General features: G+C 72.1%; 60 protein-coding genes (2 of these 60 cut by a window edge). 18 read left to right on the forward strand and 42 right to left on the reverse strand.

What is annotated here, in order from left to right; translation table 11 throughout:
- The 3 genes from mtnC to ITJ64_RS03880 all read right to left on the reverse strand — a co-directional run.
- On the reverse strand, positions 1-692 hold the 5' portion of the coding sequence (gene mtnC / locus ITJ64_RS03870) for an acireductone synthase (RefSeq protein ID WP_370545017.1). 58 nt of this gene lie to the left of the window's left edge; only the first 692 of its 750 coding nucleotides appear in the window; the start codon lies at positions 690-692; the stop codon falls past the left edge of the window.
- A 141-nt stretch (positions 693-833) separates the two neighbouring features.
- Entirely contained in the window at positions 834-1,994 is a 1,161-nt protein-coding gene (locus ITJ64_RS03875; protein WP_194679446.1) for a phosphotransferase, read from the reverse strand.
- Positions 1,991-3,073 (reverse strand): methylthioribose-1-phosphate isomerase, encoded by a 1,083-nt coding sequence (locus ITJ64_RS03880; RefSeq protein ID WP_194679447.1) that lies wholly within the window; start codon positions 3,071-3,073, stop codon positions 1,991-1,993. Before ITJ64_RS03880 ends, ITJ64_RS03875 begins: the two co-directional genes overlap by 4 nt.
- Positions 3,074-3,240: 167 nt before the next feature.
- Between ITJ64_RS03880 and ITJ64_RS03885 the strand changes: the two genes are divergently transcribed.
- Positions 3,241-3,996: a DUF2510 domain-containing protein gene (locus ITJ64_RS03885; RefSeq protein WP_194679448.1), complete on the forward strand. Its 756-nt coding sequence runs from the start codon at positions 3,241-3,243 to the stop codon at positions 3,994-3,996.
- Here ITJ64_RS03885 and ITJ64_RS03890 read toward each other — a convergent pair.
- The 9 genes from ITJ64_RS03890 to ITJ64_RS03930 form a co-directional block, all read right to left on the reverse strand.
- Positions 3,975-4,688, reverse strand: coding sequence for an HAD hydrolase-like protein (locus ITJ64_RS03890; RefSeq protein ID WP_194679449.1), 714 nt, complete (start codon positions 4,686-4,688; stop codon positions 3,975-3,977). The genes ITJ64_RS03885 and ITJ64_RS03890 overlap by 22 nt on opposite strands.
- A 122-nt stretch (positions 4,689-4,810) precedes the next feature.
- On the reverse strand, positions 4,811-5,737 hold the full coding sequence (locus tag ITJ64_RS03895) for an endo alpha-1,4 polygalactosaminidase (protein WP_370545018.1): 927 nt from the start codon (positions 5,735-5,737) through the stop codon (positions 4,811-4,813).
- An 82-nt stretch (positions 5,738-5,819) separates the two neighbouring features.
- Positions 5,820-6,524 (reverse strand): response regulator transcription factor, encoded by a 705-nt coding sequence (locus tag ITJ64_RS03900; protein WP_194679451.1) that lies wholly within the window; start codon positions 6,522-6,524, stop codon positions 5,820-5,822.
- Positions 6,521-7,885 (reverse strand): sensor histidine kinase, encoded by a 1,365-nt coding sequence (locus ITJ64_RS03905; RefSeq protein ID WP_370545019.1) that lies wholly within the window; start codon positions 7,883-7,885, stop codon positions 6,521-6,523. The genes ITJ64_RS03900 and ITJ64_RS03905 overlap by 4 nt, the downstream gene beginning before the upstream one ends.
- Before the next feature lie 5 nt (positions 7,886-7,890).
- A complete protein-coding gene (locus ITJ64_RS03910) occupies positions 7,891-8,727 on the reverse strand; it encodes an ABC transporter permease (protein WP_194679452.1) in 837 nt (278 codons plus the stop codon).
- Positions 8,724-9,671 carry an ABC transporter ATP-binding protein gene (locus tag ITJ64_RS03915; protein WP_194679453.1) on the reverse strand — a complete coding sequence of 316 codons (948 nt, stop codon included), beginning with the start codon at positions 9,669-9,671 and terminating at the stop codon, positions 8,724-8,726. The genes ITJ64_RS03910 and ITJ64_RS03915 overlap by 4 nt, the downstream gene beginning before the upstream one ends.
- A 119-nt stretch (positions 9,672-9,790) precedes the next feature.
- Complete coding sequence (locus ITJ64_RS03920; protein ID WP_194679454.1) at positions 9,791-11,950, reverse strand: acyl-CoA dehydrogenase; 2,160 nt, start codon at positions 11,948-11,950, stop codon at positions 9,791-9,793.
- 129 nt (positions 11,951-12,079) lie between these two features.
- The gene (locus tag ITJ64_RS03925) at positions 12,080-13,333 is read right to left on the reverse strand and encodes an MFS transporter (protein WP_228507651.1); all 1,254 of its coding nucleotides are present in this window, start codon (positions 13,331-13,333) and stop codon (positions 12,080-12,082) included.
- 75 nt (positions 13,334-13,408) lie between these two features.
- Complete coding sequence (locus tag ITJ64_RS03930; RefSeq protein WP_194679455.1) at positions 13,409-14,134, reverse strand: 1-acyl-sn-glycerol-3-phosphate acyltransferase; 726 nt, start codon at positions 14,132-14,134, stop codon at positions 13,409-13,411.
- 141 nt (positions 14,135-14,275) lie between these two features.
- On the opposite strand from ITJ64_RS03930, the gene ITJ64_RS03935 reads away from it, so the two are divergent.
- Positions 14,276-14,983, forward strand: a complete 708-nt coding sequence (locus ITJ64_RS03935) for a DUF3105 domain-containing protein (RefSeq protein WP_194679456.1) — start codon at positions 14,276-14,278, stop codon at positions 14,981-14,983.
- Between the two features lie 5 nt (positions 14,984-14,988).
- Positions 14,989-15,777, forward strand: a complete 789-nt coding sequence (locus ITJ64_RS03940; RefSeq protein WP_370545020.1) for a DUF305 domain-containing protein — start codon at positions 14,989-14,991, stop codon at positions 15,775-15,777.
- 32 nt (positions 15,778-15,809) lie between these two features.
- Here ITJ64_RS03940 and ITJ64_RS03945 read toward each other — a convergent pair whose 3' ends face one another.
- Together ITJ64_RS03945 and ITJ64_RS03950 are read right to left on the reverse strand one after the other, a co-directional pair.
- Positions 15,810-16,823: a DUF2510 domain-containing protein gene (locus tag ITJ64_RS03945; RefSeq protein WP_194679457.1), complete on the reverse strand. Its 1,014-nt coding sequence runs from the start codon at positions 16,821-16,823 to the stop codon at positions 15,810-15,812.
- Between the two features lie 250 nt (positions 16,824-17,073).
- A complete protein-coding gene (locus tag ITJ64_RS03950) occupies positions 17,074-17,259 on the reverse strand; it encodes a hypothetical protein (RefSeq protein WP_194679458.1) in 186 nt (61 codons plus the stop codon).
- A gap of 26 nt (positions 17,260-17,285) precedes the next feature.
- On the opposite strand from ITJ64_RS03950, the gene ITJ64_RS03955 reads away from it, so the two are divergent.
- On the forward strand, positions 17,286-17,786 hold the full coding sequence (locus tag ITJ64_RS03955) for an ATP-binding cassette domain-containing protein (RefSeq protein WP_370545021.1): 501 nt from the start codon (positions 17,286-17,288) through the stop codon (positions 17,784-17,786).
- Positions 17,787-17,792: 6 nt separating this feature from the next.
- Here the strand turns inward: ITJ64_RS03955 and ITJ64_RS03960 are convergent, their stop codons facing one another.
- Positions 17,793-18,248, reverse strand: a complete 456-nt coding sequence (locus ITJ64_RS03960; protein WP_370545022.1) for a helix-turn-helix transcriptional regulator — start codon at positions 18,246-18,248, stop codon at positions 17,793-17,795.
- Between the two features lie 139 nt (positions 18,249-18,387).
- Between ITJ64_RS03960 and ITJ64_RS03965 the strand changes: the two genes are divergently transcribed.
- Positions 18,388-18,978: a chloramphenicol phosphotransferase CPT family protein gene (locus ITJ64_RS03965; protein ID WP_228507653.1), complete on the forward strand. Its 591-nt coding sequence runs from the start codon at positions 18,388-18,390 to the stop codon at positions 18,976-18,978.
- On the opposite strand, the gene ITJ64_RS03970 is transcribed toward ITJ64_RS03965, so the two are convergent.
- On the reverse strand, positions 18,975-19,388 hold the full coding sequence (locus ITJ64_RS03970; RefSeq protein ID WP_194679459.1) for a nuclear transport factor 2 family protein: 414 nt from the start codon (positions 19,386-19,388) through the stop codon (positions 18,975-18,977). The two genes, ITJ64_RS03965 and ITJ64_RS03970, sit on opposite strands and share 4 nt — an antisense overlap.
- A 96-nt stretch (positions 19,389-19,484) precedes the next feature.
- Here ITJ64_RS03970 and ITJ64_RS03975 point away from each other — a divergent pair, with 96 nt between their 5' ends.
- Positions 19,485-19,994, forward strand: a complete 510-nt coding sequence (locus tag ITJ64_RS03975) for a hypothetical protein (RefSeq protein ID WP_194679460.1) — start codon at positions 19,485-19,487, stop codon at positions 19,992-19,994.
- A 129-nt stretch (positions 19,995-20,123) separates the two neighbouring features.
- On the opposite strand, the gene ITJ64_RS03980 is transcribed toward ITJ64_RS03975, so the two are convergent.
- Complete coding sequence (locus ITJ64_RS03980; RefSeq protein ID WP_194679461.1) at positions 20,124-21,176, reverse strand: DNA topoisomerase IB; 1,053 nt, start codon at positions 21,174-21,176, stop codon at positions 20,124-20,126.
- A 149-nt stretch (positions 21,177-21,325) separates the two neighbouring features.
- On the opposite strand from ITJ64_RS03980, the gene ITJ64_RS03985 reads away from it, so the two are divergent.
- Entirely contained in the window at positions 21,326-21,685 is a 360-nt protein-coding gene (locus ITJ64_RS03985) for a nuclear transport factor 2 family protein (RefSeq protein WP_194679462.1), read from the forward strand.
- 84 nt (positions 21,686-21,769) lie between these two features.
- A complete protein-coding gene (locus ITJ64_RS03990) occupies positions 21,770-22,489 on the forward strand; it encodes a HEAT repeat domain-containing protein (RefSeq protein WP_194679463.1) in 720 nt (239 codons plus the stop codon).
- Here ITJ64_RS03990 and ITJ64_RS03995 read toward each other — a convergent pair.
- From ITJ64_RS03995 to ITJ64_RS18780, 4 genes are all read right to left on the reverse strand, one after another.
- A complete protein-coding gene (locus tag ITJ64_RS03995) occupies positions 22,486-22,869 on the reverse strand; it encodes a cupin domain-containing protein (protein WP_194679464.1) in 384 nt (127 codons plus the stop codon). The genes ITJ64_RS03990 and ITJ64_RS03995 overlap by 4 nt on opposite strands.
- Positions 22,870-22,963: 94 nt before the next feature.
- A complete protein-coding gene (recQ, locus tag ITJ64_RS04000) occupies positions 22,964-25,093 on the reverse strand; it encodes a DNA helicase RecQ (RefSeq protein WP_194679465.1) in 2,130 nt (709 codons plus the stop codon).
- A gap of 94 nt (positions 25,094-25,187) precedes the next feature.
- Positions 25,188-26,999: a thiamine pyrophosphate-binding protein gene (locus tag ITJ64_RS04005; RefSeq protein WP_370545023.1), complete on the reverse strand. Its 1,812-nt coding sequence runs from the start codon at positions 26,997-26,999 to the stop codon at positions 25,188-25,190.
- Positions 26,996-27,346: a PLD nuclease N-terminal domain-containing protein gene (locus ITJ64_RS18780; RefSeq protein ID WP_228507655.1), complete on the reverse strand. Its 351-nt coding sequence runs from the start codon at positions 27,344-27,346 to the stop codon at positions 26,996-26,998. The genes ITJ64_RS04005 and ITJ64_RS18780 overlap by 4 nt, the downstream gene beginning before the upstream one ends.
- 230 nt (positions 27,347-27,576) lie before the next feature.
- Here ITJ64_RS18780 and ITJ64_RS04010 point away from each other — a divergent pair, with 230 nt between their 5' ends.
- Complete coding sequence (locus tag ITJ64_RS04010) at positions 27,577-27,906, forward strand: DUF4229 domain-containing protein (RefSeq protein WP_194679467.1); 330 nt, start codon at positions 27,577-27,579, stop codon at positions 27,904-27,906.
- Positions 27,907-27,946: 40 nt separating this feature from the next.
- Here the strand turns inward: ITJ64_RS04010 and ITJ64_RS04015 are convergent, their stop codons facing one another.
- From ITJ64_RS04015 to ITJ64_RS04025, 3 genes are read right to left on the reverse strand one after another with little or no spacing between them, the layout of a single operon-like run.
- Entirely contained in the window at positions 27,947-28,933 is a 987-nt protein-coding gene (locus ITJ64_RS04015) for a 1,4-dihydroxy-2-naphthoate polyprenyltransferase (RefSeq protein WP_194679468.1), read from the reverse strand.
- An 11-nt stretch (positions 28,934-28,944) separates the two neighbouring features.
- Complete coding sequence (locus ITJ64_RS04020; protein WP_194679469.1) at positions 28,945-30,408, reverse strand: AMP-binding protein; 1,464 nt, start codon at positions 30,406-30,408, stop codon at positions 28,945-28,947.
- 52 nt (positions 30,409-30,460) lie between these two features.
- Entirely contained in the window at positions 30,461-31,378 is a 918-nt protein-coding gene (locus ITJ64_RS04025; RefSeq protein WP_194679470.1) for a 1,4-dihydroxy-2-naphthoyl-CoA synthase, read from the reverse strand.
- Positions 31,379-31,489: 111 nt separating this feature from the next.
- On the opposite strand from ITJ64_RS04025, the gene ITJ64_RS04030 reads away from it, so the two are divergent.
- On the forward strand, positions 31,490-32,536 hold the full coding sequence (locus ITJ64_RS04030; RefSeq protein ID WP_370545024.1) for an o-succinylbenzoate synthase: 1,047 nt from the start codon (positions 31,490-31,492) through the stop codon (positions 32,534-32,536).
- 44 nt (positions 32,537-32,580) lie between these two features.
- On the opposite strand, the gene ccsB is transcribed toward ITJ64_RS04030, so the two are convergent.
- From ccsB to ITJ64_RS04055, 5 genes are read right to left on the reverse strand one after another with little or no spacing between them, the layout of a single operon-like run.
- Entirely contained in the window at positions 32,581-33,627 is a 1,047-nt protein-coding gene (gene ccsB, locus ITJ64_RS04035; protein WP_370545025.1) for a c-type cytochrome biogenesis protein CcsB, read from the reverse strand.
- 9 nt (positions 33,628-33,636) lie between these two features.
- On the reverse strand, positions 33,637-35,358 hold the full coding sequence (locus ITJ64_RS04040) for a cytochrome c biogenesis protein ResB (protein ID WP_370545027.1): 1,722 nt from the start codon (positions 35,356-35,358) through the stop codon (positions 33,637-33,639).
- Complete coding sequence (locus ITJ64_RS04045; protein ID WP_370545028.1) at positions 35,342-36,124, reverse strand: cytochrome c biogenesis CcdA family protein; 783 nt, start codon at positions 36,122-36,124, stop codon at positions 35,342-35,344. Before ITJ64_RS04045 ends, ITJ64_RS04040 begins: the two co-directional genes overlap by 17 nt.
- A 1-nt stretch (position 36,125) precedes the next feature.
- On the reverse strand, positions 36,126-36,797 hold the full coding sequence (locus tag ITJ64_RS04050; RefSeq protein WP_194679471.1) for a TlpA disulfide reductase family protein: 672 nt from the start codon (positions 36,795-36,797) through the stop codon (positions 36,126-36,128).
- Positions 36,794-37,450 (reverse strand): histidine phosphatase family protein, encoded by a 657-nt coding sequence (locus ITJ64_RS04055; RefSeq protein ID WP_194679472.1) that lies wholly within the window; start codon positions 37,448-37,450, stop codon positions 36,794-36,796. The genes ITJ64_RS04050 and ITJ64_RS04055 overlap by 4 nt, the downstream gene beginning before the upstream one ends.
- A gap of 407 nt (positions 37,451-37,857) precedes the next feature.
- On the opposite strand from ITJ64_RS04055, the gene aspS reads away from it, so the two are divergent.
- Positions 37,858-39,186, forward strand: a complete 1,329-nt coding sequence (gene aspS / locus ITJ64_RS04060) for an aspartate--tRNA(Asn) ligase (protein ID WP_370545029.1) — start codon at positions 37,858-37,860, stop codon at positions 39,184-39,186.
- 18 nt (positions 39,187-39,204) lie between these two features.
- Here the strand turns inward: aspS and ITJ64_RS04065 are convergent, their stop codons facing one another.
- The 10 genes from ITJ64_RS04065 to ITJ64_RS04110 form a co-directional block, all read right to left on the reverse strand.
- Entirely contained in the window at positions 39,205-39,762 is a 558-nt protein-coding gene (locus ITJ64_RS04065; protein WP_370545030.1) for a GNAT family N-acetyltransferase, read from the reverse strand.
- The gene (locus ITJ64_RS04070) at positions 39,759-40,058 is read right to left on the reverse strand and encodes a Dabb family protein (protein WP_194679473.1); all 300 of its coding nucleotides are present in this window, start codon (positions 40,056-40,058) and stop codon (positions 39,759-39,761) included. Before ITJ64_RS04070 ends, ITJ64_RS04065 begins: the two co-directional genes overlap by 4 nt.
- Positions 40,055-40,318, reverse strand: a complete 264-nt coding sequence (locus ITJ64_RS04075; RefSeq protein WP_194679474.1) for a glutaredoxin family protein — start codon at positions 40,316-40,318, stop codon at positions 40,055-40,057. The genes ITJ64_RS04070 and ITJ64_RS04075 overlap by 4 nt, the downstream gene beginning before the upstream one ends.
- Before the next feature lie 51 nt (positions 40,319-40,369).
- Positions 40,370-41,974, reverse strand: coding sequence for a glycoside hydrolase family 1 protein (locus ITJ64_RS04080; RefSeq protein ID WP_194679475.1), 1,605 nt, complete (start codon positions 41,972-41,974; stop codon positions 40,370-40,372).
- On the reverse strand, positions 41,971-44,040 hold the full coding sequence (locus ITJ64_RS04085; RefSeq protein WP_194679476.1) for a beta-glucoside-specific PTS transporter subunit IIABC: 2,070 nt from the start codon (positions 44,038-44,040) through the stop codon (positions 41,971-41,973). The genes ITJ64_RS04080 and ITJ64_RS04085 overlap by 4 nt, the downstream gene beginning before the upstream one ends.
- Positions 44,041-44,158: 118 nt before the next feature.
- The gene (locus ITJ64_RS04090) at positions 44,159-44,998 is read right to left on the reverse strand and encodes a PRD domain-containing protein (protein ID WP_194679477.1); all 840 of its coding nucleotides are present in this window, start codon (positions 44,996-44,998) and stop codon (positions 44,159-44,161) included.
- 103 nt (positions 44,999-45,101) lie between these two features.
- Complete coding sequence (locus ITJ64_RS04095; RefSeq protein ID WP_194679478.1) at positions 45,102-45,404, reverse strand: hypothetical protein; 303 nt, start codon at positions 45,402-45,404, stop codon at positions 45,102-45,104.
- A 79-nt stretch (positions 45,405-45,483) separates the two neighbouring features.
- Positions 45,484-45,582, reverse strand: coding sequence for a 30S ribosomal protein bS22 (locus ITJ64_RS04100; RefSeq protein ID WP_003792170.1), 99 nt, complete (start codon positions 45,580-45,582; stop codon positions 45,484-45,486).
- A gap of 84 nt (positions 45,583-45,666) precedes the next feature.
- Positions 45,667-45,870: a helix-turn-helix domain-containing protein gene (locus tag ITJ64_RS04105; RefSeq protein WP_194679479.1), complete on the reverse strand. Its 204-nt coding sequence runs from the start codon at positions 45,868-45,870 to the stop codon at positions 45,667-45,669.
- A 39-nt stretch (positions 45,871-45,909) separates the two neighbouring features.
- The gene (locus tag ITJ64_RS04110) at positions 45,910-46,371 is read right to left on the reverse strand and encodes a helix-turn-helix transcriptional regulator (protein WP_194679480.1); all 462 of its coding nucleotides are present in this window, start codon (positions 46,369-46,371) and stop codon (positions 45,910-45,912) included.
- 159 nt (positions 46,372-46,530) lie between these two features.
- Here ITJ64_RS04110 and ITJ64_RS04115 point away from each other — a divergent pair, with 159 nt between their 5' ends.
- The gene (locus tag ITJ64_RS04115; RefSeq protein ID WP_194680726.1) at positions 46,531-47,946 is read left to right on the forward strand and encodes a TrkH family potassium uptake protein; all 1,416 of its coding nucleotides are present in this window, start codon (positions 46,531-46,533) and stop codon (positions 47,944-47,946) included.
- Positions 47,939-48,610, forward strand: a complete 672-nt coding sequence (locus tag ITJ64_RS04120; protein ID WP_173183103.1) for a TrkA family potassium uptake protein — start codon at positions 47,939-47,941, stop codon at positions 48,608-48,610. Before ITJ64_RS04115 ends, ITJ64_RS04120 begins: the two co-directional genes overlap by 8 nt.
- Before the next feature lie 38 nt (positions 48,611-48,648).
- Here ITJ64_RS04120 and ITJ64_RS04125 read toward each other — a convergent pair whose 3' ends face one another.
- Complete coding sequence (locus tag ITJ64_RS04125; protein ID WP_194679481.1) at positions 48,649-49,374, reverse strand: GAP family protein; 726 nt, start codon at positions 49,372-49,374, stop codon at positions 48,649-48,651.
- Between the two features lie 128 nt (positions 49,375-49,502).
- Here ITJ64_RS04125 and ITJ64_RS04130 point away from each other — a divergent pair, with 128 nt between their 5' ends.
- Both ITJ64_RS04130 and ITJ64_RS04135 read left to right on the forward strand, forming a co-directional pair.
- Positions 49,503-50,891, forward strand: a complete 1,389-nt coding sequence (locus ITJ64_RS04130) for a sensor histidine kinase (protein ID WP_194679482.1) — start codon at positions 49,503-49,505, stop codon at positions 50,889-50,891.
- 35 nt (positions 50,892-50,926) lie between these two features.
- Positions 50,927-51,538, forward strand: coding sequence for a response regulator transcription factor (locus ITJ64_RS04135; protein ID WP_194680727.1), 612 nt, complete (start codon positions 50,927-50,929; stop codon positions 51,536-51,538).
- Between the two features lie 10 nt (positions 51,539-51,548).
- On the opposite strand, the gene proC is transcribed toward ITJ64_RS04135, so the two are convergent.
- On the reverse strand, positions 51,549-52,439 hold the full coding sequence (proC, locus tag ITJ64_RS04140; protein ID WP_194679483.1) for a pyrroline-5-carboxylate reductase: 891 nt from the start codon (positions 52,437-52,439) through the stop codon (positions 51,549-51,551).
- Positions 52,440-52,488: 49 nt separating this feature from the next.
- On the opposite strand from proC, the gene ITJ64_RS04145 reads away from it, so the two are divergent.
- Together ITJ64_RS04145 and ITJ64_RS04150 are read left to right on the forward strand one after the other, a co-directional pair.
- The gene (locus ITJ64_RS04145) at positions 52,489-53,451 is read left to right on the forward strand and encodes a cation diffusion facilitator family transporter (protein WP_194679484.1); all 963 of its coding nucleotides are present in this window, start codon (positions 52,489-52,491) and stop codon (positions 53,449-53,451) included.
- Positions 53,448-54,221, forward strand: a complete 774-nt coding sequence (locus tag ITJ64_RS04150) for a glutamine amidotransferase (protein ID WP_228507657.1) — start codon at positions 53,448-53,450, stop codon at positions 54,219-54,221. Before ITJ64_RS04145 ends, ITJ64_RS04150 begins: the two co-directional genes overlap by 4 nt.
- A gap of 127 nt (positions 54,222-54,348) precedes the next feature.
- Here the strand turns inward: ITJ64_RS04150 and tadA are convergent, their stop codons facing one another.
- Positions 54,349-54,777, reverse strand: coding sequence for a tRNA adenosine(34) deaminase TadA (gene tadA / locus ITJ64_RS04155; protein WP_194680729.1), 429 nt, complete (start codon positions 54,775-54,777; stop codon positions 54,349-54,351).
- 86 nt (positions 54,778-54,863) lie between these two features.
- Between tadA and upp the strand changes: the two genes are divergently transcribed.
- On the forward strand, positions 54,864-55,323 hold the 5' portion of the coding sequence (gene upp, locus ITJ64_RS04160; RefSeq protein WP_173183097.1) for a uracil phosphoribosyltransferase. Its footprint extends 173 nt past the window's final position; only the first 460 of its 633 coding nucleotides appear in the window; it begins with the start codon at positions 54,864-54,866; its stop codon lies beyond the right edge, outside the window.

Below are 55,323 nucleotides of genomic sequence, written 5' to 3' on the forward strand. Positions count from 1 at the left end.
CCGGCCTCGAAAAACGGCTCGCCCTCGCGCGAGAACGCGACGACCTGCCACCCGGCCTCGAGCGCCGCCGCGACCTCCCCGGGGTTGTCCGTGAAGAACACGAGCTCCGCAGCCGGGACGCCGAGCGCCGAGGCGATCGCGTCGTACGAGGCGGCCTCCTTCTTCGGGCCGGCCTTGATCGTGTCGAAGTAGTCGGTGATCAGCGGCGTCAGGTCGCCCTCGGGCGAGTGCCGGAACCACGGCACCTGCGACGCCACCGACCCCGACGAGAACACTGCGAGCGCGACGCCGTGCTCGTGCCAGTCGCGCAGCTTCGGGATGACGTCGTCGAAGAAGTGCGACGAGATCTCGTCCCGCGCGAAGCCCTCGGCCCAGATCTGGCCCTGGATGGTCTTCAGCGGCGTGGCCTTGACGTCCTGCTCCATCCACTCGTGCAGCACGGCGACCACGGCGTCGGTCGTGGCGTCGGCGGGCAGCGCCGCATCGCGGATGACCTGCTCCCGCGCCTCGGCGATCGCGGCGTCGTCGGCGTGCTCGTCGATCCACGCCGCGAGCCGGGGCCGCGCGTAGTCGTAGAGGTCGCCGAGGATGAACCCGGCCGCACTCGTCGTGCCCTCCAGGTCGACGACGAGGCAGCGCGCCGTCACCATCAGCGGGTCGGGGGTGGGGGCCGGCGGGTTCTCGATGGTCACGGTCGTTCCTTCGCGTCGGTGGTTGGAGGTCGGGCGGTAGCGGGTCGGGCGGGAGGTCGGGCGGTAGCGGGTCGGCGGGAGGTCGGCGGCGGGTGGGTGGCGGGTCGGCGGTCGGTCGGCGCGCGGCGCACGCCGTCGGCGTCAGGATGCGGGCAGGGCCTCGCCCGTCAGCACGTGGTGCCGGGCCGCGTCGAAGAGACGGATCGACGCCTGCCCGAGCACGGCCCCGGGCAGCGACTCGATGTCGGCGGCGTGCGAGAAGCCGACGGCGCGGCGCATCCCCTCGACGCCGGCGAAGCGCCAGGCGTCGCGCGAGATCGCGGCGAGCGACGGCGACGCGGCACCGGCCGCGTCCCAGACCTCGGCGAACGCGTCCCAGCTGGTGTCGATCGCCGAGCGCCGGGCCGCGGCGAGCGCCGGCTGCCCCACCGCGTCGGCCGCGATCGCGGCCAGCTCGAGGTTCGCCCAGAACAGTCCGAGGTCCATGCCGATCGGCCCCACGAAGCTGAACTCGGGGTCGAACACGACCACCCGCTGCGCCCCGGTCGGCCGCCCGATCATCACCGATCCGGTGTGCAGGTCGCCGTGGATCAGCGCCTCGTGCCGCGTCTCGAAGTCGTGCCGGATGCTCGCGACGGCCGCGCGCATCCGCTCGTCGTCGTAGAGGGCCGCGACGCGCCCGTCGAGCGCCGCGTGCCAGTGGTTGTGCTCGTGCCGCCGGTAGGGCTCGTCGAGCACGACATCGAGTGTCATGCGGCAGAGCTCGGGGTTCGCGGCCGTCTCCACCAGTTCGGCGTGCGCGGCCGGGCCGAGCGCCGCGACCGTGGTGGAGGCGGCGAGCTCGGCGACGAACCGCCCGACGACCTCGCCGAGGCCGGCGTAGTCGATGTCGACCGCGTCGGATCCCGACACGACCTGCCGCACGAGGGCGTCGCGCAGCACGTCGAGGGCGCTCAGGTCCTCCATCACGAGCACGTAGCGCTCGGGGTCGAACGCGACGATCGCGGGGATCGACTCGGGCACCCGCTCGGCCAGCCGCTCGTAGGTGCGGGCCTCGGACGCGATGCGCCCCGGGTCGACCGGCCAGTCGGGCCCGACGACCTGCACCCACGGCGGCGCCTGCTTCACGGCGAGGCTGCCGAGCGGGCCGCGCGCGATGAAGACGCGGTTCATGTTCCCGGCGGTCACCTCGTCCACCCGCACATCCGCGGCCGAGGTGGCGATCCGCCCGAGCAGCCCGGCCCCGTCGAGGTAGCCCACCACGTCGTCGCGCCCGACGAGCAGCTCGTAGGCGGCGCTCATCGCGCACCCTCCGCGTAGTACGACCCCACCCGCCCGGGCTCGAACGCCCCCCGGTCGGTCACGATCCGGCTGACGAACCGCGCCGGCGTCACGTCGAACGCCGGGTACCAGGCGTCGGTCACGAGCGCCGAGGCCGTGCGCCGCCCGAGGGTGTGCAGCACCTCCGCGGGGTCGCGCTCCTCCACCACGATGTCGGCGGCCGTGAGCGCCTGCGCATCCGGAGCCTGCACCAGCGCGTAGAACGGCACCCCGAACGCCGACGCGGCGACCGCGAGCCCGAGCGTGCCGACCTTGTTCACGACACTGCCGTCGAGCGAGACCCGGTCGGCCGCGGTGACGAGCGCGTCGATCGGCCCGAGCGTCGAGCCCGGGGCGAGCGCGGCGGCGCCCATGCCGTCGGTGATCAGCGTGACGTGCTCGCCGAACTCCGCGAGCGTGTGCGCGGTCAGCCGCGCGCCCTGCAGGTAGGGCCGGGTCTCGGTGGCCACCCAGTCGAACCGCTTGCCGGCCTCGCGGGAGGCGCGCACGAACTCGATCAGGTACGTGTCCATCCAGCAGTGGGTCAGGATGCGCGCCCCGTCGGGCAGCAGCGCCGCCGTCTCGACGCCGAGCCGCCGGCTGCGGTCGCGGTAGCTCTGCGCCCCGCTCCGGGCGCTCTCGACCGCGGCCTCGACGAGGGCGGCGGTGGCGCGGGCGTCGTCGGCTCCGGATGCGCGGGCCGCCGCCAGCGCCGCGTCGACGTCGCCCAGCACCCGGTGCACGGCCTCGCGGGGGTGACCGTTGGTCGGACGGGCGCTCTCGAGCGCGAGCCCCGCCACGCGCATCCGCTCGCGCGCCGCCTCGGGACCCAGCCCCGCGACCTGCAGCGCCGTCAGCTCGAGCCCGGCGTAGGCCGCGAACAGCGGGCCGGAGCTCTGCGTGACCATGGCGCGGATGGCCTCGGCCACCTGCTCGGCGTCGCCGGCCTCGACCCAGCTCACGGTCTCGGGGAACACCCGCCGGTCGAGGATGCGCACGACCCCGCCCGCGACCCGCACGGAGTCGTCGAGCGCGGGAGTGATCTCGGTGCTGCTCGTCATGCCCTGCCGCCCACTGCCCGTCCCGTCGCCAACCCCCTCGAGGATACCGCCTGCACCCGGACGCCCACCCGGCGGACGACATCGGGAGACGCACAGGGGGTGTCGGCCCGGCTCCCAGACGGGCGGATCGGCGGGGCCTCTATGCTGTGGGTGACGAAGGGGGCGCAGTGAGCCAGACGGATGGACAGGGCGGCACGGCAGCAGGCTGGTACGACGACCCGGCGGGGTCGGGAGGCCTGCGCTGGTGGGATGGATCGCGCTGGAGCGACCACGTGCAGCCCGCGCAGCAGCACGACGCGCACGCGCACCAGGCGGCGCAGCAGCCCGCGCAGTCGCAGCAGCCGCAGGCACCCGGCCAGTACGCCTACCCCACCGCCCCGGCGTACGGCGCGCACCCCGGCGCCGAGCCGCGCCGCGTCGACCCCGGCACCCCGGTGTACGGCCCCTTCATCTGGATCCTCACCCTGCTCCCCGCGCTCAGCCTCCTGCTGCTGCCCCTGTCGTTCACGGGCTTCGAGGACATGATGCGCTACGAGCTGCAGTCCGGCAGCGGCGGCTACACCATGGGCATGACCGGCGGCCTCTCGGGCGCCGCGCTGCTCGCCCAGTCGGTGGCCACCCTGTTCGGCTGGCTGATCTACGGCGCCGGCGTCGTGCTCGCGTTCTTCGACCGCAAGTGGCTGCTGGCCCGCGGGTTCGACCGTCCGTTCCACTGGGCGTTCGCGTTCATCCCGGCGCCGGTCTACCCGATCGGCCGCTCCATCGTGGTGCGTCGCCGCTCGGGCCGGGGCATCGCCCCGATGTGGGTGTCGATCGCCCTGCTGGCCCTCAGCCTGATCATCGGCATCGCGGTGACCGTCTGGATCGTCAGCGTCACCGTCGGCATGATGAACTCGCTCGACTACGGCTCGTTCAGCAGCTGACCCGCAGGCGCCGGAACCCGGCGGGCCGAGAGCGGTGCGGCCACGATCGCCGGCAGCTCGTCGAGGTCGCCGATGACGTGCAGCGCCCCGGCGGCGCGGAGGGCCGGGGCGTCGGCGGGAGCATCCGTCACCCCCACCGGCAGATAGCCGGCCACCGAGGCGCAGCGCAGGTCGTCGGGGTCGTCGCCGACGAAGAACGCCCGCTCGCGCACCGCCCGGTGCCGCAGCAGCAGTTCGAGGGTGTCGCCGACGCCGGTGTCGACCGAGTTCCAGACCGGTGGCACCTGCAGCGCGCGCTGGTCGAAGCGCACCGCCGAGGGTGAGGCGCCCGACACCACGCCGAGCCACGCGCCCGCCCCGGCGAGGGCGCGCAGGCAGTCGGCCGCCCCCTCGCGCAGCTGCGTGCGCGACTCGGCGAGCGCCGCCGTCCACTCCTCCTCGGCCGCCGGCACGTCGGCAGGCTCGACCCCGAGCCGCTCCAGCAGCTCGCCGAGCGGCAGCCGGAAGCGCAGCGCGAACTCCGCCTCCCCCAGCGTCCGCAGCCCCCGCCGCGCGAGCACCGTGGTCAGCGCCGCGTGCGCGTGGTCGGAGTCGATCACGATCGTGCCGTTCCAGTCGAACAGCAGCATCGTGTCGACCAGGGTCGAGTCCGTCCGGTCTCCGGATGCCCGCCCGCCGCTTCTCGTCCTCACGCCCGCCCCGTTCCGCGGGAACCGCACCGCCCCACCGCCTGCGCCTCATCCTGCACGCCCCCGCAGGCGCGCTGCGGTGACCCGCGCCGACGCCCAGGTGAACGGACGGTGAAGACCCCGTGTCAGCAGCGGTCGTACACGTGCCCCTTCGCCCCCGCCGGAGCGAGCGGCCGGTCGCGCAGCACGATGCCGGCGGGGCGTGACGGATCGGCGCAGACCTCGGCCCAGGTGCCGCTGAGGTGTCCGGCGTACTCGATGTCGAGCACCTGCGCGCCGTACACCTCGGTGTAGCTGCCGCACTCGGCGAAGCGCTGGCACTCCTCGGCGACCGCGAAGTCGAAGCCGATCTGCGTGTGCCCGCGCGCGCCGAGCTCCGGCGTGTTCTTCTGCCCGGCCGCGAGACCGTTCTGGTGCGCGATGCCCACCAGCATCGTGGCGAACTGCACCGCCTGCTCGAGCCCGAAGGCGCCGTCGGAGCGGGTGTAGGAGTCGAGGTTGTCGAACTCGACCGCGTCGAAGCCGCTGCCCGCGCAGCCGGCGATCGTCACGGCGATTCTGTCGGCGAGGGCCGCGCGGTTGTCGGGCGTCGAGATGTCGAAGATGGTCTCGTCGGGCCAGCCCGGGTCGGCGACCGGCTCGCCCTCGTCGTCGCGCAGCACGAGCACCTCGGGCCAGTTCTCGCCCGGCTGGCTCTGGAAGCCGTTGACGTAGCAGATGCTGTACACGCCGGTCGCGGGCGCCGCCGTGCTGTCGCGGGCGACGACGTTGACCCCGGCCGGGGGTTCGTAGGCACCCCCGAGCTGGTAGTCGAACACGGGGTCGGCGGGCAGGGGGCGGATGCGCGGCGGCACGGCCGCGTCGACCTGCGCCGTGGCGCTCGGCGTCGGGGTCGCGGTCGCGGTGGCGCTCGGCGTGCCCGTGCCCGTGCCGGTGCCCGCGCCGGCCGCCTGGCCGTCGTCGTCGGGGCCGGACGCGCAGGCGCCGAGCCCGAGCACCGTGACGGCGACGAGGGCGACCGCCGCGGCGCGATGACGGAGTGCAGGGACCACGAGGCCGATCGTAGCGGGGCGAGTCGAGCGCGTCATGGGAAGCGGCCGACAACCGAACCGCAGGCTCCGCCGCTCCACGGGCTCAGACCAGCCCGGCCCCGTAGGCGAAGATGACGGCCTGCACCCGGTCGCGCAGCTCGAGCTTCATCAGCACCCGCCCCACGTGGGTCTTGACCGTCGACTCCGAGAGGAAGAAGCGTGCCGCGATCTCCGAGTTCGTCAGGCCCTCCGCCATGGCGACGAGCACCTCGTGCTCGCGCTCGGTGAGCGTCGCGAGGAGGGCGGGAGCGGCGCCCGGGGTGCCCGGCGCGGGGTCGGCGGGACGCGCATCCGCCCCACCGGCCGGGAGCTGGGGGCCGAAGAGCTCGAGCAGCTTGCGGGTGACCCGCGGCGAGACGGCGGCGTCGCCCGAGGAGACGGCGCGGATGGCGGCGACGAGCTCGGCGGGCTGGGCGTCCTTCAGCAGGAAGCCGCTGGCGCCCGCGGAGAGCCCCGCGAAGGCGTACTCGTCGAGGTCGAAGGTGGTGAGGATGATGATGCGGCTGGCGGGGTTCGCCGCCACGATGGCGCGGGTGGCCTCGATGCCGTCGAGCCCGGGCATCCGCACGTCCATCAGCACGACGTCGGGGGTGAGCCGGGCGGTGGCGGCGATCGCCTCGCGGCCGTCGCCGGCCTCGCCCACGACCTCGAGGTCGTCGTACGACTCGATCACCATGCGCATGCCGAGGCGGATGAGCTGCTGGTCGTCGACGAGGAGCACCCGGATGCGGGCGGGGGCGTCGGTCATGGGGTGCCTTCCTGAGGGAGTGAGGTGGGCGCGGGAACAGGCGCCGGGTCGCCCAGCCGCGCCGCCACGCGCCAGCCGCGGGTGCCGAGCGGCCCGGCGGTGACCGTGCCCCCGTGCACCTGCACGCGCTCCCGCAGCCCGATCAGGCCACGGCCCGAGCCCTCGGAGGCGGCGGCGCGCGCCGGCTCGAGTCCGTCGTCGAGCACCGTGATCGAGATGCCGGCCGCGTCGTAGCGCAGCTCGACGTCGACCCGGTCGACGTCCATCGCGTAGCGGAGCGCGTTCGTCAGGGCCTCCTGCACGACCCGGTAGACGCTGAGCTGCAGCACCGAGTCGGCAGGAGGGCTGCCGATGCTCGTGAAGCGCACCGGCAGACCGGCCGCACGGAAGGTCGCGACGAGCTCGGGCAGATCGGTGACGCCGGGCTGCGGGGCGAGGGCCGCGGGCGACGACCCGGCGACGCCCGGCCCGCTGTCGTCGTCGGCGAGCACGCCGAGGGAGCGGCGCATGTCGGTGAGCGCCCGGCGGGCCGTCGCACCGGTCTGCCGCACGGCCTCCTGCGCCGAGGCGGGCGCCGTGCCCGAGCGGGCGAGGCTCGCCTCGGCGCCGTCGCTGAGCGCGACGATCACGGTGAGGCTGTGGGCGACGATGTCGTGCATCTCCCGGGCGATGCGGGCGCGCTCGGAGGCGACCGCGAGCTGGGCCCGCTGGTCGCGCTCGCGGGCGAGCTGGGCGGCCCGCTCCAGCAGGGCGTCGATGTAGCGGCGCCGGTTTCCGAAGGTGATGCCGACGAGGGTCGCGATGACGCAGAGGAACGCGATCAGGATGCCGAACGCCACCGTCGCGATCGGGTCGCCGGTCTGCAGCGCCGTCGCCAGCACGCCGGTGCCCGCGGCCGCGGCGGTGCCGATCCAGGCCGCTCGGGTGGATCGATAGACGGCCAGGGCGTACAACGCGAACAGCACGGGCGAGACGTCGAGCTGCGGCCCGTCGGGCGAGGGCAGCAGCATCGCAGCGATGCAGATGCCCGCCGTGATCACCGGCACGTGCCGGCGGAACAGCAGCGCCACCGCCACGGCCGCCGCGCCGTAGAGCAGCATCGCCGGGAAGAGCGGGCTGCTCGTCACCGGGTCGTCGCCGAACGGGGAGCCGACCAGCACGGCGATGGCCGACACGAGCGCCCAGATGCCCATCGGCACCGCGTAGGTGCCGGCGATCAATCCGTCGAGCAGCCACGGGTGCCGGTTGAAGAACGAGCGGATGAAGCCCGGCGGTTTGGGCAGACGCAGGTCCTCGGCGCTCGGCGGGGGTACCGCCGGCGCCGAGGTCCGGATGCCCGGGCCCGAGGGCCCCGTCGTCACCACTGTCAGGCATCCCTCCGGCGCATCAGGATCGCCGCGGGCACTGCGAACAGGGCGATCCACCCGAGCATAACCAGCACGGACTGCCAGGGCTCGAAGACCCCGCCGCCGAAGAACAGCGTCTGGCCGGCCGAGCCGGGCAGCCAGTCGGCGAGCACCGAGGCCCAGTCGGCGGCGATGAACGAGATCACCGAGGGCACGACGAGCAGCAGCCCGACCGCCGCGGCGATCCCGCCCGCCGTGTGCCGCAGCAGGGCTCCGATGAAGAAGGCGACGAGCCCGATCAGCGCGAGGTAGCCGGCGGCGCCGACCAGGTGGCCCCAGACCTCGACGTCGGCGAGGTCGCTCTCGACGCCCTTGGCCTGGAGCATCGGCCAGGTCACGGCGTAGCTCGCCAGCACCGAGACCAGGCCGACGACGAAGCTCGTGACGCCGAACAGCAGGGCCTTCGCCCAGAGCACCGGAAGGCGCGTGGGCACCGCGGTCAGGCTCGAGCGGATCTGCCCGGTGCCGTACTCGCCGGTGATGACGAGCACGCCGAGCACCGAGATCACGAGCTGGTTGAACAGGATGCCGAGGGTCGACACCTGCACGGCGGCCTGCGCGGCGGCGGCGGGGTCGGCTCCGGCCGCCGCCGTCAGCTCCTGGGGCTGGGTGAGCACGAGCAGCGCGCCCATGCCGATCTGCAGGGCGATCAGGATCGCGTACGCCCAGACGGTGGAGCGCAGGGTGGTCAGCTTGATCCACTCGCTGCGGAGGATCCCGGTGAAGCGCAGCCGCGCATCCGGAACCGGCTGGAGCGTGACCCGCGCGGTGGCGGGGGCGGTCGTCGCGGCGCTCATCGGGCCACCTCCTCGGTGACGGCAGCGGCCGGTTCACCGGTGAGGGCGCCCGTGCGGTACTCGACCTCGTCGCGGGTGAGCGAGAGGTACGCGTCCTCGAGCGAGCCCTGCACCAGGGTCAGCTCGTGCAGCGGCACCCCGAGGGCCGCCGCCACGTCGCCGATCGCCTCGGCCCGGGCTCCGCGCACCTCGATGGTCGTGGCGTCGACGCTCGTGACGGTGATGTCGGGCTGACCGAGCCGGCCGGCGATCTCGTCGATGCGCGGGCTGCGCACGCGCACGAAGCCGCCGGTGGAGCCGAGGATGTCGGCGACCGGGGCGTTCGCCACCACGCGCCCCTTGCCGAGCACGATGATGTGGTCGGCGGTCAGCGCCATCTCGCTCATCAGGTGGCTCGACAGCAGCACCGTGCGGCCCTCGGCCGCGAGCTGCCGGGCGAAGCCGCGCACCCAGAGCACGCCCTCGGGGTCGAGGCCGTTGACGGGCTCGTCGAGGATGAGGGTGGCCGGGTCGCCGAGCAGCGCTGCGGCGATGCCGAGCCGCTGCCCCATGCCGAGCGAGAAGCCGCCGACGCGCTTGCGGGCGACGCTCTCGAGGCCGGTCAGGCCGATCACCTCGTCGACCCGCCGCACCGGGATGCCGTGGGTGGCCGCGATGGCGCGGAGGTGGTTGCGGGCCGAGCGGCCGGTGTGCACCGCCTTCGCGTCGAGCAGCGCGCCGACCTCGCGGAGCGGCGCCCGGTGCTCGGCGTAGGGCCGGCCGTTCACGGTGACGCGGCCGGAGGTCGGCCGGTCGAGGCCGACGATCATCCGCATCGTGGTGGACTTGCCCGCGCCGTTCGGGCCGAGGAAGCCCGTCACCTGCCCGGGGCGCACCGTGAAGTCGACGCTGTCGACGGCCGTCCGGGCGCCGTAGCGCTTGGTCAACGAGGTGGCTTCGATCATGGGCTCTCGTGCTCCTGTGCTCGTAATTCGCGCGCTCTCTGCGCCGATTCCACGCTACGGATGCCCGTGCCGCCCCTCATCGGACCCCGGTGCCGTGCGGCTGGTACCGGGGTACGAACCTACGACGTCTTCTTCTGCTTCTTCTCCTCCACCGGAAGGGTGCCGGCGGCCCGGGCGGCCTTGTAGTACTCGCGGGCCTCGCTCTGACGGGCCTTCTCGGCACCGCTCGCGATCGAGGCGCGGATGTGCTCGGGGCCGTAGCCGAAGGCGTTCACCAGGTCCTGCGCGTGCGGGCGCAGGCGGGCCGAGAGCCGCTCGGTGTAGAGGCCCACGGCGCGGGCGCGGCTCGGGGAGAGCCGGCCGTTCATCAGGTACCAGGCGAGGTGCTTCTCGATCAGGCCGAGGCCGAACAGGTCGCGGAGCCAGGTCAGCACGACGCGGGTGCCGTCGTCGAGGCCGTCGGGGCTCGTGCCGTCCGACCCCTCAATGGCCTCGGTGAACGCCTCCCACTGCAGCAGCTCGGCATGGGCCCTGGCCGCTTCGATGATCTCGGACTGGTGCAGGTTGAACAGGTCGGCCGCATCCTTCTTCGACAGCTTGGCCGCAGGGCGGAGCTTGCCGGCGACCTCGCCGACCATCGTCTCGACCCGGTCGGTGAGCAGCTGGCGCTGGGCCGCCGACTCGCGCAGCTGGCCGACCGAGCGAGCGGTCGAGCCGAGGTCGGCGACGGTCTGCGCGAAGGAGCGGAGCCCGGAGCCGTTGACGGTGCGACCCGCGGCCTGCTCGACGACGTAGCGGGCGAGCACCCCGAAGTCGGCCTTGGCGAAGCGGCGGCCGTAGTCGCTCAGCAGCCGCTTGGCGACGAGCTGCAGCAGCACGTGGTTGTCACCCTCGAAGGTGGCGTAGACGTCGAGGTCGGCGCGGAGCCCGACCAGGCGGTTCTCGGCGAGGAAGCCGGCCCCGCCGCAGGCCTCGCGGGCCTCCTGCAGCGTGTCGAGCGCGTGCCAGGTGCTGAGCGGCTTGAGCGCCGCGGCGAGGGTCTCCAGGTCCTGCCGGCCCTCGTCGGTGTCGGCGACGCCCGAGAACACCTCGTCGAACTTCGTCAGCAGCTGCTCGTGGGCGAAGCTCGCGGCGTAGGTGGTGGCGAGCTTGGGCATCAGGCGCTTCTGGTGCAGCTGGTAGTCGAGCAGCACCTCCTCGTCGGTGTCGCTGCCCGCGGTGAACTGGCGGCGCTCGTTGCCGTAGGTCACGGCGATGGTGAGCGCGATCTTCGCGGCGGCCACCGAGGCGCCGTCGAGCGAGACGCGGCCCTGCACGAGGGTGCCGAGCATGGTGAAGAAGCGGCGGCCGGGGCTCGCGATGCTACTGGAGTACTCGCCGTCGGCGCTGACGTCGCCGTAGCGGTTCAGCAGGTTCTCCCGCGGGATGCGCACACCGTCGAAGTGCAGCCGCCCGTTGTCGATGCCGTTCAGCCCGCCCTTCAGGCCGTCGTCCTCCCCGCCGATGCCGGGCAGGAACTCGCCCGTGGCCGCGTCGCGGATCGGCACGTAGAAGGCGTGCACGCCGTGGTTGACGTTCTTCGTGATCAGCTGCGCGAAGAGCACCGCGGCGATGCCGTGCTTCGCGGCGTTGCCGAGGTAGTCCTTCCAGGCACCCCGGAACGGGGTGTCGATCACGAACTCGCCGGTGGCCTCGTCGTAGGTGGCCGTGGTGCCGATGGCGGCGACGTCGGAGCCGTGCCCCGTCTCGGTCATGGCGAAGGCACCGGGCACCTCGAGGCTCATGATGCCGGGCAGGAAGGTGCGGTGGTGGTACTCGGTGCCGAGGTGCAGCACGGCGGCGCCGAACAGGCCCCACTGCACGCCCGACTTGATCTGCAGGCTCGGGTCGGCGGTGACGAGCTCCTCGAAGCCCGCGATGTTGCCGCCGTGGTCGTCCTCGCCGCCGACCGACTTGGGGAAGGCGCGGTGCACCTGACCGTCCTCGACCAGCAGCTTCAGCTGGCCGAACACGCGTTCGCGGTGCTCGTCGACGCTCTGGCCCTCGATGCGCTGCATCTCGGGACGGGCGGTGAGCTCGCGGGCGGCGAGCCGCACCTCGGCCCAGGTGCCGAGGAGGTAGCGGCCGAGCCACTCGACGTCGGTGCGGGCGACGACCACACCGCTGCCCGTGGCCCGCTTGGGCAACCGGGCCGAGGCGTCGAGCTCGCTGTCGATGCGGGCGGCGTCGGTGTCGGCCTTGGGGTCGATGCCCTGCGTGTTCTCGATCGTGTTCGTCATCGTCATCCTCGTCGTCGTGGCTGATTCCACGGTAGGAGGAGCGCCGTCGAGGGCGAAACGGCCGGTGACGGGCCTACAAACGGGGGGCGAGGGGGTGCGTGGAGCACTGTGGACATCCCACAGTCGTTCTCAGGATCCACCCACCGAGGCAGACAAAGAGCCGGGGTCGGCCCGCGGGGCGGTGCGGCCGCGCATCCGCTCGGCGACCGCCAGCAGGATCGTCACCAGGGCGAGCACGGCGAGGGCCTGAGCCGCGAGGTCGACGGCGGTCGCGAGACCGAGGGCCGTCGCCGCGGCGCCCGCCGCGACCGCGGTGAGCGCCTGGAGGAGGTAGGAGAAGAGGTACACGAGCGACAGCACGGCGCCTCGGTGGGCCGACGGGGCCGCCCGGTTCGCGAGGCCGAGACCGCCGGTGAAGGAGAAGGAGTAGCCCACGCCGCCGACGATGCACCAGGCGAAGAACAGCGGGAGCGACCCCGAGGAGGCGGTGGCCGCCATCAGGCCGAGGCCGGCCAGCGAGATCACGCCGCCGGTCACGATGGCCGGCACGGGGGGCACCCGGCCGAGCAGCAGCGCCGTCGCGCCGATGGTCGCCGAGGAGACGCCGAGCAGCGCGCCGACCACCAGGAGGTCGGTGGTGCCGGTCAGCTCCCGCGCCATCTGGGCGCCGAGCGAGAGGAAGATCGCACCGATGCTGTAGGCGGTCGAGACCGAGAGGGTCGCCGCGGCGAAGGCCAGGGCGATGCCGCGCGGGAGGCGGAGGGCCTGCGGGCGGAGGGCGGAGCGCGCATCCTGACCCGCCACCGCTGCCGGACGGTCGTCGGGAGTCAGCAGCACGGCGACGAAGGCGAGGAGCGCGAGGGCGCCGAGCACGACGAAGCCGAGCACGAGCGGCAGCGGGGCGTACTGGGCCAGGAGGCCCGAGACGACCAGCGCGAGCGTGAGGCCGGTGGAGGTCGAGACGGTCGTCATCGAGCTCGCCCGCCGCGGGTTGGCCCAGAGCGTGTTCTCGACCAGGGCGGCGCTGGCCGCGCCGAGGGCGAACCCGGTTCCGACGCCCTGCATTATGCGGCCGGCGAAGAGCCAGCCGACGTTGGGCGCCAGCGCGAACACGAGCGCGGCGACAGTGAGCAGCGCGATGCCGATCAGCATGGCGCGGCGGCGGCCGATCGCGTCGCTGATGCCGCCGAACAGCAGCAGCACGACGAGCAGGGCCACCGGGTAGGCGCCGAAGACCGACGTCGTCACCACCGGCGGCAGCGACCACTCGGCGGCGTAGACCGGGTAGAGCACGCTCGCCGCGCCGCTGGACCAGAGGCAGAGCGCGAGCACCGCGGCGGCCGACCAGAAGGTGCCCCGCCGGCCGAAGCGCGCTGTCGTCATTCGGCAACAGTACGCGCCGGGCGGGCCCGGCCGGCCGGGGTGTGCTCGGGCGGGGCGCGGTCGGGCCGGCCCCGGTCAGTCGGGGGTCGCGCCGCCCGGGTCGTTGCGGTGCATCGCGCGGCGCACGCGCTCGACCACGCCCGAGGCGGGCGGCTCGTTGTAGGCGTTCGCGGGCTCCTGGCCCGACATCGCGGCGATGGCCGCCATCACGTCGTCGGTCAGCCTCCGTCGCGCCCGCGCCGAGCCGGCCTCGCCGTAGCCCGCCGACTCGATCGGCTCGCCGAAGCGGATGGTCACCGGCGTCACGCGGGGAACGCGCGCGCCGTCGGGTTGGAGGTTCTCGGTGCCGCTCAGCGCGACCGGCACGATCGGGCATCCGGTGGTCAGGCCCAGCCACGCGACCCCCGTGCGCCCCCGATAGAGCCGGCCGTCGCGGGAGCGGGTGCCCTCGGGATAGATGGCGAACGCGCCGCCCGCCTCGAGCACCTCGCGGCCGCGCTCGAGCGAGTCCTGGGCCGCCGTGGCGCTCTCGCGGTCGACCGGGATCGCGCCGATCGACTCGAAGAACGTCTTCGACACGCGCCCCTTCAGCCCCTCGCCGGTGAAGTACTCCTGCTTGGCGAGGAAGCGCACGTCGCGCGGGGCGATCACGGTGATCACCACGCTGTCCATGAAGCTGAGGTGGTTGCTCGCCAGCAGCACGGCGCCCTCGCGCGGAACGAGCTCCCGCCCGATCACGATGGGCCGGTAGACGGCGCCGGCGAGGGGACGGGCGAGGCCCCGGGCGATCGTCTTGAACATGCCCCGATGCTCGCACGAGTCGCATGCCGTGCGGGCTATGGTGCTGCTCACTGCTTTTCGCTGCTCACTGCGTTTTCATAGGCGGCTGCGGCATCCTCATAATGGTTGTCGCTTCAACCTGCCCTGCTCCCGTTCGTCGAAATGAGACCCGTGCCCTCCGAACCCTCCTCCTCCGCCGTGCCCCCGAAGGCCAAAGACCAGGCCAAGAAGCTCACGGTCAAGCAGGAGCGCGAAGCCCGCCGCGCCGAGAAGGTCGCGCAGATGGTCGCGCAGCAGAAGAAGCAGCAGCGCAACCGCCGCATCGGCATCTTCGGCGGTGCCGCGGCCGGCCTGATCGCGCTCGGACTCGTCATCACCTTCGTGGTCACGAGCGCCGAGCCCAAGGTCGACCCGGCGTCGATCTCGATCGGCGAGCTGCAAACCTACGACAACCTCACCTCGAACCACGTCTCGACCACCGTCGACTACGCGCAGACTCCTCCGGCGGGCGGCGACCACAACGCGGTCTGGCTGAACTGCGGTGTCTACGACCAGCAGGTGCCCAACGAGAATGCCGTGCACGCGCTCGAGCACGGCGCCGTCTGGGTCACCTACGATCCCGCCCTCGTCGACGAGGCCGGCGTCGAGACCCTGCGCTCGAAGCTGCCCGACACCTACGTCGTGCTCTCGCCCTACGAGGGCATCGCCGCCCCCGTCGTCGCCTCCGCCTGGGGCAACCAGGTCTTCCTCGACGGTGTCGACGACGAGCGCCTCGGCGACTTCGTGCAGAAGTTCTGGCGCTCGAACGACGCCCCCGAGCCCGGCGCCGCGTGCACCGGCGGGCTCGACGCGGCCGGCAAGGTGGCCTGAGCCGGGTGCCCGACACCACGCCTGCTGACTCCTCGCTCGCCGGTTCCTCGCTGGTGACCGGGGCTCCGGATGCTCGGCGCCCCTCGCGCGGCCGCCTCACCCTCGCGGCGATCGTGGCCGCGGTGCTCGTGGCGGTCGTGGCGTTCTCGGCCGGCTGGCTCGCCGCGCCCCGCACCGCGACGCCCACGGACACCGGCGTCGAGGCCGGCTTCGCCCGCGACATGCAGACCCACCACGACCAGGCCGTCCAGATGGCCCTGATCATCCGCGACCAGAGCGACGACCCGGCCATCCGCTCGCTGGCCTACGACATCGCGACCTCGCAGGCGCAGCAGTCGGGCCAGATGTACGCGTGGCTGAACTCCTGGGGCCTCCCCCAGGCCTCGACCCAGCCCGAGATGACGTGGATGCTCCAGCCCACCCTCGACGGCTCCGACGCCCACGGCCACGGCGCCGCTGCCTCGGCCTCCACGGCCGGGCCTTCCCCCGACGGCGACGCCGTCGCCCCCGCGGCCGGCACCACCGGCACTCCCGCGCCCATGGTGCCCGGCGAGCCCATGCCGGGCATGGCGACCTCCGCCGACCTCGACCGCCTCGCCTCCCTCACCGGCACCGAGGCCGAGACCCTCTTCCTCCAGCTGATGATCGCCCACCACCAGGGCGGCGTCGAGATGGCCGAGGCGGCGCTCTCCCGCACCACGAACCCGCTCGTCACCGCCCTGGCGAAGGCCATCGTCTTCGCCCAGTCGGGCGAGATCCAGTACATGCAGGAGCTCCTGGCCGCCCGCACCTGACCGCATCCCGACCCGGCTGCACCGCACCAGGGTCAGAACGAGATGAAATTGCCGTTGTCGTAGATGAGGAAGCTCTGCGCCGCCTCGGGGACGATGTAGGCCGTGACCCCGGTGAAGGACGACCCGGGGTAGAGCGTCGGACCGTCACTCATCGACGACATCCCGTCACCCAGCACGAGGAACTCGCTGTCGTAGCGGTTGCCCTCCGCCGTGGCGAGCGACAGGTCCCACTCGGCCAGCGACGGCTCCACGCCGTCGGGATCGATCCCCGTCATCGTCAACTGGACGACCACGTACTTGAACCCGGCCGGGGCGTCACTGTTGAACTGGTTCCACTCCTTGACGAGGGCGTTGGCGTTCGCGTCGACGACGGAGGCGCTGAGGGAGTACTTCTCGCCGCCGAAGATGCCCTTCGCCACGTACGGCTGAGGATAGGGGTTCGTTGCCGACCCCAGGTCGGCGGCCGGCGCCGCGGGCTTCGCCGGCTCGGGCTTCGCCGGCTCCGGTTCGGCGGCCGGCTGCTCGGCCGCGCTCGGAGCCGGGGTCGCGGTCGCTGCCGGTTCCGCCGCCGGGGCGGCCGTCTGCTCGACCGACGTCTCGAGCGGCACGCTCACGACGATCTCGTCCTGGCCCGACGAGGTGGGGTTGCTCAACGCGGCGCCGAAGACGATCGCGACGATGAGACCGGTCAGAGCCGCGATGGCCCCGAGCGCCAGTCCGATGAAAGCCAGCACCCGGGGCTGCTTGTTCTTCAGGGCGAACACGGCGAGCAGCACGGCACCGACGCCGAGCAGCAGGCCGAGCCAGGGAACCAGGCCCGTGAGGAACGCCACGATCCCGACGATGAGCGCGGCGATCGCGAGCCCCTGAGGCGTCGCACGAGAGGGAGCCGCCGGAGCTCCGACCGGCGGAGCCTCCAGAACGGCGACGGGGACGGGTGCCGCCGGAGCCGGCACCTGGTCGTGCCACGACGCCCCGTCCCAGTACCGGAGCTCATTGTTCGCGTGCGGTGCCGGATACCAACCGGCAGGCGTCGATTCAGACATATGTAGTTTTCCCCCAACGTGGCGCAGCGCCGATCGGCGCCGTTGAAACCTACCGGAGCGCGTCCGTCCTCGGCTCGCCCCAGAACTGGGGATTCCACGGCGCCCGGTCGACCGACACAGAGGCGGGAATACCCCGCGGGTGTAGGCGTACTACGCCCGGATCTGCTCGACGCTCATCAACGAGTACGGCGAACCCTCCGGCGGCCCGGCCGCGTCGGGTGTGCCCCCGTGCTCGTCTATGCCATCGGGGCTACTCCTCGTCGGAGGTCGAGGTCGCCCCGTCGACCACCACGATGAGCGCCTCCACCGCGGCGAGCAGGTTGTGCAGCGCCTGCTGCGACACGAACTCGTCGGGCAGCTGCTGGATGTCGAACGCGGCGGCGCTGGCGTACTTGCGGGCGTCGGCGAGCGCCGACTCCTCACGGAATGTGGCCACGGGGAACCCCTTTCGTCTGGACTGGTGTGCGACAGTCTCGCGTGCGGCGGGCGGGCGCGCATCCGACATCTGACGCATCGATCGACGGATGCGCGTACCGCTACGTCTTCGCACGGATGCGCTCGACCGGCCCACGCGGAATCATCGTGCGGAGCGTCATCGCGGCGCCGGGGAGGACCGCCGGCGGCAGCGGCGGCGAGCCGGTCGAGGTGCTGCACGGCATCTCGCTGACGGTCGCGCCCGGCGAGCTGGTGAGCGTCGTCGGGCCGAGCGGCTCGGGCAAGTCGACGCTGCTGTACTGCCTCGCCGGCCTCGAACGCCCGAGCCGGGGCGCCGTGCGCATCGGCGGCGTCGACACCACGGCGCTCTCGGCGCGACGGTTCGCGCAGCAGCGGCGCAGCACCATCGCGTTCGTCTTCCAGTCGTACAACCTCATCCCCTCGCTGACCGCGGCGCAGAACGTGATCCTCCCCGCCCGGCTGGCGCGGCGGGCGGTCACCCTCGTCGAGGTGCTCAGCAGGGCGTGACGGGTTTCAGGCCATCCTCTGGTCGTCAGAGCCCCGGCCTCGCACGGTCGGGGTGGGAGTGGGCCCCGCCTGGTCCGGGCCGGGGCCCGCCTGGTCCGGGCCGGGGTCTCGCATGGTCTGGGCCGGGTAGGCGCCGTAGCGCGCCAGGTACAGGGCGGCGAAGCGCGAGGGGTGCGTGAAGTGCCACAGGCGGGCGATCTCGTTCACCGTCGTCGTCGTGCGGCCCGTCTGCCGCCGCGTGGCCTCCGTCACGAGGTCGTCGTGGGCCCGGGCCAGGCGCACCCGGCGCAGGTAGGTCAGGGGCGTCGTGCCGAGGGTGGCCCGGAAGGCGTGCTGCAGGCCGCGCTCGGAGAGATGCGCCGCGGCGGCGATCTGCGCGATCCCGATCGGCTCCCCGGCCTCGGCATGGATGAACCGGCAGGCGATCGCGACCGAGTCGTTGTGGTGCACCGGGTACTGCACGCGGCCCCCTCGCCTGGCAGGCGCGATGCCTGCCCGCCGACCCTACGGCGCGGGCTCGACGCGGTGCGCGGGTTGTCGCGCCGAGGTGGCTACCTGTCGCGAAATGCCCCAAGGCAGGGGCACGATCTACGATCGAGGCATGCCAGCGACAACGAGCGCCAGGATGATCGTGCTCAACGGCGGGTCGAGCTCGGGCAAGTCGTCCGTGGCCCGCGCGCTGCAGGAGCTCCTGCCCGGGATCTGGCTGACGTTCGGCGTCGACACCTTCATCGAGGCCCTCCCCGGCCGCGGCGACAGCCCGCGATCCGGCATCGTCTTCGATGCAGACGGCGCCGTGCTGCTCAGCGACGAGTACACGCGACTCGAAGACGCCTGGTACTCCGGACTCGGTTCGATGGTCGCCTCGGGGGCTGACGTCATCCTCGACGAGGTGCTGCTGTCCGGGAGCGCCGGACAGCGACGCCTTCGCGCGGCGCTCGGTGCCGAGACGCTGATCTGGGTCGGCGTCCGCTGCGATCCCGACGTCGCGGCGGCACGCGAGGCCGCACGCGGCGATCGGGTGGCGGGCATGGCGCGGCGGCAGGCATCCGCCGTCCACACCGGCGTCTCCTACGACGTGGAGGTCGACACCACGTCCCACTCACCCGCTGAGTGCGCCCGGGTCATCGCCGACTTCCTGCGCTCGACCACTCCGCAGGCCGCCGAGGAGGCGCCCGACTCGACCGGCTAGTGGCCTTCGGCCTGGTAGACCTTCCGGAACGCGTCCTTGCGGGCGATCTTCCCGTCGCGGAACTCGTAGATGTCGCAGCCGCGCGTGGTCAGGATCTTCCCGTCCGGGCCCGCCCCCGTGAACGACCAGGTGGCCGCACCGCGGGTCCCGGCGATGATGGGGTTCTCCTCCTCGTGCCGCTCCTGCCCCGTGTCGAAGGCGAGCATCAGCGCGAAGCCCTCCCGCACCTGCTCCTTCCCCGACCAGGTCTGACCGGGCTCAGGGCCGACGGATGCGCTGTAGACGCAGTCGTCGGTGACGTGGCTCATCAGAGCGTCGAGGTCGCGGCGGGTCCAGGCGTCGCTGAACGCCGCCAGCACCTCGGGCGTCATGTGACTCGTGCTGTTCTCGGACGGAGAGGAATCGGTCATGAGTGAACTCTGGCATCGACCCGCCCCGAAGTCCCGAAAATCTTGCTCCGTGCGTATTCTGGGCCTCAAGCCCGCCGCCGTGCCAGGGAGAACACGATGACTCCAGCCTCACCGACCGATCCGCCGGAGACCGCTCTCGCCCGCCGCGCGGTGCTGCGGGCCGCCGTCTGGAGCGCTCCGGTCGTGGCGCTCGCCGTCGCCACCCCGCTGGCCGCGGCATCGATCGTCGACGTGGGCGCGTACCGCCTGACCTCCTCCTGCTCGGTGCCGGGATCGGGCCGCCCCGGTCTCCTCCTCACGGCCGGTCCCACCGCGGCGGTGCCCGAGCGCACGACGATCTCCGTCTCCGTCACGGGCGTGACGACGATCGGCGAGCTCACCGTCACCGGCGTCGGCGCGATCGTCAACGACCTGGGTGCCACGTCCCGCCTCGTCGTGCTGACGTCGCCGCTGCCGGCCGGCGCGACGATGACGATCAGCACGACCCTGTCGACCTCGATCACCACCCGGTGGACGCTCCGGGCCGCCTCGACCCTGCCGCGAGACCACGTCGCCACCGGAGCCACCCCCGACGCCACCCTCAGCTCCCTCAGCTGCCGCGCCTGAGAGCAGTCCGCCCGACGCGGCCGCGGTCGGCATCCACGAGCGCCACCCAGCCCGCCCCGGCGGCGGTCAGCCGCGCCATCCCGGCCAGCGGCTGGCGACAGCGTCGCTGCGGGATGCGCTCGGCCGCGGCTAGCCCGCGATCGCGGTGAGTCGGTGCAGCTCGGCGACGACGGCCGCCACGAGGGTGTCGTCGCCGAGCGCGGTGCGGAGCTCGGCCGGCCCGGCTGCGGCGAGCGCCTCGACCGCCGCTCGCACCGATGGCGCGCGCCCCGCCTCGAGGGCCGACGGATGCACGTACGAGCGCCGCGCGACCGCGCGGGTGTTGCCCAGCAGCTCGGCCGCCGCGTCGTACGCCCGCAGATCGGGGCGGGCCGAGCGGGTGCCGCCGGGCGGCACGGCCCCCGCCGTGACGGCCGCCGCCGCCGCGGTGCCGCCCCAGGTGCGGAAGGTCTTGGCGGTGGCGGGCGCCGTCGTGGCCCCGTGGATGTACGCGTTGACCGCCGCGCTGCCGACCACGTAGCGGCCGCCCGCCGCTTCGACCGAGAAGAGCGGGTCGTCGTCGCCGGGCGCATCCGCCACCAGTCGCTCGATCACCCGGGCGACCGGTTCGTCGACGACGACCACGTGCCAGGGCCGGTGCTCCTTGCCGATGAAGGTGAACTCGATGGCGGGGCCGTCGACGCGGACGTGCCGCGGGGTGAGCGTCGTCAGCCCGTAGGTGTGGTTGTCGCGGGCGTAGCGCTCGGTGCCGACGCGGAAGAGTCCGCAGTCGATCAGGCGCACGGCCGCGGCGGTGGCGCGGCGGACCGCGTGGGCGGGGTCGTCCGCATCGGCGAGCAGGTGCTGCTCGACCCGGGTGCGCAACGCGGGCAGGGAGGCGCCGAACGGGAGCAGTTCGGCGAACTTGTGCACGGCGGCGTCCTGCTGCGCCGCTGTGGAGTAGCGGTACTGGGTGCGGCCGCGGGCGTCGACGCCGGTGGCCTGCACGCGCGCCTCCGGGTCGGGTGACGCCCAGACGTCGCGCCAGGCCGGGGGGATGCTCAGCGCCGCCAGACGGGCGAGCGTACCCGCGTCGGTCACGGGTGATCCGTCGTCGTCGACCCAGCCCGGGGCGGGAGCGTTCCGTCGGTGCAGACCGGTGGCCCGGCAGAGCCGCGCGGCCGAGGGGAGCGAAGACTGCATACCCGACCGTAGTCATGCGAGCGCTCGGGCGCGGTACGTCAGATGACGGTTGTGAGCGGGCGCGCATCCGCGGGATGGTTCTGAGGGAGCAGTAAGCAGGCGGCCGTCTTCACGGAGGACGGTCCTATTTCGAGAGAGATGAGACGACCATGACCGACCAGATCGAGACCCTGATGAAGGCCAACCTGCACGAGGTCTTCGGCCAGCGCGACCCCGCCCTGAGGCGCGCTGCGATCGAGCGCACCTACACCGAGGACGTGGTGTTCCTCGACCCCGACGAGGTCGTCGAAGGCTGGGACGCCCTGGACGCCAAGGCCGGAGCGCTGCTCGAGGGCGCCCCCGGCTTCGTGTTCTCGGAGGCCGGCTCGATCTACGTCAACCACGACATGGGGTACCTGGCGTGGAACCTGGGGCCCGAGGGGCAGCCGCCGGTGGTGCGGGGTGTGGACTCGTGCTTCATCCGCGACGGGCGCATCGCGAAGGTGTACACGCTGCTGCTGAAGGACTGACCTCCTCCCGCTCGCCCGGCCCGCCGTCGTACGCTGGACGACGACGGGCCGAGCGGCGCGCCCGTCCGGTGGGAGGTCGGGGCGATGAGCGACACGGACACGACCGGTGCCGCCTCGCGTCTCCGGCTCGCCCTCAGCGCCCCGGATGCGTCGTCCCGCCTGCAGGCCGCGCTCACCGCGGGCACCCGGCCGGCCGACGCCTATGCGCGGGTGCTCGTCGGCCAGTGCCGGGTCGAGCCCGACTTCTTCGTGCGGGACATGCTCACCTGGGCGCTCACCCGCCACGACCGCGACACCGTGGTCGAGCTGCTCCTGCCGGAGCTCGACTCCCCGATCGCCCAGGCCCGCAGCCAGGCTCTGCACACGCTGTCGAAGGTCGGCGACCCGCGCGCGTTCCCGGCGATCACGGTCGCCCTGCTGACGGATGCCGACGACATCGTCGCCCGCAACGCCTGGCGCACCGCCTCGGGCCTGGCGCCCGACGACGCGCACCGGGCCTCCCTTGCCACCACCCTGGTGACCCAGCTCGGGCGCGGTGACCGCGACCTCCGGCTCAGCCTGACGCAGTCGTTCGTGCGCCTCGGCGAAGCGTCGCGCGCCGCTCTCGACACCGCGTCGACGGATGCCCGCCCCGACGTCCGGGCCCACGCCCTCGCCACGGCGCACCTGCTCGCCGACCCCGAGGCCGACTTCGACGTGGCGATGGCAGCCGCCGTCGCTGCCGCCCGCGAGCAGGCGCCGCAGACCTCTGCCCCGCCGGCCACCCCCGACGACCGCACGGGCTCCGACTGGATTCCCGACTAGCGGAAGTCGCCCAGCTGACGATCGAGGGGCACGGTTCCTTCCACGGTGACGTCGCCCGTGTGGGCGGTGGTGACCGTCTCGATCAGGACGATGTGCACCTCCTCCTTCGCCACGGGGTTGTGCTGCACGCCTCGGGGCACGATGTAGAACTGCCCCGGCCCGAGCTCGACGTCGTCGGCGCCCTCGAGCTGGATGACCAGGTGGCCCGAGACGACGAGGAACATCTCGTCCTCGTTCTCGTGGGCGTGCCAGACGAGCTCGCCGAGAAGCTTCGCGACCTTCACGTACTGGTCGTTCACCCGCCCGACGACCCGCGGGGTCCAGTGCGCGGTCACCCGCTCGAGCTCGGCGGCGATGTCGGTCGCAACGAAAGACGTCATCCCCCGAGTCTGCCGCCTCCCCCGCGCCTCCCGCCACCGCCCCACCCCGCGCCGCGCGCTCAGGAGCAAGCGACCCCATCCCAGGGCCGGGCACTCAGGGGTACAGCGGCGGAGCGTCCTCGTCGTCGTACGGGGGCGCCTCGTCGTAGATCGCGTCGGGCGGCACGTCGTCGAACGGCGGCACATCGTCGAAGGGAGGCTCGGCGGCAGCCGTGAACCGGGACGCACCCGGCCGCCGATTGCCGTCGCGCCGCGCGCCGCCCGAGGAGCGGCCTCGACCGCTCGAGCCACGAGCGCCGGTCGACGCGGGTGCAGCCGAGGGAGCAGCCTCACCGTCGGAATCGGGGGCCGGGAGCGACGCGGGGTCGAAGGTGCCCGCCGTGACGACCTCGACGAGGCCGGCACCGTAGGACTCCCGCTTGCGGTCGCCGATGCCCGCGATGCCCTCGAGGGCCGAGACCGTGCCGGGGCGCAGCGACGCGACCGCCGCGAGCGTCGCGTCGTGGAACACCACGTAGGCCGGCACCCCCTGCTGCTTCGCCGTGGCCGCCCGCCAGGCGCGCAGCTCCTCGAACAGCGCCGCATCGGCCTCGCTGAGATCGTCTTTCGCCGCGGACCGGCTGCCGCCGCGCGAGGAGCCCGACCCCGAGCTCGATCCGCCGCGGGTCGCCACGCGCTCGGCCTCCTTGCGCAGCTGCACCGTGCGCGCGCCCGAGAGCACCGCCGCGCTGTCGGCCGTGATGACGAGCGTGCCGTAGCCGTCGTCGTTCACCGCGAGCAGCCCCTGCGCCAGCAGCTGCCGCACGACCCCGCGCCACTGCTGCTCGCTCAGCTCGGTGCCGATGCCCCAGGTGCTCAGCTCGTCGTGCTTCCACTGCCCGACCCGTTCGGTGCGCTTGCCCCGCAGGATGTCGACGAGGTGACCCGCGCCGAAGCGCTGGTTGCGCTCGCGGTCGAGCCGCACGACGGTCGAGAGCAGCTTCTGGGCCGCCACCGTGCCGTCCCACGACTCGGGCGGCGTCAGGCACGTGTCGCAGTTGCCGCACGGCTCGCTCTTCTGCCCGAAGTAGCCGAGCAGGTTCTGCCGCCGGCAGCTCACGGTCTCGCAGAGCGCGAGCATCGCGTCGAGGTGCGCCGACAACCGGCGCCGGTGCGCGAGGTCGCCCGGCGACTCGTCGATCATGCGGCGCTGCTGCACGACGTCGTTCAGTCCGTACGCCATCCACGCCGTGGACGGCAGACCGTCGCGGCCCGCGCGCCCGGTCTCCTGGTAGTACCCCTCGACCGACTTGGGCAGGTCGATGTGCGCCACGAACCGCACGTCGGGCTTGTCGATGCCCATGCCGAAGGCGATGGTGGCAACGATCACGACACCCTCGTCGCGGAGGAACCGCGCCTGGGTCTGCGCCCGCAGCCGCGAGTCGAGGCCCGCGTGGTAGGGCATGGCGTCGACCCCGTTCGCCGCCAGGAACTGCGCCGTCTTCTCGACGGTGTTGCGCGACATCGCGTAGACGATGCCCGCGTCGCCCGAGTGCTCCGAGCGGATGAACGACAGCAGCTGCTTGCGCACCTCGACCTTCGGGTCGATGCGGTACTGGATGTTCGGCCGGTCGAAGCTCGCCACGAAGTGCTTCGCCTCGCCCATCGACAGCCGCTGCGTGATCTCTTTGTGAGTGGCCTCGGTGGCCGTGGCCGTGAGGGCGATGCGCGGCACGTCGGGCCAGCGCTCGGCCAGCTCGGCGAGCGCGAGGTAGTCGGGCCGGAAGTCGTGCCCCCACTGCGACACGCAGTGCGCTTCGTCGATGGCGAAGAGCGCGATGTCGCCGCTTTCGAGGAAGCGCTTGGTGCTCTCGCTCGACAGCCGCTCGGGAGCCACGTAGAGCAGGTCGAGATCGCCGGCGAGGTAGTCGCGCTCGACGCCGGCGCGCTCACCCGCATCCTGCGTGGAGTTGAGGAACGCCGCCTTCACACCGACGGCCTTCATGGCCTCGACCTGGTCGTGCATGAGCGCGATCAGAGGCGAGACGACGACCCCCGTGCCGTGCCGCACGAGCGACGGCACCTGGTAGCAGAGCGACTTGCCCGCACCCGTGGGCATGAGCACCACGGCGTCGCCGCCCCCGATGACGTGATCGATGACCTCCGCCTGGTCGCCTCGGAACGAGTCGTACCCGAAGACCCGGCTGAGGGTCTCGAGAGCTGCGGATGCGGTTGTTTCGGTCACGGGTCGAGCCTAGTTCGCGGGGCTGACAGCGAGGTCGCCGGGGCGGTTCTGTGGAGAAGATCCGGAGTCGCCGCGATGGTGCAGGACGGGACGCTCAGCGCGAGAGCGGCACCTCGAGCAGGCTGAAGCCCGCAGGGGGAGATGCGAGGGCCGAGTCGAGGTCTCCCCGGGTGGAGACGGTGCGGTACGACCATCCGAAAGCCTGCGCCAGGGCGGCCAGATCGACGTTCTGGGGCGTGAACATGACCCGGTCGAAGGGGTCGCGCGCCGCCGTGCCGGCCACCTCGAGGCCGTCGAAGATGGTGCCGCCGCCGTCGTTGCCGACCACGAGCTGCACTCGGGGGCGCGGCTCTCCGGGCGGCACGTTCAGGCCGCCGGCGTCGTGCAGCAGCGTGACGTCGCCGAGCAGCACGCGGGTCGTGCCCGTGCGCCCGCCCGCCGCCGAGCCCTCGGTCGCGGCGAGCGCGATGCCGATCGCGGTGGAGACGGTTCCGTCGATCCCGGCGAGGCCGCGGTTCGCGTGCACGACGATCTTCTTGCCGCCGACCGCCGTGTCGACCTCGCGGATCAGCCTCGACGCCCCCAGCACCAGCCGGTCGTGCGGCCAGGTCGCCCGCCACACGGCGTCGGCCAGGAACCGGCGCGTGACCGGAGCCCGCAGCGCCGCCAGCTCGGCCTTCGCGTACTCGCGCGCGCCGGCCACGTCGGCCGCGCCGCCCGGGATGATCAGGGGCGCGGCCACGTCGTCGGCCGCCGACTGCTCCTCGAGCAGCTCGCGCCCGGCGAAGACCCACTGCCCGGTCCAGGCCCGGGCCGCGCGGTCGCTGCGATCGTCGGGGTCGGCGGTGATCTCGTCGACGACGAGGGTCTCCGGATGCGGGACCACCGCCTCACCGTGACCCCGCACCACGATCGTGCGCACGTCGTCGCGGGCGAGGAGGGCGGGCACCTGGCGGCTGAGGGTGGGGTGTCCGAACACGACGGCGCGCTCGACCCGGCCGCCGAAGTCGGGGTGGTCGAGCAGGGTTCGGTAGGCGCTGACGAGGTTCGGGCCGAAGCGGGCGCCGCTCGAGACCTCGGCGATCAGCGGTAGGCCGGCATGCAGGGCGAAGGCGTTGGCGCGCTCGCCGGCGTCGGCCCCGGCGATGACGAGGGTGCGGGGGCCGCGGTCGAGGTGGAGGGTGCGAGGCGCTGCGACCCTGGATGCGACCGCACCGCCCAGGTGGTCGACGGATGCGTCAGCCAGGTCGTCCTCGACCGTCGCCTCCTCCGGGAGCACGTCCCCCGAGAGCGGCTCGACGAACTGCAGATTGAGATGCGCCGGTCCGGCGCCGATCATCGTCGATTCGTCACCGGCCCGCCGTGAGTCGTCGTTCCGGGTCGCGTGCCCGCCACCCCCGGGGACGGCCGGCGCCGGAGCGGACAGGGCGGCCGACAGGGCCCGGGTGGCGAGGGCTCGAGCATCCGGAAGCCGGGTGAGGGTGGGCGGGGGGACGTCGAGCTCGAAACGGGTGAAGCGGCCGAAGAGGCCCGGCTGCCACGTGGTCTGATTGGAGCCGGTGCCGCGGAGGTGCGCCGGGCGGTCGCCGCTCAGCACGATCATGGGCACGCCCGAATGGCTCGCCTCGACGACGGCGGGGAGGAGGTTCGCCACCGCCGTGCCCGAGGTGGTGACGACGAGCGCGGGCAGGCCCGACTCGCGGGCGAGGCCGAGGGCGGTGAAGGCGGCGGCCCGCTCGTCGATGCGGACGTGGAGCGTGATGCGGCCGCGCGTCTCGGCGTCGGCCAGGGCGAGGGCGAGGGCCTGCGAGCGCGAGCCCGGCGAGACGACCGCATGGCGCACGCCGAGATCGACGAAGGCGTCGACGAGCCGGTGCGCGAAGGTCGCCGCGGGGCTGACGGTCACCGTTCGGCGCGGGGGTTGTCCTGCTCGTCGTCGGTCTCGGCGAGGCGGCGCTCGAGGTCGCGGAGGCGCTCGTCGTCGTCGGGATCGCGAACAGGGCGGATGGTGCCGAGGAAGTCGGGGTCGTCGTCGGGCCCCATCGCCCGCACGGGTGGCGTGTTCGACCGGCGCCCGCGGCCGATGACCAGCCAGAGAATGCCGCCGATCGGCGTGAACAGGATGATGATGAAGACCCAGGCGACACGGGGAAGAGCTTTCACGCGCGACTTCGGCACCATCAGGCAGTCGACGAGGGCGTACACGGTGAATGCCACGACCACGATGACGAGGGCTAGGAGTACGCGAGCCATGTCGTAACTGTACCCCCGGCATCCGGGAGCGGACTGCGTGTTCGTCGTGCGCTGGGGGCGGGATTCACAGGGTCGTCCGGGTGGGTTCCGGTCGGGCTCGGGGCGGGTGCTAGGCCGGGCCGGGGCGGGGTGCTCGGCCGGGCCCGGGCGGGGTGCTCGGCCTGGCCCCGGGCAGCCCATTAGGCGGGCTTTCGAGCGGGCGGTCAGGATGCCCGTTCTAGACTCGTGGTGTGAATCCTGGACGCACGTGGCTCGTGTACACCCTCATCCGGCTGGGGATCTTCGCCGTCGTGCTCACCGTCCTCTACCTGCTGGGCATCGAACCGTGGATCGCCGCCGTGATCGCCGCGATCATCTCGCTCTGCATCTCGATCATCTTCCTGCGGAAGCCTCGCGAGGAGGCGTCGCGCACGCTCTACGAGGCGCGGCAGAACCGTGGGCAGGCGAGCCGGCCGGTGCCCGCCGCGGACTCCACGACCGCTGCACGCCGGGCGGGCTCCACCGAGGACGAGGACGTCGAGGACAGCGCCGTCGACGGCACCGACCGCCGCACTCCGTGAGTGACCGGGTGAGCAAGCCCGCCCACCCACACGCCGTGACTCAGTAGGCGAACGAGAGCCCGAGACCGACTCCGTAGAGCAGCCCGAAGAAGCTCGTGAGCTTCAGCACGGTGACGTATTCCTTGGGCGTGCGCGCGGTGAACATGATGATCGTGGCCGGCACCGTCAGCAGCAGGGTGAAGAAGACCAGCCACGCCTTCGGGTAGATCAGCGCGAAGAAGCCCAGCACGACGTAGGCGACCAGCAGCCAGACCACGTACAGGATGCGCGAGGCCGTGCGCCCGATCAGCACCGCCAGCGTGCGCTTCTTGACGAGGCGATCCTGGTCGATGTCGCGGATGTTGTTGGCCATCAGCACCGCGCAGGCGATCGCTCCGGCGGCCACTCCGCCGACCCAGCCCTCGAAGTTCACGTCGCCCGAGAGGATGAAGGTGGTGCCGGCGGTGGCGACGATACCGAAGAAGGCGAAGACGAAGATCTCGCCGAGGCCGTAGTAGCCGTAGGGGTGCTTGCCGCCGGTGTAGAACCAGCCGGCCGCGATGGCGGCGGCGCCGACGGCGAGCAGCCACCAGTGGCCGGTGATGATGACGATGGCGAGCCCGGAGGCGGCGGCCAGCCCGAAGAAGGCCAGCGCGACCACGAGCACGCGCTTCGCCGGAACGAGGCCGGACCCCGTGAGGCGGGGCGGGCCGACCCGCACGTCGTCGGTGCCGCGCACGCCGTCGGAGTAGTCGTTGGCGTAGTTGACGCCGATCTGCAGGAAGACCGCGACGAGCAGGCAGAGCGCCACGAGCGTCTTGGAGATGTCGAAGTCGCTCGCGACCATGCCGGCGCCGGTTCCGATGGCGACGGGCGCGATGCCCAGGGTGAGGGTGCGGATGCGCGCCCCCGCGATCCACGCGCCGGCCGCCGATCGCGGGCCGGCCGCGCGCGCTGTGGGCGCGCGACCCGGGGCGGGGCGGGCGCCGGTGCGCGGGGTGGCGGTGCGGGCGGGGTGGCCGGAGGGGCGCTTCTTCGTCTTGGACATCGGGCCTGATTCTATTCTCGCGACGCGGCGTCGCCTGGGAGTGGGACGGGAGCCACCCCGCCGACCCCGTGCTCCCCGCCGGGATCGGGGGCCGGGGGCGCCTGCCCTGCCGCTTGCGCCGCGCCGCTGGCCGGGGCCAGGGGCGCCTCACTGGCCGCTTGCGTCGCGCGGGGGTCGGGGGCGGGCGCGGCGACGCCGGGCGCCCCGGCCGCGACGAGACGTTCGATGAGGACCCGATCAGGCTTTCCGGATGAAAGGCGTGGAAGGTCGCGGACGTGCACGAGAGCCACGGGAGCGGCGGCGCGCCCCGCCTCGGCGACCACGGCCTCGCGGAGGCGGTCGAGGCGCGGGCCAGACAGTTCGACGACGGGCCCGTCGGCGGACGCAGCGGGGGTCGACGTGGCACCGGCCGACGCAGCTCCGGCGGCGGGGGCCTCGGTGACCACGACCGAGACCTGGCCCCAGCGGTCGCTCTCGCGGGGGACGACCACGGCCTGCTCGAAGCCGGGCTGGGCCTGGACGAGGCGTTCGACGCGGCCGAGCGAGACCTTGATGCCGCCCGAGATGATGAGGTCGTCGAGGCGGCCGGTGACGGTGACCACGCCGTCGACGACCGTGCCGGCGTCGCTCGTGCGGTACCAGCGCAGGCCCTCGTCGCTGTGGAAGCGGGCCGCCGTGAGCTCGTCGTCGCCGAGATAGCCCTCGGCCAGCGACGGGCCGGCGATCTCGAGCTCGCCCGCGTTCAGGCGCACGACGGTGCGGCCGATCGGCTGTCCGTCGTAGACGCAGCCGCCGGCGGTCTCGCTCGCCCCGTAGGTGCGCACGACGGCGAAGCCGAGGTCGAGCGCCCGCTCGCGCAGCGGATCGGGCAGGGCCTGCCCGCCGATCAGGATGGCGTCGAACCGCGCGACCGCCCGCCGGATGTCGCGGTCGGCCTCGGCCGCCTCGACCAGCCGGGCCAGCTGGGCCGGCACCAGCGAGCTGAACCGCAGCGGCAGCTCGAGCCGGCCGGCGAGGGCGGCGAAGGCCTCGGGCGAGAAGTGGCCGGGCGGATGCACGACCGGCTGCGACCCGGCGGCGATCGACCGCACCAGTACCTGCACCCCCGCCACGTAGTGCGTCGGCAGTGCGAGCAGCCACTGCCCTGGCCCACCGAGCGCCTGCTCGGACGCCGCCGCCGAGGCGAGCAGCGCGTCGGCGCTCAGCGCCACCCGCTTCGGAACCCCGGTCGACCCCGACGTCTCGATCACGAGCGCCACGGCCTTCGGCACCTCACGGGGCAGCGGCACGGCGGCCCCCGCGCCGGCATCGCCGAGCGGAGCAGCGTTCTGCATCGATGAGCCCGCCGCACCCCGCGACCCGTCACCCGCCTCGCGCGGAAGAAGCGCCGGGCCGTCGTTCGACAGCGCCTCACGCAGACGCGCGGAGAGTTCGGGGGCGGACAAACCGCTGACGACCTCGAGCGGCCGCGTCATCGGCCGACCTCCAGCCGGTGGGTGGGGTGGGTGGGGCGGGTGGGGTGCGGCATCAGTAGTGGTACGGGAAGGCCGACCAGTCGGGCGCCCGCTTCTCGAGGAAGGAGTCGCGGCCCTCGACCGCCTCGTCGCTGCCGTAGGCGAGGCGGGTGGCCTCGCCCGCGAAGATCTGCTGGCCGACCAGGCCGTCGTCGACGGCGTTGAAGGCGTATTTGAGCATGCGGATGGCCGTCGGCGACTTGCCGAGGATGATGCGGGCCCAGGCCAGCGCCTCGCCCTCGAGCTCGGCGTGCGGCACCACCTTGTTCACGGCGCCCATCTCGTAGGCGCGCTGCGCGCTGTACTCCTCGGCCAGGAAGAAGACCTCACGGGCGAGCTTCTGCCCGATCTGGCGGGCGTAGTAGGCGCTGCCGTAGCCGGCGTCGAAGGAGCCGACGTCGGCGTCGGTCTGCTTGAAGCGGCCGTGCTCGGCGCTCGCGATGGTGAGGTCGCAGACCGCGTGCAGCGAGTGGCCGCCACCGGCCGCCCAGCCCGGAACGACCGCGATGACGACCTTCGGCATGAAGCGGATGAGCCGCTGCACCTCGAGGATGTGCAGCCGGCCCGCACGCGCGGGGTCGATGCCCGCCGCCGTCTCTTCATCGGAGTACTTGTAGCCGTCGCGGCCCCGGATGCGCTGGTCGCCCCCGCTGCAGAACGCCCAGCCGCCGTCGCGCGGGCTCGGGCCGTTGCCCGTGAGCAGCACCACGCCCACCCGCGGGTTCTGCCGGGCGTCGTCGAGGGCGCTGTAGAGCTCGTCGACCGTCTTCGGCCGGAAGGCGTTGCGCACCGCGGGCCGGTTGAAGGCGATGCGCGCCACCTGACCCTCGGTGTCGAGGTGGTAGGTGATGTCGGTGAAGCCCTCGGAACCCGGGGCGACGACCCACGCGGACGGGTCGAAGATGTCGGAGACGGTGCTCTGGTCGGTCATGCTGCAAGGCTACGCGGGTCGGGCCGGGGAGTTCTTCGGCGGCGGAGATTGTGCAGAAGGCGCGAAGCCTGCGCGATTGTGCAGAAGTGGTGCGGGGTCGAGGATGGGCAGGTGGACGACACCGACGACCTGCCCGAGCGAGACGGCCTGGCCGAGCAAGACAGCCTGCCCGAGCTCCACGACCTCCTCGACCGGATGCACGTGGTGGACATCCCGCTGAACACCCGGTTCCGCGGCCAGACGGTGCGGGAACTCGCCCTCTTCGACGGCCCGAGGGGCTGGACCGAGTTCTCCCCCTTCCCCGAGTACGGCGACACCGAGGCGAGCGCGTGGCTGCGCGCGGCGATCGACTTCGGCTGGAACGAGGTTCCCGCGGCGGTGGAGGGGCGCACGAGCATCCGCGTCAACGCCACGCTGCCGGCCGTGGCCGTCGAGCAGGTCGAGGAGGTGCTCGCCCGGTACGACGGCTGCCGCACCGTGAAGATCAAGGTCGCCGAGCGCGGCCAGACCCTCGACGACGACATCGCGCGGGTGCGCCGTGCCCGCGAGATCGTGGGCCCGGAGGGACGGGTGCGCATCGACGCGAACGGCGGCTGGAACGTCGACGAGGCCGAGCACGCCATCCGCAGCCTGGCCGAGTTCGACCTCGAGTACGTCGAGCAGCCCTGCGCGAGCGTGGAGGAGCTGGTCGAGATCCGCGAGCGGGTGGGCGAGTCGCTCGGCATCGCGATCGCGGCCGACGAGAGCGTGCGCAAGGCCGACGACCCGATCGCGGTGGCCCGCGCCGGCGCCGCCGACCTGATCGTGGTCAAGGCGCAGCCGCTCGGCGGTGTGGCCCGCGCGCTGCGGATCGTTGCCCAGGCGGGCCTGCCGGCGGTCGTCTCGTCGGCGCTCGAGAGCTCGGTGGGCATCGCGATGGGCGCGCACCTGGCGGCTGCCCTGCCCGAGCTCGACTACGACTGCGGCCTGGCCACCGTCGACCTGTTCACCGGCGACGTCGTGCTACCGGAAGCGAGCCTCGTCCCACGCGCCGGCACGATCCCAGTCGAGCGCCCCCGCGTCGACCCCACTCTGCTCGTCGAGCACCGGGCGACGGATGCCCGCCGGCAGTGGTGGGCCGAGCGCGTCACCCGCACCCACGCCCACCTCGCCCGCTGACCGCTGACCGCTGGGTCGATCAAGCCAGGAGAACGATCAGCCGATCACAGCCCCGAGTACGCGTGCAGACCCTTGAAGAACACGTTGACCACGCCGAAGTTGAACAGCACGGCCGAGAAGCCGACGATGGCGAGCCAGGCCGAGCGGGAGCCGCGCCAGCCGCGCGTGGCCCGGGCGTGGATGTAACCGGCGTAGATCACCCAGATGATGAAGGTCCAGACCTCCTTGGTGTCCCACCCCCAGTACCGGCCCCAGGCGCGCTCGGCCCAGATGGCGCCGGCGATGAGCGTGAAGGTCCAGAAGACGAAGCCGACGATGTTGACCCGGTAGGCCAGGCGCTCGAGGGTCTCGGCGTCGGGCAGGGTCTTGAGGAAGCGCAGGCGCAGCGTGGTGGCGAGGCGCGAGACCGAGTCGCCCTTGGTCTGCAGCAGCTGGATGACCGACAGCGCGCCGCCCAGGGCGAAGAACGCGGTGCCGAGGATGGCCACCAGCACGTGGATGACCAGCCACGCCGACTGCAGCGCGGGCGGCAGCGGGGCGACGCTGACGTAGTAGTTGACGGCGCTGACACCGAGCAGGATCAGCACGAGGCCGGTGACGAAGGTGCCGAGGAAGCGCAGGTCTTCACGCAGCAGCACGACGAGGAAGACGGCGACGATCAGCAGCGTTCCGGTGATCGAGAACTCGTACATGTTGGCCCACGGCACCCGCGAGGCCGCGACGCCGCGAAGGATGACGCCGGCGAGCTGCACGACGAAGGCGAGGATCGTGAACGAGACGCCGAGGCGCAGTGCGATCGAGCGCCGACCGGCGGCATCGACGCCGGCGAGCGACACCAGGGAGGAGTCGGGATCGGGGTCGGAAGAACCCCGCACGGGGCGGGCGGACGACGAGCCGCCGACGGTCGCCAACTCGGGCATGACCGTGGCGGACGCGGTCGACACGACGGCCGGCGTCGAGGCCCCGACGGCGGACTTCACCGTCGACGAGCGGCGAGCGAGATCGAGCGCGAACGCGATGAACGCGAGCGCGTACACGGCCATGGCCGAGTAGATGAGGATGATCGAGATCTCGTCGAGGGTTTGCGTCACGGTAGAAGCCTAAGCCTTGGTATCGGGGGGTGTGCCGGGAGTCGGCGAGCCTGTGGACGGAGCTGTGTCCGCCGGAGCGCTGCCGGCGTGCTTGTCGGCCAGCGCCGCCACCGCCTCCATCAGCCGCGGGTCGTCCCCGCGCGCCAGTCCGGCGTACTCCACGTGCACCGATCCGTCGGCCCGCGCGGTGGCCTTGACCCACAGCCGCCGCCGCGGGATGAACAGCGACGTCAGCAGCCCGGCGAGCACGAGCAGCGCGAACAGCAGCACCCAGCCCTGGGTCGCGTCGTGGTGCACGTCGAAGGAGGCGAAGCGCTTGACGCCGTCGAGCGAGACGGTGCCGAGGCCGTTCGGCAGCTCGGCGGTGTCGCCGGGCTTCAGCTCGATCGAGTCGACGCCGGTGGCGCCGCCCGTGAGCTGGTTCATGGTGTCGGTGTCGAGCGAATAGACGGACGCCGGGACGCCGTCGTTCAATCCGAGGTCGCCGTCGTAGACGTTCAGCGTCAGCACCGGGTACTGCAGGTCGGGGAACGACGAGAAGTAGACGCCGGACTGCGCCTCGGACTGGGTCGGGTAGAAGAACCCGATCATGCCCACCTGGTCGGGCAGGCCATCCGGAACCTTCACCACACCGAGGGAGGTGAGGTTGGCGTCCTGCGGCAGGAACGGCACCGAGTCGGTGAAGACGACGTCGCCCGCCGGGTTCCGCACCGTGATCGTCGGCGCGTAGCCGTTGCCGAGCAGGTAGACGTCGGTGCCGCCGATCTTCAGCGGGTCGTTCACCTTGATGTCGGCGTCGGAGACGGAGCCGTCGGCGTCGGTGGTGGTGACGGCGGCCGTGTAGTCCAGCGGCTGGCCGAAGGCCTTGAGCGACTGCGTCTCGTAGGTGGCCGAGAACGAGTCGAGGGTGATCTGGTAGGGCGAGAGCGCCCCGTCGCTGAAGAAGCGACCCGGGTTGAACGAGTCGTAGGCGAGCAGGGTGTTCACGAAGGTCTGCCCCTCGACGACCACGCGCTGGCCCTGGTAGCCGAACCCGCCGCCGATGCCCACGGCCAGAAGGATGCCGACGAGCGCCGAGTGGAACACCAGGTTGCCGGTCTCGCGCAGGTAGCCGCGCTCGGCCGACACCGAGGCGGTCTCGAGACCCGTGGCCCGGTCGACCCCGGTGAACACGACGGTGCGGTAGCGCTGGCGCTTCAGCAGCGCCCGCGCCGAGTCGACGACGGAGGCGGCCGAGGCACTCGAGGCGGTGGACGCCGGCACCTCCCGCGTCGTGAACCCCGCCAGCCGCGACAGCCGCGCCGGCGTGCGGGGCGGCTTCGCCCGCAGCGCGTCGAAGTGGTGCTTCGTGCGCGGGATGATGCAGCCGATCAGGGAGACGAACAGCAGCAGGTAGATCGACGAGAACCAGACCGAGGTGTAGACGTCGAAGGCCTGGATCTTGTCGAGCACCGGCGCGAGGTCGGGGTTGTCGACGAAGTACTGAGTGACGCCGTTCGGGTCGGCCGCGCGCTGGGGCACGAGCGATCCGGGCACCGCCGCGAGGGCGAGCAGCAGCAGCAGGAACAGCGCCGTGCGCATGCTCGTCAGCTGCCGCCAGAACCACCGCAGGTACCCGACGAAGCCCAGCTTGGGCAGGGCGACGTCGTCGGAGCCGGGCCCGGAGCCGGAGCCGAACGACGGCCGCCGCGCGGGGTCGGGAGAGTCGATGTGATCAGATGGACGGGACAAAACCGGAGATCACCGCCTGCAGCTCGTAGATCCACAGCGACCAGAGCCCGGTCACCATCAGCAGGCCGATGACGACCAGCAGCACGCCGCCCACGATGTTGATTGTGCGGATATGCCGCTTGAGGAATGCGACCGACCCGGTCACCCAGTTCAGCCCCAGCGCGACCAGCAGGAACGGCACGCCGAGGCCGATGCAGTAGAAGAAGCCGAGCAGCAGGCCGTTCCAGGCCGAGCCGCTGGTGAGGCTGAGCGCCTGGATGGCGCCGAGGGTCGGGCCTATGCACGGCGTCCAGCCGAGGCCGAACACGATACCGAGCAGCGGGGCCCCGGCGAGGCCGGTCGCCGGGCGGAAGGCGGGCTTCAGCGTGCGCTGCAGGAAGCTGAACTGGCCGATGAAGACGAGCCCGAGCGCGATCACGACGACACCCATGATGCGGGTGATCAGGTCCTGCCAGCGGAAGAGCCAGGTGCCGAGGGCACCGAACGCGGCCGAGTAGGCGAGGAAGACGAGCGAGAAGCCGAGCACGAAGAGCGAGATGCCGAGGAGCATGCGCCGCCGGGCATCCTTCGCCGCTTTGCGCGCCTCTGCCTCGGAGGAGCCGGTGGAGGTGGGAATGCCCGCGATCCCGCTGACGTAGCCGAGGTACCCGGGCACGAGCGGCAGCACGCACGGCGACGCGAACGACACCAGCCCGGCGAGGAGCGCGATCGGGATGGCGAGCAGCAGCTGTCCGCTCAGGACGATCTCGGCGAAGGGATTGTTCACGTCAGCCGGCAGCCGGGGTGGGCGACGGGGACGAGGTCGCACCGGGCTCGGGCAACGTGCCGAGGCTCGTCTTGATCAGCGTGTCGAGGATGGCCGGCTCGCTCACACTGCCGAGGATGCGGGCCGCCACGCGGCCCTCGGTGTCGAGCACGAGCGTGGTCGGCACCGCGTTCGGGGCCACCGTTCCGGCGAACGCGTACTGCATCGCGCCGTCGGTGTCGATGATGGAGGGGTAGGTGACGCCGTAGTTCTCGGCGAAGGAGCGTGCGGTGGCCGCCTGGTCGCGCACGTTGACCCCGAGGAAGGAGGCGCCGGTGCCCGCGTACTCGGTATTCAGCTTCTCGAGGTCGGGTGCCTCGGCCCGGCACGGGGCGCAGCCGGCGTACCAGAAGTTCAGCACGAGCACCTGCCCGGCGTAGTCGGCCGAGCTGACGGGGTCGCCGTTCTCGTCGGTTCCCTCGAACGCGATGGGCTCGCCGCGATCGGCCTCGTTCACCTCGGTGACGGTGCCGTCGCCCGAGATGTAGCCCTTGCCGCTGCCCTCGAGGTACTGCTCGGCCAGGGGGTCGTTCGAGCATCCGGCCAGCAGCAGGGCGACCAGCGCCAGACCCGCGGCGACGCCGACGCGAGCACGCGAGCGGGACGAGCGGGATCGGGAAGACGTGACCGTCATACCGCCCCCACGTCGGTGGCCTCGGCCTGCAGCCCCGCGGCCGGGTCGCTGTAGCCGACCTCGACGAGCGTGCCGTCGCGCAGCTCGAAGCTCGTGATGCTCGACAGGGAGCAGCGGCGTTTGCGGGGGTCGTGCGGGAGGGATTCGCCCACGATGGAGCGGTGCGCCATCCAGATGGGGAGCTGGTGGCTGACCATCACGACGTCGCCCGCCTCGCCGGACGCCTCGGCGGCGGCGTGCGCGTCGGTCATCGCCGCGCGCATCCGCCCCGCTATCGAGGTGAAGTGCTCGCCCCAGGCCGGCAGCCACGGGTTCCAGAGGAAGCGCCACATGCGCGGATCGCGGAGTGCGCCGCCCTTGCCCTCCATGCGCCGGCCCTCGAAGGCGTTGGTGGGCTCGATGATGCGGTCTTCGATCGAGGGCTCGAGACCCAGGGCCTCGGCGATGGGGCGGCCGGATTCGCGCGCCCGCTGCAGAGGGGAGGTGTAGAGAGCGGCGATCGGCCGGTCGCGCGCGACGATGTCGGCCGCGGCCGCCGCCGCCATGCGGTGGCCCAGTTCGGAGAGGCCGAAGCCCGGGATGCGGCCGTAGAGCACGCCGCTCGGGTTGAAGACTTCTCCGTGGCGGACGAGGTGGATCTGGCGGGCGGGCACCCGACAAGTCTACGAGCGCACCACCCGAGCATTCGCCGAGAACGAGGAGTCCGTCGATTGTGAAGGCACGCTACAAGAGACGTGTAGAACTATGAGATTGTGCTGAACAGTCTCACGGGGTGGAATAGAGGACAGAAAGGCTTACTCATGACTCTCATCACGCTCTCCGCATTCGCTCTCGTCTCCCTCGCCGGCATCGCCGCCACCGTCCGTGCCATCGGCATCGACGGCTACCACCGCGTGCCCACCCGCAAGGCCTGACGCAGCGATCCACCCCTAGACCCTGAGCAGCCGGGCGTGCAGTCCCGCCGCTCAGTCCGAGCCCACCGGCGTGCAGTCCGGTCCGCTCGGTCCTGCGCCGGCGCCGGCCCCCGTGCGCCGCGGCGGCGCAGGTAGACTTCTCTACCGTGACCGAACCCGTGAGCGCCTCCACCCGCACCCTCGTCAAGAACCTGTCCGCCCTCGATGACGGCCCGGTGACCGTCTCGGGCTGGGTCGACACCGTTCGCGATCAGAAGAAGGTGCAGTTCGTCGTCCTGCGCGACGAATCCGGCGCCGTGCAGCTCGTGAACCCGCGCACCGACGACACCGCCGAGGTCGCCGAGACCATCTCCGGCTTGGCGCAGGGCTCCTTCATCACCGTCACCGGTGAGCTGAAGCACGACGAGCGCGTGAAGCTCGGCGGCATCGAGGTCAAGCTCGCGAGCCTCGAGGTCGTCACCGCGGCCATCCCCGAGACGCCGATCGCGGCCGACTCGGGCATCGACAAGCGCATGGACTGGCGTTTCCTCGACCTGCGCCGCCCCGAGCAGAACCTCGTCTTCCGCGTGCAGACCACGCTCGAGCACGCCTGGCGCACCTACTGGGTCGAGCATGACTTCATCGAGATCCACACCCCGAAGCTGATGGCCTCGGCGAGCGAGTCGCGCGCCGAGCTGTTCGAGGTCGAGTACTTCGAGACCAAGGCCTACCTGTCGCAGAGCCCGCAGTTCTTCAAGCAGATGGCCCAGCCCGCCGGCTTCGGCAAGGTCTTCGAGGTCGGGCCCGCGTTCCGCGCCGACCCCAGCTTCACCAGCCGCCACGCCACCGAGTTCACGAGCGTCGACGCCGAGATCTCCTGGATCGACTCGCACGAAGACGTCATGCAGCTGCACGAGGAGCTCATGGTCGCGGGCCTCCGCGCCGTGAAGGAGAAGCACGGCGAGGAGATCAAGGCCCTCTTCGACGTCGACATCGAGGTTCCGACGCAGCCGTTCCCGCGCATCCCGCTCGCCGAGGCGAAGGAGATCGTGGCCTCACGCGGCTATGTCGTGCCCCGCGAGGACGACGACATGGACCCGGAGGGCGAGCGCCAGATCGCGGCCTACGTCAAGGAGACCTACGGCCACGACTTCGTCTTCCTCACCGACTATGCGGCGAGCATCCGGCCGTTCTACCACATGCGCAATGCGGGCGACGAGACGATCACCAACAGCTACGACCTCGTCTACAACGGCGTCGAGATCTCGACCGGTGCGCAGCGCGAGCACCGCGTCGAGGTGCTGATCGAGCAGGCGAAGGAGAAGGGTCTCGACCCCGAGGAGCTCGGCTTCTACCTCGACTTCTTCCGTTACGGGGTGCCGCCGCACGGCGGATTCGGCATGGGCCTCTCGCGCGTGCTGATGCTGATGCTGCACCAGACGAACCTGCGCGAGGTCGTCTACCTGTTCCGCGGCCCGACGCGGCTCACGCCGTAGGGCGCTGCCCGGCGCGGCTCACGCCGTCGGGCGAGGCGCCGCGAGCGCGTAGCGCACGTGCGGCACGAGCGGCGAGCCCGCGGGCACCCGTGGGTTGTCGAAGTGCTCGACCGGCTCCATGCCGAGCCGGCGCATCACGGCCTGCGAGCGCTCGTTGAGCACCGAGGTGACCGAGCTCACCTCGTCGAGCCCGAGCGTGTCGAAGGCGAAGCGGATGCTCGCCCGCGCCGCCTCGGTCGCATACCCCGCGCCCCAGAAGGCCCGCGCCAGCCGCCAGCCGACCTCGACCCCGCCGAACGCGTCGGGCATCGGCGTGAGCCCGGTGAAGCCGAGGAACTCCCCCGACTCCGGCAGCTCGAGCGCCCAGAGCCCGTAGCCGTGCTCCTCGAACGAGGAGTCGGCCCGCGCCGCGAGGGCGTCGCTCTCGCCGCGCGTCAGTGGCCCCGGGAAGTAGCGCATCACCTCGGGATCGGCGTTCATCGCGGCGAACGGTGGCCGATCATCCGCTCGCCATCGACGGAGCAGCAGCCGTTCGGTGCGGACCTCGAAAGGCGTGGGCGGGGAACCCGCGCTCACAGCTCGAAGTCGACGGCCGCCCGCTGGGAGACGAGCGCCTTGATCTGCGGCACGACGGCCTGGTGCGACGGATGCACCTGGTACGCGTCGAGGTCGGCGAGCGTCTCGAAGTCGGCGACCAGCACGACGTCCCAGTTCGACTCGAAGTAGGCCATGTTCGGACCGACGGTGAGCGACGAGATCGACGGCACGAGCGGCGGCAGCGACGCCAGCAGCCGGGTGATCTCGGCGGCGGCCGCGGCGACCTCGGCGGGCTCGGTGGCGGCGACCTTCCAGGCGACGACGTGACGGATCATGCGGAGGCCTCCAGGAGGGCGGTGCGGAGGCGGGCCGGCTCGACCCGCCAGATGGTGTGGACCCGGCCCTCGATCATCACGACCGGGATCTCCTCGGCGAACTCGTCCCTCAGCGCCGGGTTGTCGAGGATCGACAGCTCGGTCACCTCGACCTCGACCGCGGGGGCCAGCGAGTCGATGACCTCGCGCACCACACCGCGGGCGTCGTCGCAGAGATGACACCCCGGCTTGGCGATGAACGTGAGGGAGACGGCGGCCACGCCCCCAGCCTAGGCGTTCCGCCGTCTCCCCCGCGGGGCATATGCGTCCGATCAGGACTCGTCGAGCACCGCCCCGTTCGTCGCGACCAGCCGCTGGTACCAGAAGAAGCTGTCCTTCCGGACGCGGTCGTACGACCCGTTGCCGAGGTCGTCCGCGTCGACGTACACGACGCCGTACCGCTTCGTCATCTGCGAGGTCGAGGCGCTGACGATGTCGAGCCCGCCCCACGCCGTGTAGCCCAGCAGCTCGACGCCGTCGGCGATCGCCTCCCGCACCTGCCGGAGGTGCTGCACGAAGTAGTCCACGCGATAGGGGTCGTGCACCGCTCTCGTGTCGGGGGTGCCGGCCGCCGCATCCGCCGCCGAGCCCTCCAGCACGTCGGTCGCACCCAGGCCGTTCTCGACGATGAACAGCGGGATGCCGTACCGGTCCCACAGGTCGTCGAGCACGTAGCGCAGGCCCTCGGGGTCGAAGTGCCAGCCCCACTCGGTGGTGGGCAGGTGTGGGTTCTTGATGGTCGAGAACAGGTTGCCGCCCGTCGCGCCGTACTTCTCGGGCGACACCGACGAGACCAGGCTCATGTAGTAGCTGAACGAGAGGAAGTCGACCGTTCCCTCCGCCAGCAGCGCCTCGTCGCCCGGCTCCATCGCGACGTCGATGCCCTGGTCGCGCCAGAAGCGGCGCACGGTGCCCGGGTAGCGTCCGCGCACCTGCACGTCGGTGTGGAACAGGTTCAGGTTGTTGTCGAACTGCGCCTTCACCACGTCGGCCGGGTCGCTCGACGCCGGGTAGTGGGCCATCCGGGCGAGCATGCAGCCTACGCGCGCCTCCGGGTCGAGCTGGTGCACGAGCTTCACGGCCAGCGCGCTCGCCACGAACTGGTGGTGCAGCGCCTGGTACGACGCCTGCCGCGGGTCGACACCGGGCGCCGGCTCGCGCTCGATCACGCCGCCTCCGGTGTACGGCTCGATCACCGTGGTGTTGATCTCGTTGAAGGTCAGCCAGTAGTGCACGAGGCCGCGGAACCGGGTGACGATCGTGCGGGCGTAGCGCTCGAAGTGCCCGATCACCTCCCGGTTCGTCCAGCCGCCGTACTCGGTCACGAGGTGCAGCGGCATCTCGTAGTGCGACATCGTCACCACCGGCTCGATGCCCCGCCCGCGCAGCCGGGTGAAGAGGCGCTCGTAGAACAGCAGCCCCTCCTCGTTCGGCTCGGTCTCCACCCCGGTCGGGAAGATGCGCGACCAGGCGATCGACATTCGCAGCGCCGAGAGGCCGAGCTCGGCGAAGAGCTCGACGTCGCCCTCCCAGCGGTGGAAGAAGTCGCTGCCCGAGCGCTTCGGGTAGCCCGCCGCGCCCCGGGTGGCCGCCGCCTCGGCGATGGTCTCGTCGCTCGCCTTCATCAGCGCACTGATGTCGACGTAGTCGCGGGCGGTGCGGAACGGGATCACGTCGGCCTGCGACAGGCCCCTGCCGCCCTCGTCGAAACCGCCCTCGACCTGGTTCGCGGCGAAGGCGACGCCCCAGAGGAACCCCTCGGGGAACGGCCCGGTCGCCCCGTGCGGGGCCGGGTCGGTCGCGGTCGGCGTCGCGGTCGCCCCGGCGGTCGCCCCGGCGGTCGCCCGAGATTCCGGATGCGCGGTGCCGGCGCTCATCGAACGGCCCCCTCGCCGACGCCCACCGGTTCGCCGCTCTCGACCGGCGTGACCCGGATCAGCGCGTCACCCGACCGCACCGGCCCCGTCGTGCCCGGATCGATGCCGTAGTCGCCGGAGTTCGTGATCACGATCACGCTCAGCGGATCGTTGGTGCGGCTGATCGCCTCGAGGTCGAAGTCGAGCAGCCGGTCGCCGACGAGCACGCGGTCACCGGCGGCGACGCGGCTCTGGAAGCCCTCGCCCTTCAGCGCGACGGTGTCGAGCCCGACGTGGATCAGCACCTCGATGCCCGAGTCGCTGCGCAGGCCGATGGCGTGCTTGGTCGGGAAGACCGTCACGACCTCGCCGTCGACCGGGGAGTCGACGATGCCGACCATCGGGCGGATGGCGGTGCCGTCGCCGACCAGGCGCTTCGAGAAGGTGCTGTCGGGCACGTCGTCGAGCGACACCAGCTCACCGGTCATCGGCGACGAGACGATCTCACCGAGCAGCCGGGCGCCGGTGGCCGTGGCACCGGTGGCCGTGGCCACGGCGGCTGGTCGCGCATCCGGAACCACAGCAGCCGCAGCAGGCCCCGCGGCACCAGTACCGGCACCCGCACCCGCAGGCGCCTGGGCAGGCGTCGCAACCTTCGCCGCCCCCGTCGAAGTCTCGGCCGTGCGCGCCAGGATCGACTCGTCGACCCCCAGCACCATCGCGACCACGGTCGACACCACGAACGCCACCGCGATGCCGACGATCGCCCAGATGAACGTCTCGCCCACGAGGCCGGGGAGCCCCGGCAGCCCGCCGTTGCCGGCGAGCACGTAGGCCTTCACGCCGAGGCCGAGCGAGATCGCTCCGCCCAAGCCGGCGCCGGCCATCGAGGCGATCAGCGGACGGCGCAGCGGCAGGGCCAGACCGTAGAGCGCCGGTTCGGTGACGCCCATCAGCGCGGTGAAGGTCGTCGAGAGCGAGAGGGCCTTGACCTGCGAGTTCTTCGCGCGCAGGAAGACGCCGAACACGGCACCGGCGGTGGCGAAGGTCTGCACGTAGGTCAGCGGCAGGAACTTGTCGAAGCCGAGCGTGGCCAGGTTCTGCAGGATGAACGGCACCAGCGCGTAGTGCATGCCCGTCATGATGATCAGCGGCAGCAGCGCGCCGATCACGAAGCCGGCCGGTGCTCCACCGTTGTCGAGCGCCCAGTTGATGCCGCCCGCGATGCCGTTGCCGACGAAGGTGCCGAGCGGGCCGAGGGCGACGAGCGTGACGGGGGCCACCACGACGAGGGTCAGCATGGGCACGACGGTCAGCTTCAGGAACGACGGGATGATCCGGGTGAGCCCGCGCTCGACCCACGACATCAGGTACACGCCGAGGAGCACCGGGATGACCGAGTACGAGTACGACACGTTCGTGACCGGGATGCCCAGCAGCCCGACCGGGTCGCCGGCCCCGAGCAGTGCGGTCAACGCCGGGTAGACGAGCACGGCGCCGAGCGAGCCGGCGACGTAGGGGTTCGCGCCGAGCTTGCGCGCGGCGGAGATCGCCACGATCACCGGCAGGAAGAAGAACACCGCGTCGGCAATGGCCGAGAAGATCAGGAAGGTCTGCGACTGCGGGTCGACCCAGCCGAAGGCGTTGATCAGCGCGAGCACGCCCTTCAGCAGACCGGCGCCGGCGATGGCGGGCAGGATGGGCGCGAAGGTGCCCGAGATGAAGTCGAGGAAGCGGGCGAAGGCGCGCTTGAGCGGATTGCCGGTGGCCTCGACGGGGTCGGAGCCGGAGCCCGAGGCGTCGGACGGGCCGGCGCCGTCGGCCCCCTCGGCGGGCGCGAGCCGCGGCAGCTCGGCGACGATCGCCCGGTAGACGTCGGGCACGTCGTTGCCGATGACGACCTGGTACTGGGTGCCGGCGTCGTTCACGCCCATCACGGGCGCGATGGCCTGCAGGGCTCCCTGGTCGGCCTTCGCGTTGTCGCGCAGGCCGAAGCGCAGGCGGGTGACGCAGTGGTACAGCGAGGAGATGTTCTCCTCGCCGCCGACCGCCGCGATGATCGCGGCGGCGTCTCGTTCGTACTTCATGGAACTCTCCTCGATAGAGAATCCCGGCTTCACGCGGTTGCCCTGACGCGGCTTCGGATTCGGTGTGTGTGTTCGGTTTCGGTGGGACGGATGGAACGGGTGGTGCGGGTCGTGCGGACTACAGGAAGTTGGCGATGTGCAGCCCGAGGTAGACCTTCTCGGAGGCGCTCATCGCGTGGCCGTGACTGCGCATCACGAAGGCGTCCACCTTGTCGACCGACACGAACGCCGCCGGCCGCTGCGACCGCAGCAGCTGCAGCAGCTCGGCGTCGTCGCGCTGCACCGACTCGCCGAGCAGCACGCGCTGGGCGAAGAAGCGCACGTGGGTGACGAAGCGCAGGTAGGCCGGGTCGTCGTCGCGGTAGTCGAGCCCGAAGTGCAGGCGCACGATGTCGAGCACCGCGCGGGTCAGCTCCATCATGCGCGCTGCGCTGTCGGCGGCGCCGCCCACCTGCGCGTTGATCACGTGCAGGGCGATGCTCGTCGCCTCCTCGGCCGGGAGCTCGACGTCGAGCCGGTCGTTGAGCTCGGCGACCGCGCTGCGGGCGAAGGCGTACTCGCTCGGATAGAAGCGCTGCACCTCCACGGCGAGCGGCACCGTGAACTGCTCGCCCGAGCGCACCCGCTGCACCGCGAACGACAGGTGGTCGGCGAGCGAGGCGTAGAGGCTGTCGCTGATCTTCGCCGTCAGCTCGGCGCGGGCCCGGGTGACGAGGTCGGCAGTGGCCGAGAGCACCTCGGCCGGCACGCTGCCGACGATCGAGGCGAAGTGCCGGCTCGCGGCGTCGTCATCGAGCCGGAAGATCTTCTCGATCATCGACTGGTCGATGGTGTCGCCCGGCTTCGACGCGAAGCCGATGCCCCGCCCGAAGACGATGACCTCCTGCAGGGAGTCGTCGAGCGCGTCGACGACGCTATTGTTCAGCACCCGCCGCACGATCATGGCTTCGCCTCGCACACATTCACTCCTAGGGACACTCGTGCTGTCGTCGTCGTCGAGAACAGCTGCGGTGTTGCCTGCGGGAGCAGTGACAAGCCACGAAGACGGTACCACGCCCCGCTCAGAGCACGAAGTCGGGCTTCACCGTCCACGCCGTCCGCTCCTCGAGGCGCGCCAGGAGCGCCAGCGCGGCGATCTTCGCGTGGTCGTCGCCGAGCGCCGAGTAGACGTCGAGGGCGAGGGGCGGCGGCTCGCCGAACTTCGGGATCTCGACCTCGACCCACGCGCCGCCCGTCAGCAGCACCTTGGGACGCACGGTGCCGGGGTCGGTGACCACCGCATCCGCCGCCAGGGCCACGATCGCCAGGGCGTCGAGCTTCGTGACCGCGTCGCGCACGACGAGGGTGGCGCAGTAGAGGGGCATGGCGTCAGCCTAAGCAAAAAGCGCCAGCCCCGAAGGTCTGACGCTCTGCTCGCGCAACGGCGAGGCGGAAGCCTCGGCGCTACTTCTTGTTGCGACGCTGGTGGCGAGTCTTGCGAAGCAGCTTGCGGTGCTTCTTCTTCGCCATGCGCTTGCGTCGCTTCTTGATTACAGAACCCACACAGACCTCACACGTTTCGGGGATGACCGCACGAAAACGGCGGCCAGGGGCAGAAAGAGCCTCGCAGAAGTGTAGCAGTCGCCGTCAGGCGCTGTCGGCGATGTGGTTTCTGAGCGCCACGGCGACCGCCGACTCGGGCACGCGGAAGGAGCGGCCGAAGCGGATGGCCGGCAGATCTCCGGCGTGAACGAGACGGTAGACCGTCATCTTCGACACCCGCATCATCTCGGCCACTTCGGCGACGGTGAGGAACTTCACGTCGCCGAGCTCGGACGAGGAGGTGGTCATGGCGAAACTATAGTGCGCCGGGAGCCCCGGCGGGTACGGCTAGCGCCGGAGCTTGGAGACCAGGTCTTCGGTGACCGACTTGACCGCGTGCGAGGTCTGCGCCGCGCGCCGCCCCACGTTCTGCCCGAAGGTCGCGGCGGCCGAGCGCACGGCGTCGGAGGCGTTGTCCCAGAGGGCGTCCTCCTCGGCGGTGTCGAAGTCGGCGGAGAGGAAGGGGATCAGCCAGTCCTCGACGTCTTCCAGCGGCGACGTGTCGATCTTGTAGAAGCGGTGCTGGCCCTCCTCGCGGACGGCGACGAGGCCGGCGTCGCGCAGCACCTTGAGGTGCTTCGAGACCGTCGGCTGGCTCAGCTCGAGGTGCCCGACGAGCTCCGAGACGCTGTACTCGCCCTCCGAGGTTCCGGAGGCGGTGGCCGACTCGGCGGAGACGTAGCGCTCCAGCAGCAGCGACAGCAGCTGACGCCGGGTCGGGTCAGCGATCACGGAGAAGATGTCGGCCATGCGACCAGGGTAGTGGGCAGGGGCCCGTTCGGCGCGACATCCCGCTCCGCGCGCGGTGACCCGCCGAGTAGCATTGCTGCGGTGAGCGCCCGCACCCTCCCGGCTCGACCCAATCCGTTCAATCGGAGCGCCACTCTGGCGGGCCGCATCCGCGACGGCATGCGGGAGTTCTCGGAGAACTCGCCCTCGCGCTTCGCGATCCTCATCTTCGCCACGCTCATCCTGATCTTCACGATCCTGTTCTCGCTGCCCATCGCGGCCACCGACGGGAAGATGACCCCGCTCGCCGACGCGCTCTTCACCGCGGTCTCGGTGATCTGCGTGACCGGGCTCTCCACCGTCGACATGGCCACCCACTGGTCGGCCTTCGGCCACACCATCGTCTACATCGGTGTGCAGATCGGTGCTCTCGGGGTGCTGACGCTGGCGAGCATCCTGGGCCTGGCCATCTCGCGCAAGCTCGGACTGCGCGCCCGGCTGATCGCCGCGAGCGACACCAACCCGCTGCGCATGCACCACGGCCCGGTCGCCGAGGGGCAGGCGGTGCGGCTCGGCGAGATCGGCTCGCTGCTGTCGACGGTCGCCATCAGCGCCCTGGTGATCGAGGCGCTCCTGGCCGCGCTCCTCTTCCCGCGGATGCTCATCGACGGCATCCCGCTCGGTGAAGCCGTCTGGCACAGCTTCTACTACTCGGCCATGGCGTTCACGAACACCGGGTTCTCGCCGAACGCGGAGGGCCTGACGCCCTTCGCCGACGACTACTTCTTCCTCGGCGTGCTGATGCTCGGCGTGGTGCTCGGCGCCATCGGGTTCCCGGTGATCTACACGCTGTCGCGGAGTCTGCGCGCGTGGGGCATCCGCCGGCGCACCGGGCGCGTGCACGGTACCGAGACGCGGGTGCGCTGGTCGGTGCACGTGAAGCTCACCATCGTCACGAGCCTGCTGCTGATCGTGATCGGGGCCGCCCTCTACATCGCGCTCGAGTTCGACAACCCCAAGACCTTCGGGCAGCTCGACGCCGGCGACACCGTGTTCCAGAGCTTCTTCCTGTCGGTGATGACGCGGTCGGGCGGCTTCTCGACCATCTCCATCCCCGACCTGAACGGCTCCAGCCTGCTGGTCACCGACATGCTGATGTTCATCGGCGGCGGCTCGGCCTCCACGGCGGGCGGCATCAAGGTGACGACGCTGGCGGTGCTGTTCCTCGCCGCGTTCGCGGAGGCGCGCGGCGTGCACGACATGGAGTCGTTCGGGCGCCGCATCCCGGGCGACGTGCTGCGCCTCGGTGTGTCCGTGGTGCTCTGGGGGGCCACCACGGTCGCGGTGTCGAGCATCCTGATCCTGCAGATCTCGAAGGCCTCGCTCGACTTCGTGCTGTTCGACGTGATCTCGGCGTTCGCCACCTCGGGGCTGACGACCGGTCTCACCGCCTCGCTGCCCGACGCGGGCGTCTACGTCATGGCCGCCACGATGTTCATGGGCCGCGTTGGTACAGTGACACTCGCCGCGGCGCTGGCGGCCAGCCAGCGGCAGCAGCTCTACAAGCGCCCGGAAGAGAGGCCCATCGTTGGTTGATCGCATCAGACACGACGCGCCCGTGCTCGTGATCGGCCTCGGCCGGTTCGGCGCGGCGACCGCCGGCGAGCTCGATCGGCTGGGCCGCGAGGTGCTCGCGATCGACGAGGACGAGCGGCTCGTGCAGAAGTGGTCCGAGCGGGTGACCCACACGGTTCAGGCGGATGCCCGGAACGTCGAGGCCCTGCGCCAGATCGGGGCCCCCGAGTTCCAGATCGCGGTCGTCGCGGTCGGCTCGTCGATCGAGGCCTCGGTGCTGATCACGGCGAACCTCGTCGACCTCAGGGTGCCGCAGATCTGGGCGAAGGCGATCTCGCGCTCGCACGGCAAGATCCTCGAGCGCATCGGCGCCAACCACGTCATCTATCCCGAGGCCGAGGCCGGCGAGCGCGTCGCGCACCTCGTCTCGGGGCGCATGCTCGACTTCATCGAGTTCGACGACGACTTCGCGCTGGTGAAGATGTACCCGCCGAAGCCCATCCGCGGGCTGAACCTCACCGAGTCGGGGGTGCGGTCGAAGTACCACGTCACCGTCGTGGGCGTGAAGAGCCCGGGGAAGCCGTTCACCTATGCGACCGAGTCGACAGTGGTGTCGAATCACGATCTGATCATCGTGTCGGGAAAGTCGTCGGACATCGAGACGTTCGCGGCGCTCGGGAACTAAGCGCTTTCGGCCGGAGTCGCGCGGCTGAGGCTGTGGCGTCAGCCGAAGAGGCCGAGGCCGAGGGCGGCGTCGCGGGCCAGCAGGAAGCCCACGATGCCGACGATCCACGCCGTGGTCGAGGCCGCATGCGCGCTCAGCCAGTCGCTGAGCCGCCGCAGCACCGGTTCGACCGCGCGCGCCGCCACCGTGCGCACGACGAGCAGCACGAGCGCGGGCACGATCATCACCGCGCAGTAGCCCGCGACCACGAGCCCCGAGGCCGGCCAGTCGATTCCGGATGCGCTGACCAGCCCGATCCCGGCGAGGTAGGGCAGCATCGATCCCACCTCGACGAGTGCCGCGGCGAGCGCCAGCAGCACGAGACCGCCGCTCCGGCCCTCCCCCATCGCCTGCTCTCGCCATCGGTTCAGGCGACCGGGCCCCTTCGAGGCGGCCGCCGCCCTCCGCTTCGGCGAGTCGATCCAGAAGCTCCCGACGAGCAGGGCCACCCCGAGCACGAGCTCCGCGATCCGCACGCCCGGCAGCTCGAGCAGCCGCGCCGGATCGGCGCCGCCCAGCGCGCTCCACAGTCCCGTCGCGCCCGCCAGGAGCAGCAGCCCGACGCCGAGGTAGAACGCGGCGACGGTGCCGAGGAAGACGATCACGCGTGCCGGTCGCACGCGTCCGGGGGCGAGCATCAGCCAGAGCGGGATGACCAGGGTGCCGAAGGTGGTGCTGTCGATCAGGGCCAGCACCGCGAGGGTGCCGAGGAGCGTGGGCGTCATGGGTTCACGCTCGCCCATCGGGGCTCGGCGGGCATCCGTCGAAGGAGGTGTCTCCGCCCCGGCTCTCCACCTCGGCCTCCACCCTTCGGAGGATGCCCCGGCCCGCGACCGTGTGATGGGATGACGGCATGACGAACCGCCCCGACGACAGCCGGACCGGCTCATCGTCCGCCGCCCGTCGCCCTCCGGCTCCCTCCGGGGGTGCGGCAGGCCCGGTCGTGGCGATCGCGGGTGCCCTCCGCCGGCTCGACGACCGGGTGCGCGCCGAGCCACGGCTCGAGGACGCCCTCACCGCCGCCATCGTCTTCCTGCTCGGCGCCGCGCTGATCGCCGTCGGCGTCACCGGCACCTGGACGGACGCACCGGCGATCATCGAGACACCGTGGGTGCACCTCGCGCCCCTCGCCGTCGCGTGCGCGGCCATGCTGGCGAAGCGGCGGCATCCGCTCGCCATGCTGCTGGTCGGGGTCGCAGCGACGGTGGCCGACGGGATGCTCGGCGGCAGCATCGGCGTCGTGCTCGCCCTGTTCGACCTGCTCTTCGCGGCGTGGCTGTTCACCACCGTCGCCGGGCGACGCCTGATCACGCGCACGGTCGCCGTGGTGCTGGTGGGGATCACGCTGGCCTCCGCGCTCTCGGGGGCGCCGCCGCGGGTGACCGTGCTGCTCGTGCTGCAGGCGGTGGCGCTCATCGTGCTGCCGCTCTGGTGGGCGGCGAACGTGCAGCAGAAGAGCGAGCTGGCCGAGCTCGCCGAGGAGCGCGCGCGGCTCGAGACCTCGCGCGCCGACGCGCTGGCGCGGGAGGCGGAGGCCCTTCGCCTCGTCGCCTCGGCCGAGCAGGCGGCGGCCGTGCGGGGCGAACGGGCGCGGATGGCGCGCGACCTGCACGACACGATCGCAGGGCAGGTCTCGGTGATCGCGATCCAGGCCGAGGCGAGCCTCGCGCAGGCGCCCGACCCGGCGCGCGACCGGCGGACGCTCGCCGTGGTGCGGGAGTCGGCGCTGGAGTCGCTCGAGGAGATGCGGCAGCTGATCGGGCTGCTGCGGGGCGCCGAGGCCGATCCGTGGGCGACGGCGCCGGGGCTCGAGGGGCTGGGGGCCGTGATCGAGCGGGCGCGGCGGACGGGGATGGTCGTCTCGGTCGTCGGGGGGCTCGACTTCGCGCGCGTCGGACCGCCGCGGGCCGCCGAGCAGGCGGCGGTGCGGATCGTGCAGGAGGCGCTGATGAACGCCGGGAAGCACGCGCTCGGCGCGGCGGTGAGCGTGGCCGTGGTGCGGGAGGCGGAGCCGCCGCGGCTCGTGGTGACGGTGCGGAACGGGGTGGGGTCTTCGGCGGGGGCCGGGTCCGGGTCCGGTTCTGTTCCCGGCTCCGGCTCCGGGTCGGGGTCCGGCTTCGGTCTGCTCACCATGCGCGAGCGGGCGGCGGCGCTCGGCGGCTTCGTGGTGACGGGTCGGCAGGAGGACGAGTGGCTCGTGCACGCCGAGCTGCCGATGCCCCGGCTGCGGGGTGGAGCGTGACGGGCATCCGGGTTCTCGTCGTCGACGACCACCCGATGATCCGCAGCGGACTGCGCGCGATGCTCGAGACCGACCCGGCCGTGGTGGTCGTGGGCGAGGCGGGGGACGGCGACGAGGCCGTCGTCTCGGCCCGGCGGCACCGGCCCGACGTGGCCCTGGTCGACGTGCGGATGCCCGTCCGCGACGGCATCGACGCCACCCGCCGCATCACGGCCGAGGGTCTCGCCGCGGTCGTCGTGCTGACGACCTTCGACCTCGACGAGTACGTGTTCGGGGCGATCCGCGCCGGGGCGGCCGGCTTCCTGCTCAAGTCGACGGATGCCCGCACCCTTCTCGAGGCCGTGCACCGCGTCGCGGCGGGCGAGGGCATGCTCTCCCCCGCGGTGACCCGGCGGGTGCTCGACGCGGTGGCACTGGACGTCCCGGCGGCGCCATCCACCGCGGTGCCTTTCGCCGAGTTGACCCCGCGGGAGCGCGACGTGCTCGGGTGCCTGGCCGAGGGGCTCGGCAATCAGGCCATCGCCGCGCGCCTCGTCATCACCGAGACCACGGCGAAGTCGCACGTCAGCCGGGTGCTGATGAAGCTCGGATGCTCGTCCCGGCTGCAGGCCGCCGTGCTCGCCCGCGACGCCGGCTTCGCCCCCTGACCGGCTTCTCTTAGCCGGCGGCGAGCTCGCGGGCGCGTGCCAGGGCGGCGTCGGTGGCCCGGCCGAAGAGCTCGGGCAGTCCCGCCTCCTGCAGCACGGCGAGCGCGCGCTCGGTGGTGCCCTTGGGGCTCGTCACCTGCACGCGCAACTCGGTCGGTGTCTTCCCCGACGCCACGAGGAGCTCGGCGGCGCCCGCGAAGGTGCCGTTCACGAGCTCGGCGGCCTGGGCATCCGTGAACCCCTTCTGCACAGCAGCTTCGGTCAGCGCTTCTATCAACAGGAAGACGTAGGCGGGCCCCGAACCGGAGATCGTGCTGAGAGCATCGAGCTGGCTCTCCGGAACCTCGACCACCGTTCCCACGGTCTCGAACAGGCGGCGCACCAGCGCGAGGTCGTCGTCGCTCGAGCGGGTCCCGGCCGAGATGCCGGTGACGGCACGCCCCACCACCGCGGGCGTGTTCGGCATCGACCGCACCACAGACACCGACGAAGGGAGGTGCTCCTCGAAGGTCCCCACGGTCACCCCGGCCGCCACGCTCACGACCACGGCGCCCGGTTCGAGCGCATCCGCGATCTCGTCGAGCAGATCGACCACCATCGAGGGCTTCACCGCGACCAGCACCACGTGGGCACCGGCGACGGCCCGGCGGTTCGCCTCGGGGTCGTCGTCGGTCGCGAACGCCGTCACACCCGGCGTGCCGGTCAGTTCGGCGGCCTTCGCGGAGCTCCGGTTGGTCACACGGATGGGGCCGTCCACCTCGACGGTCGGCGCGAGCAGCCCGCTCAGGATGGCGCGGCCCATCGAGCCGGCGCCGAGCAGGGCGATCGTCGGCAGGGCGAGCGGGGCCGCGGCCTCGTCGCTCGGCGGGGTGATGGTCGGCTGGGGCTCTGCGTCGGTCATCCCGCCATCCTAGGATTGGCATCATCCCACCGCAGGAAGAAGGTCTCACGTGAGCGCATCGGGCGGCACCAGGGCGATCATCGCGGCCCTGCTGGCCAACGTCGGAATCGCCGTCGCGAAGTTCGTCGCGTTCCTCATCTCGGGCTCGTCGTCGATGCTCGCCGAGAGCGTGCACTCGCTGGCCGACTCGGGCAACCAGCTCCTGCTGCTGCTCGGCGGCCGCAAGGCGAAGAAGAAGGCCGACCGCGAGCATCCCTTCGGCTACGGCCGCGAGCGCTACGTCTACGCGTTCGTGGTGTCGATCATCCTGTTCTCGGTCGGTGGCGTCTTCGCCATCTACGAGGGCATCGAGAAGATCTCCCACCCCGAGGAGATCTCGAACCCGATCGTGCCGCTCGCCGTGCTGGTGATCGCCATCGCACTCGAGAGCTTCTCGCTGCGCACGGCGATCAAGGAGAGCAACCACACCCGCGGGACGCAGAGCTGGGTGCAGTTCGTGCGACGCGCCAAGGCGCCCGAGCTGCCCGTGGTGCTGCTGGAGGACACGGCGGCCCTCACCGGTCTCGCCTTCGCCCTCGTGGGCGTGGGCCTCTCGGTGATCACGGGCGACGGGGTGTGGGACGGCATCGGAACCCTCTTCATCGGCGCCCTGCTCGTCTGCGTCGCGGTCATCCTCGGCATCGAGACCAAGAGCCTCCTCGTCGGCGAGGGCGCGACCGATGCCGACCACGACAAGATCGTGCAGGCGATCGAGTCGACGCCCAAGGTCGACCGCCTCATCCACATCAAGACGCTCTACCTCGGGCCCGACGAGCTGCTGGTCGGCGCGAAGATCGCGCTCGCGCCCGACTCCGAACTGCGCGACGTCGCCGAGACGATCGACGAGGTCGAGGGCCGCATCCGCGAGGTCGTGCCGATCGCCCGCGTCATCTACCTCGAGCCCGACGTCTACGTGCCGCCGGTCGACGTCGAGCTCAACACCTCGGCCATCGTCATCAAGAGCGCGGATTGACCGAGCGCCCGGCGACCGAGCGGCCCGCGACCGGGCGCCAGCCCGTGCCGCCCGTCACCCGCCGCGCGGTCGTGGTGCAGCACCAGCCGTCGGTGCACCTCGGCAACTTCGCCCCGGTGCTCGCGCGGCACGGCTACGCGATCGACCTCGTCGACGCCTCGGCCCCGGCCCCGGAGTTCGCGGCCGGACTGTCCCGCGCCCGCGACGCCGAGCTCGTGATCGTGCTCGGCTCGACCGACGGCGTCTACGACCGCGGCCGGCTCGGCTACATCGACCCCGAACTCGACTTCCTGCGGGCCCGCCTCAGGGAGGAGCGCCCGGTGCTCGGCGTCTGCTTCGGGGCGCAGGCGGTGGCGGCGGCGCTGGGTTCGTCCGTGCATCCGGGGCCCACCGTCGAGGTCGGCTACCGCGTCGTCGAGCCCACCGCGGCCGGTGCCGACTCACCCGTGCGGCACGTCGCCGGCGTACCGATGGCCGAGTGGCACGGCGACACCTTCGACCTGCCCGACGGCGTCACGCTGCTGGCCTCCTCGGCCGCGTACCCGAACGAGGCCTTCGGCATCGGCGAATGGATGCTCGCGGTGCAGTTCCACCCGGAGCTGACCTCCGCCATGCACGAGCAGTGGCTCGCGGGCGACGAGGCCTACGTCACGGCGGCGGGCTACTCCCCCGCGGCGCTCCGCGCCGAGCGGGCGCAGCACTCGGACGCGATGCAGACCGCCTCGTCCCGCCTCCTCGACGACTACCTCACCCGCATCGCGCCCCTCTGACCCCTCCCCCTGACCCCTCCCCTGCCCCCCTCGGGCCGCCCAACCCCGCGCGCCTCGCCCGGGTCGCGCAAAGGGCCCTTGCCCGCGCTGCGAAGGGCCGTTAGCGCGACCCGGGCGCGGGAGCAGGTCAGGGGGCGCGGAAGAAGTCCGTGAGGAGGACGGCACACGCCTCGGCGCGGACGCCCGCGATCACCTCGACGCGGTGGTTGAGGCGGCGGTCACGCAGCACGTCGTAGACCGAGCCCGCGGCGCCCGCCTTCTCGTCCCAGGCGCCGAACACCACGCGCGGCACCCGCGCCGAGAGGATCGCGCCCGCGCACATGACGCACGGCTCAAGCGTGACGACGAGGGTCGCCCCGGTCAGGTGCCAGTCGCCGAGTGCCTCGGCCGCCTGACGGAGGGCCAGCACCTCCGCGTGGGCGGTGGGGTCGTGGCGCGCCTCGCGCTCGTTGCGTCCGACGCCGATCACGGCACCGGTCGCGTCGAGCACGATGGCGCCGACGGGGACGTCGTCGGTGTCGAGCGCTGCCTCGGCCTCGAGGAGCGCGACGCGCATCCACTCGTCGAGCACGGCCGCGGGCGGCAGTGGCGGGGCGGCGTTCTCGGGCACGGTGGCGCCGTCCTCTCCAGTAGATTGGCCTCATGCGAGTTCACGTTGCCGATCACCCGCTCATCACCCACAAGCTCACCGTGCTGCGCGACCGCACGACGCCCTCGCCGACGTTCCGCGCGCTCACCGAGGAGCTCGTGACCCTCCTAGCCTACGAGGCGACGCGCAACGTGAGCGTGGAGCCGATCACCATCCAGACCCCCGTCGCCGAGACGCAGGGCCTCGCGCTGAGCGAGCCGCGGCCGCTCGTGGTGCCGATCCTGCGCGCCGGGCTCGGCATGCTCGAAGGCATGGTGAAGCTGGTGCCGTCGGCCGAGGTCGGCTTCCTCGGCATGGTTCGTAACGAGGAGACCCTCGAGCCGACCACGTACGCAGAGCGCCTGCCCGACGACCTCTCCGACCGCCAGTGCTTCGTGCTCGACCCGATGCTCGCGACCGGCGGCTCGCTCTCGGCCGCGATCGAGTTCCTCTTCGACCGCGGGGCGCAGGACG

Origin of the sequence: Herbiconiux sp. VKM Ac-1786 (assembly GCF_015350805.1) — a bacterium.
Classification (GTDB): domain Bacteria; phylum Actinomycetota; class Actinomycetes; order Actinomycetales; family Microbacteriaceae; genus Herbiconiux.

Coding starts and splice junctions, on each gene's coding strand:
- ITJ64_RS03875 (WP_194679446.1), bottom strand. CDS start 1,994: ATGAGCGCCGCCTACGAGCTGCTCGTCGGGCGCGACGACGTGGTGGGC.
- ITJ64_RS03880 (WP_194679447.1), bottom strand. CDS start 3,073: ATGACGAGCAGCACCGAGATCACTCCCGCGCTCGACGACTCCGTGCGG.
- ITJ64_RS03900 (WP_194679451.1), bottom strand. CDS start 6,524: ATGACCGACGCCCCCGCCCGCATCCGGGTGCTCCTCGTCGACGACCAG.
- ITJ64_RS03910 (WP_194679452.1), bottom strand. CDS start 8,727: ATGAGCGCCGCGACGACCGCCCCCGCCACCGCGCGGGTCACGCTCCAG.
- ITJ64_RS03915 (WP_194679453.1), bottom strand. CDS start 9,671: ATGATCGAAGCCACCTCGTTGACCAAGCGCTACGGCGCCCGGACGGCC.
- ITJ64_RS03920 (WP_194679454.1), bottom strand. CDS start 11,950: ATGACGAACACGATCGAGAACACGCAGGGCATCGACCCCAAGGCCGAC.
- ITJ64_RS03925 (WP_228507651.1), bottom strand. CDS start 13,333: ATGACGACAGCGCGCTTCGGCCGGCGGGGCACCTTCTGGTCGGCCGCC.
- ITJ64_RS03930 (WP_194679455.1), bottom strand. CDS start 14,134: ATGTTCAAGACGATCGCCCGGGGCCTCGCCCGTCCCCTCGCCGGCGCC.
- ITJ64_RS03935 (WP_194679456.1), top strand. CDS start 14,276: ATGAGACCCGTGCCCTCCGAACCCTCCTCCTCCGCCGTGCCCCCGAAG.
- ITJ64_RS03945 (WP_194679457.1), bottom strand. CDS start 16,823: ATGTCTGAATCGACGCCTGCCGGTTGGTATCCGGCACCGCACGCGAAC.
- ITJ64_RS03965 (WP_228507653.1), top strand. CDS start 18,388: ATGCCAGCGACAACGAGCGCCAGGATGATCGTGCTCAACGGCGGGTCG.
- ITJ64_RS03970 (WP_194679459.1), bottom strand. CDS start 19,388: ATGACCGATTCCTCTCCGTCCGAGAACAGCACGAGTCACATGACGCCC.
- ITJ64_RS03975 (WP_194679460.1), top strand. CDS start 19,485: ATGACTCCAGCCTCACCGACCGATCCGCCGGAGACCGCTCTCGCCCGC.
- ITJ64_RS03980 (WP_194679461.1), bottom strand. CDS start 21,176: ATGCAGTCTTCGCTCCCCTCGGCCGCGCGGCTCTGCCGGGCCACCGGT.
- ITJ64_RS03985 (WP_194679462.1), top strand. CDS start 21,326: ATGACCGACCAGATCGAGACCCTGATGAAGGCCAACCTGCACGAGGTC.
- ITJ64_RS03990 (WP_194679463.1), top strand. CDS start 21,770: ATGAGCGACACGGACACGACCGGTGCCGCCTCGCGTCTCCGGCTCGCC.
- ITJ64_RS03995 (WP_194679464.1), bottom strand. CDS start 22,869: ATGACGTCTTTCGTTGCGACCGACATCGCCGCCGAGCTCGAGCGGGTG.
- ITJ64_RS18780 (WP_228507655.1), bottom strand. CDS start 27,346: ATGGCTCGCGTACTCCTAGCCCTCGTCATCGTGGTCGTGGCATTCACC.
- ITJ64_RS04015 (WP_194679468.1), bottom strand. CDS start 28,933: ATGTCCAAGACGAAGAAGCGCCCCTCCGGCCACCCCGCCCGCACCGCC.
- ITJ64_RS04020 (WP_194679469.1), bottom strand. CDS start 30,408: ATGACGCGGCCGCTCGAGGTCGTCAGCGGTTTGTCCGCCCCCGAACTC.
- ITJ64_RS04025 (WP_194679470.1), bottom strand. CDS start 31,378: ATGACCGACCAGAGCACCGTCTCCGACATCTTCGACCCGTCCGCGTGG.
- ITJ64_RS04050 (WP_194679471.1), bottom strand. CDS start 36,797: ATGACGGTCACGTCTTCCCGATCCCGCTCGTCCCGCTCGCGTGCTCGC.
- ITJ64_RS04070 (WP_194679473.1), bottom strand. CDS start 40,058: ATGATCCGTCACGTCGTCGCCTGGAAGGTCGCCGCCACCGAGCCCGCC.
- ITJ64_RS04080 (WP_194679475.1), bottom strand. CDS start 41,974: ATGAGCGCCGGCACCGCGCATCCGGAATCTCGGGCGACCGCCGGGGCG.
- ITJ64_RS04085 (WP_194679476.1), bottom strand. CDS start 44,040: ATGAAGTACGAACGAGACGCCGCCGCGATCATCGCGGCGGTCGGCGGC.
- ITJ64_RS04095 (WP_194679478.1), bottom strand. CDS start 45,404: ATGCCCCTCTACTGCGCCACCCTCGTCGTGCGCGACGCGGTCACGAAG.
- ITJ64_RS04105 (WP_194679479.1), bottom strand. CDS start 45,870: ATGACCACCTCCTCGTCCGAGCTCGGCGACGTGAAGTTCCTCACCGTC.
- ITJ64_RS04110 (WP_194679480.1), bottom strand. CDS start 46,371: ATGGCCGACATCTTCTCCGTGATCGCTGACCCGACCCGGCGTCAGCTG.
- ITJ64_RS04115 (WP_194680726.1), top strand. CDS start 46,531: ATGCGGGAGTTCTCGGAGAACTCGCCCTCGCGCTTCGCGATCCTCATC.
- ITJ64_RS04125 (WP_194679481.1), bottom strand. CDS start 49,374: ATGACGCCCACGCTCCTCGGCACCCTCGCGGTGCTGGCCCTGATCGAC.
- ITJ64_RS04130 (WP_194679482.1), top strand. CDS start 49,503: ATGACGAACCGCCCCGACGACAGCCGGACCGGCTCATCGTCCGCCGCC.
- ITJ64_RS04135 (WP_194680727.1), top strand. CDS start 50,927: ATGATCCGCAGCGGACTGCGCGCGATGCTCGAGACCGACCCGGCCGTG.
- proC (WP_194679483.1), bottom strand. CDS start 52,439: ATGACCGACGCAGAGCCCCAGCCGACCATCACCCCGCCGAGCGACGAG.
- tadA (WP_194680729.1), bottom strand. CDS start 54,777: ATGCGCGTCGCGCTCCTCGAGGCCGAGGCAGCGCTCGACACCGACGAC.